This window comes from Collinsella sp. BG-O-102, assembly GCF_023656745.1.
In the GTDB taxonomy this organism is placed as follows: Bacteria; Actinomycetota; Coriobacteriia; order Coriobacteriales; family Coriobacteriaceae; genus Collinsella.
On record NZ_JAMOKO010000007.1, the window covers coordinates 1 to 57671 of the forward strand.

Genomic DNA, 57671 nt, shown 5'->3' on the forward strand with positions numbered 1-57671 from the left:
ATAGACGGACCGACCGTCCGGCTGAGTCTGGGAAGAGGTGCCGGGCGGCGGGCGGAGCATGGCCACCGGACCCATCGAAACACATCTCCACCGTTCCTTCAACTGGGAAAACGGCGCCCCCGGGCCCCGGGAGGGCCGCGGGGGCGTTCGGCTAGGTGCGGGAACGGCCTATTTGCTCAATGTGTTCGGCTGAGATCGGAAATCAACCTCCTGTTGTACAGGATATCGATTACGCCGGCGAGGACGTCGCCGATCAGGTTGCCGAGCGGGCCGAACACGATGAACAGGGCGACGTTAGCAAGAATCAGGGTAACGGTCGGGACAAAGACGAACGAAACGACCTCGGGGATGTACTTCTGGGCAATCTTTTCGACCTTGGCCATAAACCAGGCAGTCAGGATTGCAGGGAACACGCCACCCTGGAAAGCAACCATGGGAATGGAGAGCGGACCAAAGTTCCAGTACTCAGCACCCGTCGGGTCCATAACGAACGTGTTGCGGTTCATAAGGCTCGGGTGAACCATGACGATACCGACGAGGATGCCCAGAATCGGGTTACCGCCAAAACGCTTCACCGCGCTGTACATAACCAGGACAGGCAGGTAGTCAAACGTGGTGGCGATAATGGCAAAGAAGCTTGCGAGGTTCTTGAGGAACTCGCTGTGATCGGCAAGGCTGCCCTCCATGCCAAAGAGGCCGTTGGCAACGATCAGCGACTTAAGGCCGATGATGATAGCGGCGCCGACGAAGGCGGGAATGATGGGGATAAAGATGTCCGAGAATACCTTGAGGACCGAGAAGAACTTGCCCTTCTTGTCCGCCTCGGCGCCCTTGACCTCGGAAGCGCTGATCTCCTTAACGCCCGTCAGAGCCATAAACTCATCGTAGACCTTGTTGACGGTACCGGTACCGAAGATGATCATGAGCTGGCCGCTGTTGTACAGCACGCCCTTGACGCCATCGATGTTCTCGAGCTCGGCCTTGTTGTACTTGCTCGTATCCTTGAGCACCAGACGCAGACGCGTAACGCAATGCGTGGCGCCCTCGATGTTCTCCAAACCGCCGACGTTATCGACGACTTGCTGAGACACTACTTTGTAGTCCATGTTCCTCTCCATTCCTTTACGAAATCATAAGACGTTTTGATGCCATTACAGAGACGCGATCGTTGCATTTGCGCACTTGAGCGTACCGTCGGTGACCGTCAGCGCCACACCCTGGCCCTGCTTATTGCAGAAGCGCGCGTTAAGCGCAACATCATCGACAAAGATGGTCGCGATATCGTCGTCAACGACCAGGCGCACATGATGAGTGCCCTCGCCCTTGAAGAACAACGGACGCTCGAGGCCCATGTTGTTGACCTGGAACCACGGATACTGGGGGGCCGCCGTAAACTCGAGCTTGCCCTCACGCAGGTTGGCGCGGAACTCATAGGCAAGACCGGACTCGGCGTCCTCGGCAAGCTTCACCGAGAAGCCGGCAGCGTCACCGGCGAGCTCGATGTCGGCATCGAGCATATAGGTGGAACCGGCATCCGCGGCGAGCACCTGCTCGACCTTGCCCGACTCGCAGGAAAGCTCAAAGGCCTCGACTGCCTTAGCCTCGCCAAAGGCGCCAAGCATGCTGTCGGGGAGCTTGGTGCCGAGCGTTCCGTCAGCACGCTGAACGATCTCGAGAGGCATAAAGGTGCCACCCCACAGGTAAGAGCTGGGGTCACCGCCCTCGTCACGCGTAGGAACCCAACCAAAGAGAACGCGGCGCTCGCCATCAAATGCGGTACGCGCGGCATAGTACGCGCGGCCATCGAAGGAATCGTCCGCAGGAGTGATCCAAGGACCGTTGATAGAGCGAGACATGCGGTAACGGGTCTTGTTGCCATCACTGTACTCGGAGAACACCAGATACCACCAGTCGCCCATCTTAAAGAGATCAGGCATCTCGAACATGGTGTACAGGCCCGGATTCCACCAGTCGCCCTGGAACTCCCAGGTATCCAGGTCCTTGGAGGTGAACTTGACCAGACGACCGGTCATCAGACGCTTGTCCTCGCCCACACGCGTGCCGAGGATGAGCATGTACTCTTCGTTCTCCTCATCCCAAAGCACAAAGGGATCGCGCCAGTTGCGGTCATCGTAACCCTCCTGGGGCGGAAGCAGCGTCTCGGCGATGTTCTTCTCCCACTTGACGGCGTCGTCACTCGTTGCGTGAAGAAGAACCTGCTTCATCAAGCGTGCCTTGACCTTATCGCGATTGCAACCAGTGTAGAGCGCATGGTACTTGTCGCCCACCTTAAACACCGTGCCGGCATAAACATACTGGTCGACTTCCTCGTCGCCGCCACGCTCAAGGCTCTCGCCAAAGTCTTTGTAATTGACGAAGTCCTTGGTTGTCGCGAGTGCCCAGCCAAACGGCTCTCCGAAAGGTCCGGGGTTTCGCGTGTCACGCTGATGGTAGAGATAGAACGTGCCGTCCTCGCCGTACGGCATGATGTCGCCTACCCAAATTCCCTCAGGCTGGTAATACACCTTGTGCATCCGAGACTTCCTTTCTCACGAGATACTAACTCGGTACAACTGCAAGATATGTCAATCGTTTTCATATGTCAAACGTTTTCACACCAATACGTCTTTTCGCAGTTCCAGTCGTCGGCAAACGGTTGACATATGCCGGCGAACGGTCATCAGAGGTGTTTGAGGAATTCTTTTGGCACGGGATGAACTACGCGGTTTTACCCTCAATGAGTTCAACGGGGAGCTTGATATTCGATTCGGGCTTTTCGCCGTTAATAAGAGCAATGATGGATTGCGCCGCGAGCTCTCCGATGCGATCGATATCTTGGCGTACGGTTGTTAAGTCAGGCATAAACGTCATAGTGCGGCGGGCACCATCCGCGCCCACGACCTTAATATCGCCCGGAGCGCTCAAGCCGCGCTGCTTCATCACGTTAAGACAGATAGCCGCCATCGTGTCGTCTCCCGCAAAGATGCCGTCAATATCGGGGTTCTCATCGAGGATCTTCGCAACGACCGCGCTCTTTTCGTCGTCGGGCTTAACGAACTCAACCTCACGGACAAGCGCGGGCAAACCGGCCTGCTCAACAACATCGAGGTAGGCATCGGTACGCTTATTGGCAGGCATGCGCATGCGGCTATTGCTGCGCAGGCACAGGATGCGTGAACATCCGTCATCGATCAGGCGACGCGTGGCAAGTTCGCCGATGCTATAGCTGTCGCTCGCAATCTGAACAGAGGCTTCGCCAAGGTCGCAGTCGATACCAACCAGACTCAAGCCCATCTCGGCATACGCCTCGGCACCGATATTAAGCGAGTTGACGATGACGCCATCAACCATATTGCGTCGAAGCATGTCGATATAAGAGCGCTCAAGCTCGGGTCGATTGGCGCTATTGCACAGCAGCATCTTAAAACCGTTTTCGGCCAGGGTATGCTCAATGACTTGAACCACTTGGGCATGAAACGGACTGCTGACATAGGGGACGATCATACCGATAAGATTCAGGCGACCGTTGAGCATGGCACGGGCGATATCGTTGGGCGTATAGTTGATGCGCTTCATCGCGGCATGGACCTTATCGCGGGTCTCTTGGCTAATATAGCCGCGATTATTAAGCACGCGAGATACCGTAGTAGGCGAAACCCCCGCCACCGCTGCAACTTCCTTGATGCCAGGCTTAGCCGAATCCTTAGAACGAGCGCCCTCGCGAGCCATAGCACCCTCCCCCATCAACATGTCATACGTTTACATACGAACAAAGCATACCCCAACAAGAGCGGGAAGACGGTAACAGTACAAGTAAGTAAACGACTCATCCAAATAATTAGGAGAGTTCCGCCTAAAGGGTGACTACACAGGACCCCAGCCGGGGCTGTTTGGACTACCTCCCAAAACATTCCGCACACTGATATTTTCTGTATTGAAGACGTCGATGATGCACCCGTATACCATTGACGTCGACACCATCAGATGCGGACCGCGCGGTGACCCCACATTCCGCTGGCGCCCACAGGGCTGCCCTCGTTTCCTGACATGTCCCGCGCGGGCCGCGGCGAGCCGAGACCGCCGCATGACCTAATAGGAGCATGGAGCGATACCGCGGACCCGAACAACCGCATTCTATCGCGCCCCGTCAGTGTGCCGTCTGCCCGGTCCAGGCGAGCACGGAAAGAACGGAGCGAGACATGCAAAACGAATCGATACCCGACGCCCGCGGGCCGGTCTTCTGCGGGGTCGACACCCACGCCGACTCGCACTGGCTGTGCGTCCTCGACTTGAGGGGCCGCAAGGTCCTGTCCCGCCAGTTCCCCGCCGACGCGGCGGGCTACGAGGCGCTCGCCGGGGCGATCGCGGCGGCCGGGGAGCCGGCCTGCGTCGCGATGGAGGGGACGTCGTCCTACGGGGCGGGCCTCACCAGGCACCTCGCGTCGCTGGGGATGCCCGTGCGCGAGGCGCTCTCCCCGGCGAGGACGCAGAGGAGGCGCCCGGGGCAGGGAAAGTGCGACGAGGCGGACGCGGAGAGGGCCGCCCGCGCGGCGATGTCCGGCTCAAGGCTCGGGACCCCCAAGAGCCAGGACGGGTGGGTCGACGGGGTGCGCTGCATGCTCGCGGCGCGCTCCGGGGCGGTGAAGGCGCGGACCTCGGCGATCAACACCGCGAGGTCGCTGCTCACCACCGCGCCGGAGGGGCTCAGGTCGAGGTTCCGCGGGATGGCGGGGCCGAGGCTGATGGAGGAGCTCCCCTCCGTGCGCGCCGAGGGCGCGCTGGGCGCCGCTCTCGGCGCGCTGGCGGACCTGTGGGCGGCGGCGCGCGACGCGGCGCTCGACATGGAGCGCGCGATCGAGGCGTCCCTGGAGGAGAACTGCCCCGCGCTGCTGGCGATGTACGGGTGCGGGCCCGTGAGCGCGGCCAAGCTCGCGGTCGCGGCCGGGGACAACCCGGGCAGGCTGCGCTCCGAGGCGTCGTTCGCGGCGATATGCGGCGCCTGCCCCATCCCCGCCTCGAGCGGCAAGACCGTGAGGCACAGGCTCAACAGGGGCGGCGACCGGCAGGCGAACAGCGCGCTGCACGAGATCGCGAGGCAGAGGGTCATGCGCGACCCCGAGACCGCCGAGTACGCCGAGAGGGCCAGGGGGCGGGGAAAGAGCGACAGGGAGGTCATGAGGTGCCTCAAGCGCTACGTGGCCAGGGAGGCGTACCGGGCGCTGATGCGCCCGCACGAGATCAGGAGGCCCGAGGACGCCTCGGAGCTCGTGGCGGCCAGGCGCGCGGCGAAGGTCAGCCAGGTGAGGGCGGCGTCCATACTGGGCACCAGCGAGAAGTACATCTCGATGCTGGAGAGGGGCCAAAGGGAGCTCAAGCCCATAAGGAGGGCCTACGAGGCATGGGTCGAGGCCGGACTTCCGCTCGATTGGGACAGGCAGGCCTTCGAGGCCGAGCGCAAAATGGATTCTAAAAAACACCTTGCCAAATAGGAGCGTCAGGACGCAAAGAGGCTCGCCGCACGAAGTGCGCAGCGAGCCTCTTTGCATGTCCGAGGACGTTTTGGGAAATAACCCAAAACCGGCCCCAGTAATCCTACAGGAGTTGAACCCTTTAGAACTTGTCGTGGAAGGTACGCGCAATGACCTCGTCCTGCTGCTCCTTGGTGAGCGTGTGGAAGTTCACGGCATAGCCGGAAACGCGGATGGTCAGCTGCGGGTACTTCTCGGGGTGAGCCTGAGCGTCGAGCAGCGTCTCACGGTTGAAGACGTTGATGTTCAGGTGGTGGCCACCCTTCTCGGCGTAAGCGTCGAGCATGTGGACCAGGTTATCGGCCTGAGTCTCGGAAACTTCAGAAACCTTCATAATGTGTCTCCTTCGATTGATAGGCGCCGGCCGAAACCGGCGCGCTAATCAGTAATCGTTATTGTTAGTATAGCACTAACAATAGTTACTCGCCCAGCTGATCAAGGTCGATATCGCCAAAGAACACCTGGTCCTCCTTACCGAGCGCACTCGGGATGATGGAGAAGGTGTTGGAGATGCCGTCCTGAGCATCGCGGAACGGGAGCTTGGAAACCGAAGACAGCGAAGCGATGGCGCCGTGGCTATCGCGCTTGTGCATGGGGTTAGCACCCGGGGCGAACGGCTGGCCAGCCTTGCGGCCGTCGGGCGTGGAGCCGGTCTTCTTACCGTACACGACGTTGGAGGTAATGGTCAGAACCGAGGTCGTGGGCACGGAGTTGCGGTAGGTGTCGTTCATGCGGATGTACTCCATGAACTGGTGCACAACGTCGTGAGCGATCTGGTCGACGCGGTCGTCGTCGTTACCGTACTTGGGGAACTCACCCTCGGTCTCGAAGTCGACGATGATGCCATTCTCGTCGCGGACGGGGTGGACCTTGGCGTACTTGATGGCGGACAGGGAGTCAGCCACGACGGAAAGGCCAGCGATGCCCGTAGCGAACCAGCGGTGCACGTGCTTGTCGTGCAGAGCCATCTGGATGCGCTCGTAGCAGTACTTGTCGTGCATGTAGTGAATGATGTTCAGCGAGTTGACGTACACGCCAGCGAGCCACTTCATCATGTCGTTGTACTTGGCCACAACGTCGTCGTAATCGAGCGTATCGCCCTCGACGGCGCGATACTTGGGGCCGACCTGCTTCTTGGAGACCTCGTCAACACCGCCGTTGAGTGCGTACAGCAGGCACTTGGCCAGGTTGGCGCGAGCGCCGAAGAACTGCATCTCCTTGCCGATGCGCATGGAGGACACGCAGCAGGCGATGCCGTAGTCGTCGCCATGATAGACGCGCATGAGGTCGTCGTTCTCGTACTGGATCGAGGAGCTGGCGACAGAAGTCTTGGCGCAGAACTTCTTGAAGTTCTCGGGCAGACGGGTCGACCACAGAACGGTCATGTTGGGCTCGGGGCTGGTGCCCATGTTCTCGAGCGTGTGCAGGTAGCGGTAGCTCATCTTGGTAACGAGCGTACGGCCGTCGACACCCATGCCGCCGATGGACTCGGTGACCCACTGCGGGTCGCCGGTGAACAGGGCCTGGTACTCAGGGGTACGGGCAAACTTGACCATGCGAAGCTTCATGATGAAGTGATCCACGAACTCCTGGATCTGCTCCTCGGTGAAGGTACCGTTGGCAAGGTCGCGCTCAGCGTAGATGTCGATGAACGTAGAGGTACGGCCGATGGACATGGCAGCGCCGTTCTGCTCCTTGACGGCAGCAAGGTAGGCGAAGTACATCCACTGGATGGCCTCCTGCGTGTTGGTAGCAGGGTTGGAAATGTCGAAACCATAGGTCTCGGCCATCATCTTGAGCTCGCCGAGGGCGCGGATCTGCTCCTGCAGCTCCTCACGATCGCGGATGTTGTCGGCGGTCATGACCGTCGGGGTGGAAGCCTTCTGGGCCTCCTTGTCCTTGATCAGGTAGTCGACGCCGTACAGGGCAACACGACGGTAGTCGCCGATGATACGGCCGCGGCCATAGCCATCGGGCAGACCGGTGATGATGTGAGCCGAGCGGCAAGCACGCATCTCGGGGGTGTAAACATCGAAGACGCCGGCGTTGTGGGTCTTGCGCTCGAAGGTGTAGCGCTCGACAACGTTCTCGTCGACCTTATAGCCGTGCTGGCTGGCAGCCTGACAAGCGATGCGGATACCACCGTTGACGTGCAGCGCGCGCTTGAGCGGCTTGTCAGTCTGGAGGCCGACGATAGTCTCCTTGTCGCGATGGGCGTTATCGATGTAGCCAGCGGGGTGGCTCACGATACCTGTGACGATCTTGGTGTCCATATCGAGGACACCACCCTGCTCGCGCTCCTTAAGCAGCAGGTCGAGAACCTCGCCCCACAGCTCCTTGGTACGCTCGGTCGGACCGACGAGGAACGACTCGTCGCCCTCGTAGGGGGTGTAGTTCTTCTGGATGAAGTCTCGGACGTCAACCTCTCCCGTCCAGATGCCTTCCTTGAAGCCTTCCCATGCCTCCTGCATTGTGTAACCACGCTCCTAGTTACGTGTAATGCGGCGCTCTCTCACACCGCTGCTTATTGAATTCTTGAATGTTCGGCTTGCACTACCGGCTTCTTCCGTTCTTCACCACACGCTGGTGCAGAGAAAACGTTTGTCCACCTTGGAACTACAACCCAAAACCCAAGATTTCACCCGTCTGAGAAGGATAACATAGCGACCCTCTCCATCTGGGCTGTTATATGTTTCTTTTTTTATATCATAAGAGCGTTTTTTACAAACCCGCAGGAAATGCGAGCGCGAACAACTACCGTTCACCGATTTGTATGTTATTTTTCCTTGCCTTTGTACGACGTTCGCTCTAGCTGTTATGCCAGCTTTAGCAGGGTAAAGTGTCTCAGAGACCCTACAGAAACTGCAGGGCGGCCACGGGATCCCCCGTGGCCGCCCTGTGGCGTAGCTAGTTTTTAGCTTTGATTGCCGCTTGGCATTAGGCGGCTGCGGCGGCCTTGTCGGTCGTTGCCTTGCTATTGCCGTTGCCCTGGCCCTCAAAATGCTTGTAGCACCAGCTGGTGACCAGCGGGGTCAAAATAGCCGTCACGATTGCGCAGGCAGCAACCTGTGCCGTAGCCGTCGCGAGCACGGCGCCGCCGTACATGGCCCCGTTGACGCTTGCCATGGCAGCAGGCGTGGCCACATTGGCTCCGGCGCAGCTCGAAATGGCCGCACCTGCGACACCCGTACCACCCGTGAGCTTATCGACCGCGATGACGGGAATTGCAAAGACCACCGAGCAGATCACGCCGAGCAGAATACCGGGGAGACCGCCATTAATGAGCTGGCCAAAGGTCATGGTCGAGCCCATGGCAAAGAAGACGAGCACGATGATGGCGGAAAGTGCCGGTGCCATCATCTTCTTAAAGCTGGGGAACAGGTTACCCAGAATAATGCCGATGACGATCGGCAGAATGGCACCCACGAGCGACCAGCCGATCGGAGCCTGACCGGCAGCGCCGAGCACGATCATCGTGACCGGAGGGCCGACAACGAGCGTGGTGATGGCGACAGCGCCACGCTCGGCCTCGTTGCCCATGGTGCCCATCAGACCAGCGTACATAGCGTTGTTGGCGCCGGTGCAAGCCGCCAGCATCACCATGGCAGAGATGCCAAACAGGTTGTCGTTGAACACATAAAGGATGAGCAGCGACACGGCAACGACCACGATCTGCTTGACAGCGATGATGATGGCGCCGCGTGCAGCGGCGGCGGGAGCACTCTTAAACGAAATCGTCGTACCGACGATGAGCAAAAAGGCGCCAACGAGCGGGCCTGCACCCTGCTGGGTCATGCCAAGCGTAAAGCTACCGAGCGTTTTAAACAGGTCGGGGAATAGCGTGTTGAGCAGGCAGCCCAACAGAAGCGGCACCAAGATATTGGCGCCCGGGATGGAGGACATCTTAAAGAACGGCTCCTTTGCCGCCGGCGCCTCCACCGCAGTCGATTCACTCATATATATCTCCTTTGGATGCATGCGAATCGTAGCCGCACGCGCCTATATCAGAAAGAAGGCGACGGTCCCGAGTCGCAGGAGCCGTCGCCGAACAATCGTCGTGGGGTATTACCCGTCCAGGACGATGCCGCCGTCGCAGTCACCGATCTCGCCGTTCACGAAGCTGGCGAGGTCGGAAGCGAAGAACAGCACCATCTGCGCAGGCTCGCTGGCCTGGGCGGCGCGGCCCAGAGGAATACCGTTGATGATGCGCTGAGAGTTCTCGTCAGAGAGAATCGAGGTCATATCGGTCAACGTAAGCGACGGGCACACGGCGTTGCAGCGGACGCCAAACTTGCCGCCTTCCTTGGCGACCGCCTTGGTAAGGCCATTGACACCGGCCTTGGAGCTCGCGTAGGCCGCGGTGCCGAGCAGGCCGCCGCCGATCTTGCCAGCAACAGAGCTTACGTTGACGATAGTGCCGGCATGGGCCGCCTTAAAGTGCGGGTACACGGCGTTCATCATGGTAAAGGTGCCGTTGAGGTTGATGTCGATGGTGCGACGCCACTCGGTGTCATCGATCTCGTCGAACTTCTTGGTGCTGATGACGCCAGCGCAGTTGATCAGGATGTTGGTTTGCGGCAGGTCCGTAAAAATCTGCTCGACGGTCTCGCGCGCCTTGGGCGCATCGGCGACATCGAGCTGATAGAACTTGTTGCCCTCGCCAAGCTCGGCCACAGCGGCCTCGCCCTTAGCAGCGTTCCTTGCGATGAGCGCGACATATCCGCCGCCCGCGACGATGCCCTTGGCGATCTCGAGGCCAATGCCCTGAGTGCCGCCCGTGACAATCGCGGTCTTGCCCGTGAAGTCAAATGCCATGACTCCATCCCCCTTTATGTAAGGTGTCTCCTTGCGGGAAGTTGGAGCATCGCACGTGGCGATTATATGAGTCCCAGTCGTCATGGTGGTGACAACCCCTCGCCTAACCGCGGGCATGATAGTTCTTTGAAACGCTTTAGCAATTGAATGATTTTAAGTCTTAATGAGCTCTTAATATTGCCTACTGTATGAGGCCCGCGTATGGGGGTATCATCTTCCACCGAAAATAGTTTCTAGTGTTAGGGGTTTTCGGTGGAAGATACCGATTTCCATGAGCTTGGGCGTCAGCTCTTTACCGAGTTTGGCAGCATGCACCAGCGCGTTTCGCGCTTTGCCGACCAGGCTCTGGGTGGCGAGATGGCCGTCATGCGCGCCCTCATGCGCGCCGGCGGCTCGCTCACGCCGAGCGAACTCGCTGATCGCGCCTGGGTCTCGAGCGCCCGCATCGCCAATATCCTGCGCGCCCTCGAGGCCAAGGGCTGGGTCGAGCGCGAGCACTCAAAGACCGACCGTCGTCGCGTACACGTCACGGTGACCGACAAAGGATTCCAGGTTATCGAAATCAAACGTCGGGAATTCGAGGACCGCACCGCGGCCTTCCTCGAGCAGCTTGGCGAAACAGATACCCAAGAGATGGTGCGCCTTCTTAGACGTGCCAACGAAATTATCGACCGCAATCAAGAAAGGAGAGATGCCGAGTGAGGATTCTCAAGCTCTTTAAAAAACATATCCTGGCACTGTTCGCAGCTATCGTACTTATCGTAATCAGCTGCAACGCCGATCTGGCGCTGCCTACCTATATGAGCGACATCGTCGACGTGGGTGTGCAGCAAGGCGGCATCGCGTCGCCCGTACCCGACACCATCCGCGCCGAATCGCTCGACGACCTCGAACTCTTTATGAGCGCCAAGGACGCCAAGGCTGTGGAGGCCGTGTTTAGCAAGGCTGACAAAAACGACATTCGAACGTACGAGGGCACCGAGGAAGAGCGTGCCGATGGAGGCAAGATTGCCGACATTATGAGCCTGCCCGAGACTGTTGTCCTTTCGCTCAACCAGGGCATCGACGCCAACTCCATGGGCGACATGATGGGCTCGTCCAGCGAGAAAGACGACAACGCTGCCCAGGCCATGCCCACCCCCGAGCAAATGGCAGCGATGACGCCCGAGCAGCTCGCCGAGATACAGCAGAAGGCCGCGGCGGCGCAGAACATGCAAAAGCAGATTGATGCCGACGGCGGTAAGATCACCATGAAGAGCCTGCGTCTAGGCGTTGAAGGCGGCCTAATCGACCAGGGCAAGCTCGTCGAGGGCGCCAACCAAATGGCGGACAAAATGGGCTCCATGTCGGGCTCCATCGTCACGCAGCGCGCCGTGAGCTATGTACAGGACGAGTACAAGGCGCAGGGCATCGACCCCGCCGACGTGCAGAACGCCTACCTGAGCCGCATGGCGACCACGATGTTTGGGCTGTGCCTGGTGTCGCTCGTCGCCACTATCCTGACCGGTGCCGTGGCTTCGCGCACCGCCTGCTCCATCGCCCGCGACCTGCGCCGCGAGACCTTCAACAAGGTTATGCACTTCTCGCCGGCCGAGGTGGGCAAGTTTAGCCAGGCCTCGCTCATCACCCGCTGCACCAACGACATTCAGCAGATCCAGATGGCCGCAACCCTGTTTATCCGCATGTGCCTGATGGCCCCTGTCATGGGCATCGTCGCCGTCATGCGCGTCCTGGCCAACCATACCGGTCTGGAGTGGACCATCGCCGTGGCCATCATCGCGGTCTCGGCCGTCGTCGGCGTGCTTATGGGCCTCACCATGCCCAAGTTCAAAAAGATGCAGAGCTTTGTGGACCGCGTGAACCTTACCGCCCGCGAGCTGCTCGACGGCCTGATGCCCATCCGCTCGTTCAACCGCGAGGAGCATGAGCTCGAGCGTTTTGACAAGGCTTCGCTCGACCTAATGACCACGCAGCTCTACACCAACCGCGCCATGAGCTTTATGATGCCGCTCATGATGCTGGTCATGAATTGCATCACCGTGCTTATCGTCTGGTTTGGCGCGCAGGGCGTGTCCGACGGCGTGATGCAGGTCGGCAACATGATGGCGTTTATCTCCTACACCATGCAGATCGTCATGGCGTTTATGATCCTCACCATGGTTTCGGTCATCCTGCCCCGCGCCGAGGTCGCAGCCGAGCGCGTGGAAGAGGTCATCACCTGCCCCACGAGCATCAACGACCCCTCCTCGCCCAAACTGCCCGCGACCAGCGCGTCACGCGGTGAACTCACCTTCCGCGACGTGAGCTTCCAGTATCCCGATGCCCGCGCCGATGTCATCAGCGGCGTGAACTTCACCACGCATGCCGGTCAGATGCTCGGCATCATTGGCTCCACGGGCTCGGGCAAGTCCACGCTCGTGCAGCTGATTCCGCGCCTGTACGACGTCACAGGCGGCAGCATTTCGCTCGACGGCATCGACGTGCGTGACATGACCCTTTCCGAGCTACGCCGCCGTATTGGTTATATCCCGCAGCAGGGTCGCCTGTTCTCGGGCACCGTCGAGAGCAACCTCAAGTTTGCCGGCAATATGGTGAGTGACGAGGATATGCGCCAGGCGGCACGCGTCGCCCAGGCGGAGGACTTTATCGCCGAGCGCGAGGGCGGCTACGACTCCCCCATCAGCCAGGGCGGATCCAATGTCTCGGGCGGCCAGCGCCAGCGCCTGGCCATCGCCCGCGCGTTGGCCAAAAAGCCCGAGGTCGTGGTGTTCGATGACTCGTTTAGCGCCCTCGACTACAAGACCGACGCTCGCCTGCGCGAAGAGCTGGCCAAAAACGTTACTGACGCCGCACTCGTGGTCGTGGCCCAGCGCATCGCGACCATCATGCACGCCGACCAGATCATCGTGCTCGATGACGGCCACGTGGTGGGCACCGGTACGCACGAGGAGCTGCTGCACAACTGCCCGGCATACCTGGAGATCGCACAGTCGCAGCTTTCCGCCGAGGAGCTGGGGCTCACCCAAGAAGAAATTGCAGCCGTTATGGAAGGAGGCGAGCGCTAATGGCAGACGAGACCAAGACTCAGATTCCCAAGCCCACCCGCCAGCGCGGTCCCATGGGCCGCATGGGCGGCATGCGTCGCGGCGAAAAGGCCAAGGACTTTAAGGGCACCATGAGGCAGCTGCTCGGCTATATCGGTCAGCATAAGATTGCCGTGTTTACCGCCGTCGCCTTTGCCGTGTGCTCGGTCATCTTTAACATTGTGGGGCCCAAGGTGCTCGGCCAGGTTACCACCAAACTGTTCGAGGGCCTGGTTGCCAAGGTAAACGGTACCGGCGACGTTGACTTTGCCTGGATTGCCAAGACGCTCGGCTTTTTGCTCTGCCTGTATCTGGCAAGCTCTGTCTGCAGCCTCATCCAAGGCTGGCTCATGACCGGCGTCACGCAAAAGATTTGTTACCGTATGCGCAAGGAGATCGCCGCCAAGATTGCCGTCGTGCCGATGAGCTACTTCAACGGCCACAGCAAGGGCGACGTGCTCAGCCGCATCACCAACGACGTCGATACGCTGGGCCAGTCGCTCAACCAGAGCGTGACGCAGCTCATCACCTCGGTGACGCAGATTATCGGCGTGCTCGTCATGATGCTTTCGATCAGCCTGCCGCTTACCGGCGTCACCGTGCTCACGCTGCCGGCCGCCGCGATTATCTTGACCGTAATGATTCACTTCTCGCAGCCGTACTTCCGCGAGCAACAGCAGGTTCTGGGCGCCGTCAACGGCATTATCGAGGAGGACTTTGCCGGCCAGAACGTCATTCAGGTGTTCGACCGCGCCGAGGCCTCAATCGAAGAGTTCGACCGTCAAAACGACCGTCTCTTTATTAGTGGCTGGCGCTCGCAGTTCCTGTCGGGCCTGATGATGCCGCTTATGAGCCTGGTGGGCAACATGGGCTACGTGGGCGTCGTCGTGGTGGGCGCACAGCTCGCGCTGACCGGCAATGCCACGCCCGGCGACATCCAGAGCTTTATCCAGTACGTTCGCAACTTTACGCAACCCGTGCAGCAGCTGGGCAACGTGAGCAACACGATGCAGTCGATGGCCGCTGCCACCGAGCGCGTCTTTGAGTTCCTGGCCGCGCCCGAGGAGGAGCAGAAGGCCGACGCGCAGATTCCCGAGAAGCGCCCCGGTCACGTGGAGTTCGACCACGTCAAGTTTGGCTACACGCCCGACAAGACCATCATCCACGACTTTAGCTGCGAGGCGCAGCCCGGCCAGACCATCGCCATCGTCGGTCCCACCGGCGCCGGCAAGACCACGCTCATCAAGCTGCTGCAGCGCTTCTACGATGTGGACGACGGTTCGCTGCGTGTCGAGGGCGTCGACGTGCGCGACTGGGACCGCGCGGCGCTGCGCGGCGAGTTTGCCATGGTGCTGCAGGATACCTGGCTGTTTAACGGCACCATCCGCGAAAACATCCGCTACGGACGCCCCGATGCGAGCGATGCCGAGGTCGAAGCCGCTGCACGTGCCGCACGCTGCGACCACTTTATCCATACGCTCGCCGGCGGCTACGACTTTATGATCAACGAGGAGGGCACTAACCTGTCGCAGGGTCAGCGCCAGCTCGTGACCATCGCCCGTGCCATTTTGGCCGACCGCCCGGCGCTGATTCTGGACGAGGCGACCTCCAACGTCGATACCCGTACCGAGGAGCTTATTCAGCGTGCCATGGATGCGCTGATGCAGGGCCGTACCAGCTTTGTTATCGCGCACCGCCTGTCCACGATCCGCAACGCCGACGTGATCTTGGTAATTCGCGACGGCGACATCGTCGAGAAGGGCACGCACGACGAGTTGCTCGCCCAGGGCGGCTTCTACGCCGACCTGTACAACTCGCAGTTCGACGAAGCGGCGTAAATTCTGCCGCAGGGAACGAATAACGCCCGAGAACGGGGGCGCAGGACAACCTGCGCCCCCGTTTTTGTTCTGCGGCCCTTGAGCCGCCTCCCCTGGGACCTGATTGACAGCCCCTTCGAGGCCCCGTGGGCAAAAAAGGGCAAATATGAGTACTGTTACTTTTTTAGTATCAGCCAAAACAGCCTCAAACGACCTCCTTGCGGCCTCTATACGCCTTCAAATTAATCAAAACGCCCGTTAGCGGGCTTCTGCGTGCCAACGTTAATGAACATATTTTTCACTTTGTCTATTATCTTGCTAGACCGATATGATACTAAGATAACAACCGTACTCATATTTGGCATTTTTTGCCCGCGGGGTGTTTCCTGGGGAACCGGCAACAGCCTTAGGGTCGCGCGCGGTGCCACTCCCTCCCGACATCCGCCGACGTTTACCCAGATAAAACCTGCCAAAATAAACCTGTCCCTTTTTGGCAGGTTTCGGGGTAACAAGGGCTTGCACTTTAGCGTGCGACAGCGGATAATGCCGAACACTCAACAGTACGCTTATTGCTCTTTCTATAGATTGAGGAGGCCCCTATGGCCATGGAATTCAAACGCAGGCTGCCGATCCCCATGGAGATCCGCGAGGAAATGCCGCTTTCAGCCGAGCTTACCGCCAAAAAGCAGGCATTTGACGCCGAGGTCGCCAAAGTCTTTACCGGCGAGGACGCACGCAAGGTGCTCATCATCGGCCCGTGCTCTGCCGACCGCGAGGACTCGGTACTTGAGTACATGAATCGTCTGGCCAAGACCGCCGAGGAGGTCAAGGACAAGCTCATCATCATTCCGCGCGTCTATACCAATAAGCCGCGTACCAAGGGCACCGGCTACAAGGGACTGCTGCACAACCCCAACCCCGAGGCTCCCGACGACCTACTCGAGGGCGTCAAGGCCATCCGCCATATGCACCTGCGCGTTATTGAGGAAACGGGCTTCTTCACCGCCGACGAGATGCTCTATCCGTCAAACTACCAGTACCTCGTTGACCTGCTGAGCTATGTTGCCGTGGGCGCGCGCTCGGTCGAGAACCAAGAGCATCGCCTAGTGTCGAGCGGCATTTCGGTACCCGTCGGCATGAAGAATCCCACTGCCGGCTCTACCACCGTTATGCTCAACTCCATTTACGCCGCGCAGGCGCACCAGAGCTTCATCTTCCGCAACTGGGAGGTCGAGTGCGACGGCAACCCGCTTGCGCACGCTGTCATGCGCGGCTACATCGGCCTCGACGGTCGCACCTACCCCAATTACCACTACGAGCACCTGGAGCGCCTGGCCGAGCGCTATACCGAGCACGCCGGCTATGCCAATCCGGCAGCGGTCATCGACTGCAACCACGACAACTCGGGCAAGCGTCCGCTGGAGCAGTATCGCATTTGCAAGGAGGTGCTCGACAGCTGCCGCCGCAACGAGTCAATCTCCAAGCTGGTCAAGGGCTTTATGATCGAGTCCTACCTGGAGGATGGCAACCAGCCGGTCGACGGCGGCGTCTTTGGTAAGTCGATCACCGACCCGTGCCTGGGCTGGGAAAAGACCGACTACCTCATCCACGAGATCGCGGAACGTATTTAGTTACGCGGTTTTACCAAACCGCGTAACGACTCGACGCTGCAAACCCGCCAGAACGGCAATCTGCCTTTCAGCTTCGACGGCATTGACCAAAAGGTCAATGCCGCCTCGCTTCAAGGCACCTTGCTCGCTCTGGCGGGTTTTCGCTGACGTTTTTCGACCTGCATCGTTGCCAGGGTTGGCACCAATGACTAATGCGGTAACAAGCTACGTCAGTCCGCTTGACCGGCTGGGTTTCTGAGGTGCGGCAGATTCCCGTGAAAGAGGTGCGCCGCGTACTTTGGGTACGCAAGCGACGAATGAACGGGAAGGTGCCGTGCCTCGGGAAGACAGACAGTTACGCCGAGGGTTCCTGCTGAGTAATGCAGTGGATATTTCCGCCACCGAAGACGACCTGCTCGGACTGAACGCCGACGCACTTGTAGACGCCCTCGCCCCAGACCTCGTCGTAGATCTTCTGGAGCGTGTCAACGGCAAGCTGATCGTTCTCGTCGCCGTACTGCGGGACGATAACGCCGTGGTTGGTGACCAGGTAGTTCATGTAGGAGGCGATCAGCGGCTCGTCGGCGACGCGCGGCTCGGCGTTCTCGTCGGCGTCGATGGTGTCGCAGGAAGCCTGGTCCATGAACAGCGGGTTCACGGGCATGCAGAGCTTGTAGACCTTCATCTTGCGGCCTTTGGCGTCAACGGCGTTGGAGAGGGTCTCGTAGATGGCGTGGCACTGCTCGTAGAACGGATACTCGGGATCGTCAGTCCAGATGCAGGCCATGACGCCCGGAGCGATGAACGTGGCGACGTCATCGATGTGACCGTTGGTCTCCTCGGGGTCGATGCCCTCCTTGACCCAGATGACCTTCTCGACACCCAAATAATCCTTGAGGTGTTCGTCCATATAGGCGCGAAGTTCCTCGCTCCAGGGCTCGAACTTCCTCTTGAACTTGGGCCAGATGGACTCGGGATCCTCTTCCTCCTCCAGAACCGCAGAGCAGGTGCGGCCCGGGGAAAGCAGGCACTGGTCGGTCACGACCACGGTACCTTCGCCGTCGACGGTGATGGAACCGCCCTCGAGGATCATGTCATCGGGACGGTAGCGACGGCAACCAGAAAGCTCGGCAATCTTAAGGGCGACCTGCTCGTCCTTGTCCCACGGGAAGTACAGGCCGTCGACAAGACCGCCATAAGCGTTGAAGTGCCAGTGGTTGGCGCGCTTCTCGCCCTTGCCGTTGATAACAAACGTGGCAGCGGTGTCGCGGAACCAAGCGTCGTCGCTGGTCATCTCGATAACGGTGACGTTCTCGTCTTCATCAAAGACGGCCTTGCAGTTAGCGTAGTCGGCCTGGTTGGCGCATATGGTAACCGGGGTGAACTCGGCAATGGCGCGGGCGATGGCGGCATACTGCTTCTGAGCCGGCTTGGCACCATGGGCCCAGGTATCGGTGCGATGGGGCCAGCCCATCCACACGCGATCCTGCGGAGCGAACTCAGCAGGCATAAAGTAGCCGTCGGCCTTAGGGGTGGACTCGGACTCGGTGATCGTACGCATAAGATTTCCTCCAAATCGAACGATCGCTTGCTGCAGGCGGGTTACCCGCAGCCTAAAACCAAGAGGTGGCGGACGCCCGTTCCCCGGCAAAGGTCGGGGCGCCCGGCGCCGGTTTTCACGGAGTCGCACCGGCAAGCGACGACGTAACCTGGCGCGCGGAGACAAAACGCACGAAGGATACGGAAGAGAGATTGGGGCGGGCGGTGGTTACCAGAGCTATCGTTCACACCCACCCCGGGGAATGGTCAAGTAGCGAGGAGGGTTGGAGCCCCGAATCCGGGTGCTCTAGTCCTCTTCGGCCTCGGCGGCCTCCTCAGCGAGACGCTGAGCAGCCAGCTCGGGGGTGAGACCCTTGTACTCGGTCTCGCGACCCTTAGCACTGACGACGCGGACAACCTCGCCAATAAGCAAAAGCACGATGAAGATAACGATCATCGGGACCTTATCGCCAATCTCATCGACAGAGAACGGAATCAGCGTTGCAACGATAGCCAGAATCAGCTCGATGCAGGGAATAGCCAGCATGACCTTCATCATGGCGCCCTTAAACGGAAACGTAAAGATGCGCGCACGGTTAGGGTCGTTCTTACGAAGGTTGAGGAACGCCGGGAACATCGGGATATAGGTGAGCAGCAGGAATACAACGGAGGTACCGAAGAGCATCCAGAAGACACCGTTGGAGATGGCGTCGATAGGAACGAGCTGCAGGCACAGCACCAGGGAGGCGACGATGGCGTTGACCAGGTTGGCGCCGTTGGGCATGTCGTCGTCCGAGATCATCGAGGCGAAGACCTTGGGCATGTTGCCATGCTCGGCAGCATAACGAGCAACGGAGTTGACGCCGAAGGACCAGGCAGCCATGTTGGCGAACAGGGTGATCAGGAAGGCAATGCAGATGACCTTGAAGATCATGGAGTCGCCCACCATGGTCTGGACAGCATAGATCATGCCGTAGTCGGGATCGATGGAATCGGCCGGCACAGCAGCGCCGATGCCAAAGCCAGCGAACAGGTAGATCACGGCGATAGACAGGCCGCCAACGATGATAGCCTTGGGGATATCGCGAGCGGGATCGGCCATATCGTCGGTCATGGTGCAGATGACCTCGAAGCCCATGAAGTTAAAGATGATGATCGACAGGTAGCCGAGCGCGTTGGTGTTGGTGAGCTCGGGCAGGAAGGTGGTAGCGGACATGTCGTTCGCAAAACCGTTCTCCATGGCATACCAAATACCCAAAGCGCCGACGATAACGGCAACGGCAACCTTGATGATGGCGCCGCCGTTCAGGACCCACTCGGAGTCGGCCGCCTTGGAGCGACCCATGAGGTAGACGATCCACACAAAGGCAAGATCGATACCCAACTTGGCGATCAGATTGAACTCGACGCCAAAGACCATGCCCAGAATGTCGGGGAACATGGTAGCCAGCGAGGCGATCCACAGCGGGTAGTTAACCCAGTAGTAGTACGAGATGCGGGCGCCCCACTTGTCGCCCAGGCCATAACGTACCCAGTCGTAAATGCCGCCCTCGCCGTCATAGGTGGTGCCGAGCTCGGCAACGACCATGCCATAAGGGAGCAGGAAGGTCAGGATCAGGAAGATCCACCAGAAGAACTGCTGGTTGCCAATGGCAGCAGCGGGAGCGGCGGCCTCGCAAACGAAGACGACGCAGATGATGGTCGAAATGACCGTCAAGAAGGAAAGCTTCTTCTTTCCGTCGCTCATGATGAGCTCCTTCGCTCAGTCTTGGACAAATCGAGACCCTTAAGATATTAAGACAATTGCCAAGCCTCGGTGAGCGGGCGACAGGAGACGAGCATCCGCCGCCCGCAAACGCGCTTTTAGAAGCCTTGAGGCTTAGAGCTGCTCGAGAGCCTCGAGAGCGGCGCTCTCGCTTGCCGCCTACGCCTCGTCTCGCCGACAGTTCTTTATCTATGGCAGCGGCGTTTTTATTTGCTATGCCTTCGAGATGACCGAGATTTTCTTTTTTGAATACACGCTGCAAAAACTAGAGCTTTCCAGCTAGCGACTATTACCCAATCATCATGCCCGTGATGCGGACCCCTGTGGCGACCGCTTCGCAGGCTTTTATTTGGGCCATTGCCAGGGACTTGCTCGACAAACATTCTAAAAAGCAATTCGTTATCCCCGTCGTAACGTTTTTGCTGTGCGAGTCGCTGACTATCGTAGCTGTCCCCTACGGCCCCATGCATCAGTGGCTCTACTACGCAATGCGCCAGGTGTTCCTTATCTTTGTGGGGCTGTACATCTTTTGGACGGCTCATAAAAGTACAAAGGTCGAGTTGAAGGCACGCGTTAACAACCAACGAAAGCACCTGATTATCGGCGCCGTCCTGGTCGGGTGCATCGTTGCCGAGGACTTCTACAGCATCCTGGTCGTCCCCATGAGCCTGGCGCCCTCTTGGCTGCAGCTATACCTGTCCGAGCGCAACTTTAGCGAGAACGTCTTTGCGTGCTACTTTGCGATTCTGCTCATCGCCTACACCTATCACGTGCTTTCGATTCGCATGCAGGAGGCGTCCGAAGAAAAGAACGCCAGCGATCTTGATCGACACATCGAAGGGCAAATGCCCTCTTATCGCAACGCCTACAAGCTCTCCAACCGCGAAGCCGAGGTTTTGCGTCTGGTAGTGCGGGGCAAGTCGAACCAAGAATTCCTTGCCGTGGGCACCGTCAAGACCCACATCCACAACATCCTGGTCAAAACCGAACAGCAAAATCGCACGACGTTAATCCTCCACTTTTGGAAGCGCTAACCTGCCAAAAAGGGACAGGTTTATTTTGGTATGTTTTATCTGGGCAAACGCCAGCCGCCACGAGAGAGCTGTTTTTCCCTCGTGGCGGTCTTCTAGCAGAAAAACCAAGTGAGTAGGCTTTTTGCAGGAGGCCAAGCACGCCCCAAAACGCCACAGCTCTGACCTGCGGTTTTATCGATCATTTGTCGCGATGTACTCGGCAAGTTCAAAAAAATCTACTCACTTGCATCCGAAACGCACCAGATAGGCAAAATAACCGCCGCGAGAGGGCCCCAGTCCCTTCGCGGCGGTCATATGCCTCTGATTTTGCGACGATTTTGCCCGTTTGTTATTCGCTATAGCGGGTGGCGATGGCAGCTTGCACCATGCCGGCGCTCATGAGGTAGGTCACCAGGAAGTATCCGCCATAGGCTGCCAGGAAGATTGCACAGGTGAGGCCCACGGTGCCACCGATGCTCATATTTCCGAATATGCTCACCAGCTCGATGATCACCTTAAGTGCCACAAAGGAGTGCGCCAGGCCCACTGCCAGCGGGAACAGGAAGAATACCGCTTGCTGCGCCATCACCGAATGGCGAATCTGGCGGTCCTCACAGCCGATCTGTGCCAGCACACGATAGCTGCGGCTGCCGTCGGCCACGTTGGAGAGTTGCTGGATCGACAGAATCGCCGCGCATGCAACGACCAATACAAAGCCAATGTAGATGGCCAGATAGCTAATCATGCCGTTCATTTGCGCTGCTTGCGTGTACATCTCGGAGCGTGTGATGAAGATTCCCCATGACCCCGGCTCCTTGCCGTCAACGAGCAGATTGTCGAGCAAAGTGTATTTAATGCTCTCGTCTGCCTCGGTCGTATCCATCCCCTGTTTGTAATTAACGAGCAGGCTACTGGAATACGGCTGCAGATTAAGTTGGGACAACAGCTCGTCGGCAACGACGACGGTACCCGGATTACTGCCCATCGCCGAGTTGGCGATGGCCGCCGTGTCCTTGTCCGACTTATCGGTTGCGGGCTTGAGCTCATGCCCGCCCAAGGTGAGGGTATGGCCGCCGGCCATGTACTTGGTGTACAGGTCGCCCAGCCCACCGCCCATATCACACGTAAGCAGGTACTGGTCGCGGCCAATGCTCACCGGCTCCTCGCCCATCATCTGGCGCAGTTTGTTGTACTGGCTCGCCGGCGTCACAAACAGACCCATCGTATCGGCATTGCTACCCCCGAGCGCCTTGGGGAGCTTTTCGCCCATGGTCTTGCACATCTCACCCGCAGACACCGAAGGATTCGAACCGCCAAACGGGTAACTCAGATACGAATCGATCTGAACATGCTCACCGGCAACATCGGCGATATTGACCTTCTTGCCGGTCTCGTCGTTGTTGTCCGCCGACTTGCCCTTGCCGTGCCATGCGGAGTACAAATCGACCGTTGTATCGGCTAGCACCATGCGGTCGGCTTCAGACGGATTGACATATTCTTTGTAGTAGTCGAGCGTATCGGGCGTGTAATAGACATACGTCTGAGACACGTCAACAGGGTTATAGCGCTCCAGGTTTTCGTTCATCACATTGGCAATCGACATACCGCACGTCACCGAGGTGATGGCCAAAAACAGGAGCATCGCGATGACGCCCATCGAAAAGCACACCGTGTTGACCTTGGCCGCAAGCTGGCGCACGGTAAACATGTTGAGGCCGCGCCAATACACGCTGCGCAGGCTCTGCAGCAGCTTGATGAGCATGCCCGAGAGTCCCCAGAACAGGGCAAAGGTGCCCACGGTAACCATAGCGGTCGTAATACCAAACTGGTTCATGGCCTCTTGCAGCTTGCTGTCCGTCGCGGTTAGCGGGAACCCATCACGTAGCAGACGGTAATAGGCCACGCCCACAAGCACCACGCCCACGGCAAAGATGGCAATCGCGATCCAGGGGTTGCGTGTCTTGATGCTCTCGTTGCGACGCTCGGCACCCATAAGCTCGATGAGTTTGGTACGACGCACGGCGCGAAGGTTCAGCAGTAGCGTGAGCACAAACATTACGAGCATGCAGGCAAGGGTCAGATTGAACGCATGCACCGAGAAAAAGAAGTGGAAATTGGCAATCTGTGTCTTAAAGAGCGAGGCCGTAAAGAACGTCATGAGCTGGGAGAGTCCCATACCCAGCACAATGCCGGCGACAAAGGCCACGACCGAGACGATCACGGTCTCGAGCGCCATGATCGTGGCGACGCGCCCGCGCCCCATGCCGAGCACCTGGTACAGGCCAAACTCCTTCTTGCGGCGTTTCATGATGAAGTTATTGGCATACACCATCAAAAAGGCCATGACACCGGCCAAAAAGTACGTCAGGTCGCCGAGCATGCTGCCCATAACCTGCGCCAAGCCCTCTTCATCGATGCCGGCGATGTCGACCTGCATCGAGATGGTGTTAAAGGCATAGAAGACCGTGACGCCCAGGGTGAGCGTCAAAAGGTAGACGAGGTAGTCGCGGCCGGCGCGGCGGACGTTGCCCCAAGCGAGTTTACAGAGCATCGGAGCCCTCACCGCCCATCATGGCAACGACCTCCATAATGCGGTCGAAGAACTCTCGGCGGTCGGTGTCGCCGCGGCGCAGCTCGGTGAAGATCTTGCCGTCGCGGATAAACAGCACACGGCTCGTGTAGCTGGCGGCAAAGCTGTCGTGCGTGACCATGAGCACGGTGGCGCGCAGGCGGCGGTTGAGGGCCTCTAGGCTCTCGAGCAACAGGCGGGCGCTTTTGGAGTCGAGGGCGCCGGTAGGCTCGTCGGCCATGATCATGGTGGGGTCGGTGACGAGCGCGCGAGCCGCGGCAACGCGCTGCTGCTGGCCGCCGGACATCTGGTAGGGATACTTGTCGAGCACCTGACTGATGGACAGGCGCGCTGCCACATCCTGCACGCGGGTCGAGATCTCTGCCGAGTTTGTGCGGGCAATGGTGAGCGGCAGGGCGATGTTCTCGCGTGCCGTGAGCGTATCGAGCAGGTTGGAGTCCTGGAAGATAAAGCCCAGCTCCTCGCGGCGGAACTGCGAAAGCTTAGCCTGCTTCATGCGTGTTACGTTCTGCCCGTTGATGCGGATCGTGCCGCTCGTGGCGCTATCGATGGTCGACACGCAGTTGAGCAACGTCGACTTGCCCGAGCCCGAAGCGCCCATGATGCCAACAAATTCACCGCGGTTGACGGTAAAGCTGACGTCGTTGAGCGCACGGGTCACGTTGCCCAGCGCTCCATATACCTTTTCGAGATGCGCGACCTCCAGTACCGGGGTCGCCATGTGCGTGGTTTGCATACCGAGTCCTTTCTTGCGATTAGTCTACGGCATCTATAGTCGCAAGAAGACGAGTCGGCTACCATCGATATGGCTTACGCTTGCCTTACCGTTGTGTAAGGTAGGGCAGCCAGCCTGCCGCGTGTTGATATTGAGAGAGGACTCCTGTTGAAGACTGTTCATGTTGCCGCTGGGATCATTCGCAAGGATGGATCTGACGAGCTGCTTGCCGTGCAGCGCGGCTATGGCAACATGCAGGGACTTTGGGAGTTTCCCGGTGGCAAGCTCATGCGCGGCGAGTCGCCCGAGGACGCCGTACGCCGCGAGCTCATGGAAGAGCTGCAGGTAAAAGTCACCAACCTGCGCGATTTCTACACCGTTGAGTATGACTACCCCGATTTTCATCTCTCCATGGAGTGCTACTACTGCTCGCTCGCCGATGAATCCGATGAGCCCCAGAAACACGACCGCCAGCTCGATATCCGCTGGATTCCGCGCACCTCGCTTGCCACGGTGGAATGGATGCCCGCCGACAAAGGGCTTATCGATGCTCTGATTGAGTTGAAGGAAGATCGGCTTGAGGCCAACGGCGCCGCCAACGACGCCGAGGCCGCCACGACCGACGAGCCCGCCACCAAACCCAAGCGCGCACCTAAGCGCCGCAGCAAAAAACGTCCCAAGCCCGGTCTGCTCGACGGCATCGACACCTCGGACCTCTCCGCCGACGAGCGTGAGCTCGTGCGCCGTCGCGCCGCCATCAAAAAGTCCATGAAGGGCAACAAGCGCGCCAACACCAAACCCGAGCTACTCGTACGACAGCGCCTGCGCGCAGCAGGCCTTACGGGCTATCGCTTGGAATGGAAGGTTCCCGGCAAGCCCGATATCGCCTTTCCCGGGCGCAAGATCGCCATCTTCGTCAACGGCTGCTTTTGGCACCGCTGCCCCAAGTGCAACCCGAGCCAGCCCAAGCGCAACGTTGAGTTTTGGGAGGCAAAGTTCCGTCGCAACGTCGAGCGCGACCGCGCTGCCATCAACGCACTTACCCAAATGGGCTGGACGCGCATCACCATCTGGGAATGTGAGCTCAAAAAGGACCGCATCGACGCCACCATGGAAAAGGTCATCGAGCAGGTGCGCGCCGCAGAGCCGCAGCGCTAGGAGCGAGCCGTCCACACGCCCCACACAGGCGAGCCACATCCACGTCACAAACCTTAGAAAGCCCTTAAGCTCAAAACCTTTCAAGAGTGTTACTCGATACCTCTGACCTGCAGTTTCATCGTAACATCAAACCAGGTTAAGCCTTTCTTTAGCGCTTCTTTGCAGCAGCCGCGGCATAATACTGCCAACGCACGGGACCTAGCAGCACACCCCGTGCGCAACCTTTTGGTGGACATCGAGGAGGCCGCATAAGCATGCATTCTTCCAATGACGCAGCACAGCAGCCATCCCTAAAACATGCAGACCTTTTCTCCTTCCCCCCGACACAGAGAAACGGCCTCCTCGACTCCCCCACCACAAAAGCAAAACGCTCAACCGATCAGAATCTCAACCTGCGAGCATCCTTCGAAAAGCTCCAAGCAGCCCTAAACAAGTCATTCCCCAACCAAGCCCGGGCATACTAGCCCCTCATCAACAAAGCGCCCCTCGCGCCCCACCCCTTTCCGCCCCAACGCCACAAGGGCGACGACCTCGAGTAGGTCAACCTGGGAGGGACGAGGGCTTAGTTCCCCAATCTTTCCGCAGGGGGCAAAAAGCCTCGCCGCACGAAGTGCGCAGCGAGGCTTTTTGCATGCCCGAGGACGATTGGGGAACTAAGCCCTCGTCCCTCCCCGGGATATATAGCGAGTCGGAGTACCCTTGCTGTTACTCTGCTTTGCCCACGGAGTTGAGGTTGGTCATGCGGATCTTAACCAGCTCGGTGATCTCACGCATGCCCTCCTTGGCCGGCTTCTTGGGATCGAAGCAGGCGGGGTTCTCAGCCATGTAGGCCATGAAGCCCTTGGTGTAGGCCTGACGCAGCTCGGTGGCGTAGTTAACCTTGCAGATGCCGTTCTTCACGGCCTCGGCGACCTGCTCATCGGGCACACCGGAGGTGCCGTGCAGAACCAGCGGCACGTCGACGGCGTCGCGGATGGCCTTGACCACGGACTGCTCGATGTGCGGATCGCTCGTGTACACGCCGTGGCTGGTGCCAACGCCAATTGCGAGGGAGGTGCAGCCGGTACGCTCGACGAACTCCTTGGCCTCGGCCGGATCGGTGTAGGGGCTCTCGCCCTCAACCGCAGGACCGTCGTCCTCCTTGCCGCCAACCTTACCGAGCTCGGCCTCGACGGGCACGCCCATGGCGCGGCCAGCGTCGGCGACGGACTTGGTCAGGGCAATGTTATCCTCGAAGGACTCGTGCGAGCCGTCGATCATGACGGAGGTGTAGCCGGTGCGGAAAGCCTGCATGCAGCGGTCATAGCCGTCGCCGTGATCGAGGTGCAGGGCAACGGGCACGGAAGCGCGCTCGGCGGCAGCCTTGACCATGCCGTAGAAGTAGTCCAGACCAGCGGTCTTGATGGTGCCCGGGGTGGTCTGCATGATGACGGGGGACTTGGTCTCCTCGGCAGCGGCCAGAACGGCCATAACAAACTCGAGGTTCTCGACGTTGAACGCGCCAACGGCGTAATGACCGGCCTGAGCGTCCTTGAGCATCTTTTCGGTGGTAACAAGTGCCATGAGCGTTTGCTCCTCTCCCTCGCCCGCATCTGGACATCGGGCGTAGTTGTTCACAAGGCGTTTTACCTTGCCTTTTTTCGCGCTCATTGTATGAAATTCAGCATCTTTGCATGTGCGAGATATTGAGCCCATGCAGGTCAATACAGTCGTTTTTGAAAAGTAAACGGAAGGAATTGGAGCCGAGTGGGCGTGTTCGATATTGAATTTTGAGCGTTGAGCGTCTTTCTTTTATAGAAAAGATAAGTAATCGAAAGGTGTTTTCTTACTCAAAAAGAAAATGAACGAAAATAGAGTCAACACAATTCCTGCAAATTTAGCCGAGAATGGAGCAAACATGGCCCAAGCTACCAACCGTGCCTTCGCCGATGAGCGTCGTGCCGCCATCATGGAGATGCTTGAGCATAACGCCTCGGTGCAGGTGGCAGAAATTGCCCAGACCTTTGGCGTGTCCTCTGTCACCGCTCGCGCCGACCTGGACGCACTCGCGGAGTCCGGCAAGCTGCGCCGCACGCATGGCGGCGCCGTATCGCTCCACAAGCGTCTGACTGTTTCCACGCAGGATCGCCGCATCAATGTCAACGTCGCCGCCAAGCAGGCCATCGCGCAAAGCGCCATCGAGCTCGTCAATGACGGCGACACGCTGCTCGTTGACTCGGGCACCACGGCGCTCGAGTTCGTCCGGCTCCTCGATCAGCGCGACGGCATCACCGTTATCACGGCCGACATTACCATCGCCGATTACATCGACGAAAGCATGCCCTCGGTCGATGTCGTCATGCTGGGCGGGGCGCTGCGCAAAGGTCATCGCTATCTGTACGGCCCGCTCACTATGCAAGCGCTCCAAATGGTCCACGCCGATCTTGCCGTCATGTGCCCTGGAGCTTTTGTTCCCGGCTGCGGCTTTACGACCGACTTTCCGCAGATGGCCGAGACCAAAGCGGCTATGGTCGGTGCCGCCCGTCAAAGCGTCGCCCTTATGGACGCCAGCAAGGTTAACGGACGCGGCATGTACCGCTTTGCCGAGCTGACCGATGTCGACACCATCGTGATGGACCGTGATCCCGATGGCGCCGTCGCCACCTCAATCGCCGAGACCGTCGACGACGCCCGCCCAAATCTCGTCATCGCCGGCGCTTAAACAAAAACCACCACAAAGGTGCCTGTCCCCTTTGTGGTGGTTTTGCTCGTTAAAAGCGAAATATCGCTACTTGGAAAGCTCGTCGGCGAGGACCTCGATCTGAGCGCGCGAGGCGTCGTTGAGCGAGCCCAGCACGGTCACCTTGTTCTGCGCCAAGGTGATGTCCTTCATGCCCTCGAGCTCCTTGGCCATAACCTTGGCAGCGGTGGGCGCCCAGGAGCCGGCCTCGACGAGTGCCACCGTACGGTTCTGATAGGCGTGCTCGGCAAGCGTATGGATAAAGGTGCTCATGAACGGGAAGATCTCACCCTGATAGGTGATGGAAGCGAGCACCAGACGGTCGTAGCGGAACGCATCCTCAACGGCCTCGGCCATGTCGTCGCGAGCCAGGTCAAAGACGGAGACCTTCTGGCCGCGAGCCTCAAGCGCTGCGGCGAGCTCCTCGACGGCAGCCTTCAGATGGCCATACACACTCGCATAGGCGATCGTGATGCCCTCGTCCTCGGGCTGATAGCTCGACCAGGTGTTATAGGTGTCGAGGTAATAGCCCAGGTTCTCGGTCAGTACGGGGCCGTGGAGCGGACAGATGATCTGAATGTCCAGGTCGGCGGCCTTCTTGAGGACGGCCTGCACGAACTTGCCGAACTTACCGACGATGCCAAAGTAGTAACGGCGCGCTTCGCAAGCCCAGCCCTCGGGATCCTCGATGTCGTTGGCGCCAAACTTGCCAAAACCGTCGGCACTAAAGAGCACCTTGTCGGTGGACTCGTAGGAGAAGAGCACCTCGGGCCAGTGAACATTGGGGGCACCGACAAAGGTTAGGCTGTGGCCGCCCAGGTCGAGCACGTCGCCATCTTTGACGACCATCTTGCGCTCGGGGAAGTCGGTGCCAAAGTAGTTGACCATCATACGGAAGGCGCCCATGCTGGCAACAATCTGCGCCTGGGGATAGCGCTCCATAAAGGCGGCGATGCCGGCGGAGTGATCGGGCTCCATGTGATGGACGATCAGGTAGTCGGGCGTGCGGCCATCGAGCACGGCCTCGAGGTTGCCGAGCCACTCGTCAACAAAACCGCCGTCGACTGAATCGGCGACAGCGATCTTTTCGCCCAAGATAACGTAGCTGTTGTATGCCATGCCGTTCTCGGACACATCGTACTGGCCCTCGAACAGGTCAATGTCGTGATCGTTAACGCCAATGTAGCGGATATCCTTGGTGATCTCCATCAGGCAAAGCCTCCTAGATAGACAAAAGAGCCCGTCTATCATAGCACTCGTCTTCATAGCCACGGCTATCTGCCAGCATCCTTATCGATTGTTATTGAGGCGGAATATATCGCCATTGACCTGCAAAAACTATGTGCGCGGAGCTGCCGTGGTATGTCGAACGATAAGCTGGCCGGGAATACGAATGGCAACGGTTTTGTCCGTTGCCCCCGCCTTGGGAACCGCGTGCTCGAACACCTCGCGTCCACGCTGATGCAAATCGAATCGAACGGTCGTGAGCTCGTTGTGTGCCACAAAATCATCGAGCGAATCGTCGACGCCCACCACGCTCACGTCCTCGGGCACGCGCAGACCGCTATCGCGCAGCGCTGCAATCGCGCCATTTGCCATCTGGTCGTTTGCCGCGTAAATCGCCGTCATGGTGCGATCGTGCTCGGCCAGGTACCTGCCGGCCTCGTAGCCGCTGTTGGCAGACCAGTCGCCCTCGAGCGGCTCTGCCGGCTCGATGTGTTTACGCTCGAGTGCATCCTGCCAACCGGCGCGACGAAATTGCTCGTCGACCGAGAATGACGGGCCGCCAATATAGCGAATCTGCTCGTGCCCTAGCTCAAACAGGTGATCCATAAGCAATAGCGAGCAGCCGTAATGGTCGGAATCGACCGTGGTCACCCGCGGGTGCGCGTACATGGTAACGATGACCGTGCCAATGCCCGGCAGTGGATCAAACGTCTCAAAATCGGGCGCCATGCGACTCATACCGATGATGATGCCGTCCACCGGCAATGCGGCCATACGACGCGTGGCCTCGGCAAGCGAAAACTCCTCGGTCTTGGACATCTCGACCAGCGTGATGGCGCAATTATGCTCGCGAGCAGCGCTGGCGATGCCGTCGATCATTGAGAGGTTGCCAAACTTGGTGACATCGTTGACGCACAGGCCGACCGAATGATAACGGCCGTCGCGCAGCGAGCGACCGGCATAACTCGGACGAAAGCCGAGCTTTTGCATAGCGGCCTGCACGCGCTGGCGCGTCTGCTCGTTAACGTTAGGCAAGCCGTTGGCGACGCGCGAAACCGTCTGCTGCGAAACGCCGGCAGCGCGGGCGACGTCGGCCATGGAGACCGGACGCGAACTGGTATCGTTGGACGGGCGCCTTGCCACAGGATCACCTTCACCCTTGCGAGATCTGAATAGCGTGAATGCCGGCCCGGGCAGAAATACATCCCGCGCCGAGGCCCGCTATCGTCGGACGCATGTTAACGTACTCTACTTTTTCTATCTGCATCTCTTCTGCTTTATAAGTCCATACGGCAGTACCGTTCACGGCTGAATTTCTACCGATTACCAGATTCTCAAAAAGTGACAAGCGATGTGTTATGAGTACGTTAACATAGCCCGTAACGTGCGGTATCGTGAACACTTGGTTCATGCCGCTTTAAGTTGTTAACGTACTCATAACGACGCAAAACCCACCCGGGCGCGCCAAGGAAAGGACTCCCATGACCACCCCCGACGAAAAGACATTCGCCACGCTCACCAAGCTGTTCGAGGAGGAGTTTGGCCCCATCGGCGACCGCCAGGTGCTCTACGTGCACGCGCCCGGCCGCTCCGAGATCAGCGGCAACCACACTGACCACGAGGGTGGCCACGTTATCGCCGGCTCGCTCGATGTCGCCGTCGACGGCATCGCCGTGGCAACCGATTCCAACAAGGTTCGCGTAGCCGACGAGGGCTATCCCACGTTTGAGATCGCGCTCGACACGCTAGACGTTCAGGAGTCCGAGAAGGGCACGTCCGCGAGCCTCGTCCGCGGCATGGCCCACGAAATCGCAGCCCTTGGCGTTGAGCCCAAAGGCTTCGACTTTGCCTTTACCTGCTCCGTCCCCTCGGGCGGCGGCCTTTCCAGCTCTGCCGCCGTCGAAGCCGCGTACGGTCGTGCCATGGAGACGCTCTGGGGCGCGCCCGCCATTGAGCCCGTCACGCTCGCCCAGATGAGCCAGCGCACCGAGAACAACTATTACGGCAAGCCCTGCGGTCTGATGGACCAGGCCGCCGTTTGCTTGGGCGGCCTCGCCTACATGGACTTTGAGGATCAGGCTCAGCCTAAAACCCAGAAGCTCGAGCTCAACTTTGAGGATCACGGTTATGCTCTCGTGCTCGTTAAGGTCGGTGCCGACCACGTGGCCGCCACCGAAGACTACGCCGCCGTTCCGCGCGAGATGCAGGACGTCGCCGCCGAGTTTGGCAAGGCACGCCTGTGCGAGGTAAACGTGGCGGACTTTGACGCCAAGCTCCCCGAGCTGCGCGCCAAGCTGGGCGACCGCGCCTGCCTGCGCGCCGTTCACTACTGGTACGAAAACGGCCTGGTCGATAAGCGCTGGGCTGCCCTGAACGCCGGCGACATCGATCAGTTCCTGGTCCTGACGCGCGAGTCCGGCGCCAGCTCTGCCATGTACCTACAGAATGTCGTTGCCAAGCTGGGCTCCGAGCAGCCCTCGATGTATGCCCTGGCACTGGCCGAGCACGTGCTCGACGGCCGTGGCGCCGTCCGTATCCACGGTGGCGGCTTTGGTGGCACCATCCAGGCCTTCGTGCCGCTCGACCTGGTCGACACCTTTATCACCAAGATGAACGGCTGGCTGGGCGAGGGCTCTGCCCGCCACTACGCAATTTCTGACAAGGGGGCTTACGCGGCATGGCTGTAATGACTGACGTGCGCGAGGCCGCGCAGAACCTGATCGAGTACGCTATCCACCGATCGATGATCGGCCAGGACGATCGCATCTGGGCGTATAACACCATTCTCGAGTGCATCGGTGCTACGGGCCCGGCGCTCGACATGGCCTGGGCGCTCCAGGCCGAAAAACTCTCGCTCTTGCACCCCGACACCCTGCCCAACTTTGACCTTGAAGGCACACTTGCCGCGCTTGCCGAGGCGGCTGTTGCCAACGGCGCCGCCGAGGACACGGCATCGGGCCGCGACCGCATCGCCATGCGCATCATGGGCGCGCTCATGCCAAGGCCTTCGGTTGTAAACGAGGAGTTCAACGGACGCATGGGCGTCAACGAGCCCCGCGCCGCGACCGACTGGTTCTACGGCCTGTGCTGCGACGCCGGCTACGTGCGCCGTGCCGCCATCGCGCGCAACATCAAATGGAGCACCCCCACCAACTGGGGCGACCTCGAGATTACCATCAACCTGTCAAAGCCCGAAAAGGACCCGCGCGATATTGCCGCGGCCGGCGCCGCCAAAAACACGGGCGAGAAGTATCCCGCCTGCCAGCTCTGCATCGAAAACGAAGGCTATCCCGGACGCTCCGCTGCAGCCGACGGCGGCGCCCATCCCGCCCGCCAGAATCTGCGCGTTATCCCCATTAAGCTCGACGGCGAGCGCTGGGGCTTCCAATACAGCCCGTACGCGTACTTTAACGAGCACTGCATTGCCATGAGCTCCGAGCATCGTCCGATGCACGTCGACCGCAAGGGGCTGACCTGCCTGCTCGACTTTGTCGACCTGTTCCCGCACTACTTCATTGGCTCCAACGCCGACCTGCCCATCGTGGGCGGCTCGATTCTGTCGCACGACCACTTCCAGGGCGGCGCGCACGAGTTCCCCATGATGCACGCCGCCGAGGTCTCGCAGTTTAGCGTGCCGGGCTTTGACCAGGTCATCGGTACCGTGTTACAGTGGCCGCTTTCGGTGCTGCGACTACGATCGCACGACCGCGCCCAGCTGCTCGACGCCGCCGAGAAGATTATCCTTGCCTGGCGCGAGTGGACCGATGAGTCGGTTGGCGTCATCGCACACACGGCCGACGGCGTGGCCCACAACACCGTGACGCCCGTCATCCGCCGCGTCGACTCCCGCGGCAACGCCGGCGGCGAAATCTACGAGGCCTACCTGGCGCTTCGCTGCAACATCACGACCGACGAGCATCCGCTGGGCGTATTCCATCCGCATGCTGAGTACCACCACATCAAAAAGGAGAACATCGGCCTGATCGAGGTCATGGGCCTGGCCATTTTGCCGCCGCGCTTGGTTCCCGAGCTCGGCGCTGTCCGCGAGCACCTGCTGGCGGCCAAGGCAGATGCCAGCTACGACCTTGCCGGCGCGCTCGAGGGCGACGACCTTTGCCGCAGCCACGCCGCATGGGCTGAGGACGTCTTTGCCCGCCGCGCCGACGAGCTTACGGCCGACAACGCCATCGACATCCTGCACGAAGAGGTCGGCGTGGTGTTTGGCCACGTGCTCGACAACGCCGGCGTCTTTAAGTGGGACGAGGCAGGACGCGCCGCCCAACAGCGCTTTATCGACTCGCTATAGCATGCGAGCTCGAACGCACGCACTCAACAAATAGCGTCTACACGACAACGGCGCCCGCCGGCAACATCACCGACGGGCGCCGTTTTTGAGTGTAGTCATTGGGGTCATTCTTAAGGGGCGTTCTTAAACGACTAGTCATTAAAGAGCGTCCCCAATGACTATTTGCGACCAAGGCAACGCCGGTGTCTTGGCAACGACAGCGAAAACGCCCCTAAGCGAGCAAGGTGACGTGAAAGAGGAGGGCATTGACCTTTTGGTCATGCCCGACGATTGAACGTCAGATTGCCGCTTAGGGGCGTTTGCAGCGTCGCGCCGTTACGCGGTTTGGTAAAACCGCGTAACCCTACAGTTCAGTCACGACAACGCTGTTGTAGACCTCGTCCCAGCGGTCCATGACCAGGTGGCCGGTCTTGGGATCCATGGCGTTGAGCTTGCCGCAGGTATTGGCGGTCTTGAGCACCGTGACGTCGTCGGCACCAGCAGCAATGGCATGCGCAAAACCGGCAATGGTCGAGTCACCGGAACCCGTCGCGTTCACAGCCGCAATCGCGGGCGTCTTGGCGCGGAACGCGCGGCCCTCATGGAAGCCCACCGAACCGGCAGCGCCCATCGAAACGACAACCCAGGGGATACCGGCAAAACGGTCATCGGCGGCAAGCGCCTCGCGCAGGGCATCGACATCATCGGTCGTAAAGGACGTACCCAGCAGGCCGTTAATCTCGGTCAGGTTGGGCTTTACGAGCTCAGGCTTAGCGTCGGACTCCAGCGCGGCCTCCAGCGATGCACCCGAGGTGTCGAGCAGCACCTTGGCGCCCGCCTCCTCGGCAATCTTGACGAGCTCGGCATAGTAGCCGGCATCGACACCACGCGGCAGCGAGCCCGAAAGCGTCACAACGTCCGCCTTTGCTGCAAGCTCGGCGAATTTTGCCGTAAAGGCCTCGAGCTCGGCCGGGGCGATCTGCGGGCCGCTCTCCAAAAGCTCGGTCTGATTACCCTCGTGCAGAATATTCAGGCAAATGCGCGTCTCACCGGCGATGGGCACAAAGTCGTTCTTGACGCCGTCGGCATCCATAAGCTCGGCCATATAGGCACCCATGTGGCCGCCGAGCAGACCGGTCGCGAGCACATCGTCGCCCAACTGCAGCAGCACACGGCTCACGTTAAGGCCCTTGCCGCCAGCGGTCTTTTCGGGCGTCACGCGGTTTACATCGTCGATGATCAGCTTGTCGAGCTGATAGCGCGTATCAATCGACGGGTTCATGGTAACGGTCAGAATCATATTGAACTCCTGTTTCCGGGGCACGACACGCGCGGCCCCAAACATACGATAGCTCGTTAAAGGATCTCGATCTCAAAGCCGCGGGTAACGGTCTCCCCCGGCTTGGCCACCAGGCAGCCGCGCTTGTGCTCCAGGATATCGTCCTCGTCGGAGCAGGTGGACAGGCCGCCCCACGGTTCCACGGCCACAAAGTCACCCTCGGGCTTGCTCCACACAATCAGGTACGGCATATCGGGGAACGTCAGTCGCACGCCCTTGTCCTCGGTCTTCTTGGTCAGCGTAACCACGCGGCTCTCGAGCACGTCAAAGATGGTCTCCGCGAAGTCAAAGAGTTCGTGGGTCAGCGGCAGGTCATGGCCAACCATCGGGTTCTTGCTGCGATGCTCAACATCAATCAGGCCCGTCGAGGGAACGGCAGTACAGAGCTCGGCGGCCTCGCGCTGCTCAAAACGGAGCTCGTAGTCGTCATAGGACTCGCCCTCGTCAAGCGGGCACTTAAAGCCAGGGTGACCGCCCACAAAGAACGGCATGTCCTCGGTGCCCTCATTGGTCACCTCGTACGACACGGCCACCTTCTCCGCATCGATCGTGTAACGAGCAACGATCTTAAACGGATACGGGTACTGCTCGAGCAACTCGGCATGGTCGGCAGAGCTTAGACTCAGCGCAACCATGTTGTCGCTCTGCTCCTCGAGCTTCCACTCCTGTTTGCGCGCAAAGCCGTGGCGGGCGAACTTTACCTCGCGGCCGCCCATGGTCATTGCGTGACCATCACGAAGGCCGCCGCAGATCGGGAAGCAAATGGGTGCCTGGCCCGACCAGACCGAAGGATCGCCCTGCCACAGGTACTCGCGACCGTTGGCTTTAATCGAAGTGAACGATCCGCCAGCCGTGCTCAGTACCACGCGAACAGAACCGTTATCAAGAACAAACTCCATAGGAGCCTTCCCTTTCTTACGACAGCCCGCCAAGTCAATAGGGCTGATAGAAAACCGGCTCGCGCCCCCTCACAGAAACGCGAGCCGTCAACGGACTAGTTAATTACGCCGGATACCCGCTAATCGTGGTATTCGCCGCGGTCCCACTTCTCGAGGAACTCGTCAAAGAAGTGCGGGTCAGCCTGAGCCTCGGCATCGGCCTTATTGCAGGCATCGATCTTGGCGATCAGGGCATCGTGCTCGGGGGTCTTCTCGTAGGGCTCCTCCAGGAAGGCAAGCATGATATCGGCCATCAGGAACTCGCCGGTGATCTTGCCGCCAAAGCCCACGATGTTGGCGTTGAGCTCGCGACGAGCGTACAGGGCAGAGGTCATGTCGCGAACCAGGGCGCAGCGGGCGCCGGGAACCTTGTTGACGGCGTTGGTGATGCCAATGCCGGTGCCGCACAGGGCCACGCCAAAGTCGGCCTTGCCGCTGGCAACAGCCTCGCCCACGGCCTTACCGTAGATGGGATAGTGCGTACGGGTGTGGCTGTAGGTGCCGCAGTCGAGCACCTTGTAGCCAGCCTGCTCCAGGCGGTCGGCCAGATAGATCTTCTCGTCCGTAACGATATGGTCGCAACCGATTGCGATGGTCTTCTTCATCAGAACGTCCTTTCGTCTGAATTCACAAGTTGAGGTAGAAGTTCGAGTTCTCGGTGGCTCTCGTTAGGCCATCTTGTTGAGCATGTCGACACGGATCTGGTGACGGCCGCCGGCGTACTGGGCGCGCAGGAACTCGCGGGCGATCTTCTTGGCGACCTCGGTGCCCACAACGCCCGGGCCCATGGTGACCATGCGCGAGCCGTTGTGCTCGCGGGTCATGTAGGCGGAACGCTCGTCGGAAATGTTGGCGACGACCATGCCCTTGATCTTGACGGCGGCCATATAGGAGCCGACGCCGTACTTATCGAATGCGAAGCCCTGGGAATCCTTGTGCTCCAGCAGGTCCTTGGCAACGGCGGTCGCGGAATCGACAAAGTCCGCGGCAGGGGTCTCGGAATAGTCGACGACCTCGTGACCGTCGGCGATGAGCATCTCCTTGATGGACTCCTTCATCGACATACCGTCGGCATCGGAAGCGATTACAACCCTCATGACATCCTCCTTGAGAGATACGCAGGTGCGTAGTTTCTGTTTGGAAGTGTTGAATCGCGTTCAGGTCCGGGCATCTGAATGTGCGGTTCTTCACTGTTCATGTTTATTTGAACACATTCGAACAGTAACTGCAACAATTATTTGTTTGTCTTTGTTCTTTTTTGAACAAATACCGTCCACGGATGATTGCTGACCGTTTGGACCGGGCGCGGACGTAGCGACCATGTGTTCAACAAACAAAAGGGCGGCCGAGAACTCGTCTCGGCCGCCCTTCTTACGGTTGATCTTCCAAGGATCGCCTTGCCGCCTACTCAGACTGCCCGCTCTTCTTGGCATGTCTGGACGGAGCGCTCAGGAAACGACCCGTCAGATAGTTCGCGGGACCGGAGATATCGATCCCCAGCAGCACGTGTCCTAGCCACAGGAACGCCACGAGCACCAGTAGAGGAATCACACACGAGGTCACGATCATCACGATGACGCCTTCGATCAGATCGGTCACCTGATGCACGATCTCATCGGTCATCTGCTTGGCACCGCCGGTCACCGACGTAACAAGGCTCGAGGCCCCGTCAGTCAACTGCTCGAGCACGTTTTTGGACTCCTTGGCCTCGGATTTTTTCTTGTTCGATTTCGAGCTGGTCTCGGCTGACTTGTCCGTGGCATCAGCCGTCTTTGCGGCATCGCTCGCCTTTTGCTCAGCTTGCTCAAGACTTACGCGATACGTTTCATCGACCTTCTGCGACACCCATACGCTTGCAGGCACCAACGCCATGCCGATCGTGGCGACCACCAGCACGCGAGTCGCCACGCGGCGCAGGACGGCGCTCGTGCTCCAGCGCCCGTGAATGCCGAGCGACACCGCAAGGAGCACCAGCGCAAACGGGATCAGGATGCCCAGGCCAACCGACCACAAAATGGTCAGCAGGTATTTCTCGAGGTAGAGCACGGCAAGCACGATGCCCAAGTTACCCGAAAGCTGCGCGAGCTGCTCGGCAACCGGCGTTCCCGTATCGCCCGGCAGCGCAGTGATACCCGCAGATAGGGCGACGCACGAGGTCGTGAGCGCCAAAACATTGCCCTTCTTTTGATCGATGACCTCGATGGTGGAGTCCCAAGTCTTGGTATCGGCGAAATGCGGACGAGCTACAAAGCCCGACAGCAGCGCCAGTACCACGAGCGCAACGATAAAGCCAATCTGCAGCTTTTTGTTTGCGCACACGACATCGGACAGACTGGGCTGCAGCTCGGTTACCGTCGTGTGCTCGGTTATCTGGACAGGACGCCCATGAGCCATCTCGTGCGCGTCTCTTTTTTGTATTGACCCGTTATCCGGCATTTGGATACCTCCTCAGTCCGGGGCTTAATGCGAAAGGAAGTATACCCACCGAGCAAAAAACGAACGGGAAGACGAACAGAGCGCACCAAGACTGTCCCCAATGACTATCTCCGGATGAGTTGCGGTGGAATAGGGATTGTTTTGCGCCCGTCGGCCCCTATTCAGTCCCTATTTCACCGCAACTTGGAGGAGGACAGAAAAAGCCCTGTCGCGAGTCTGCGGCAGAGCTTTTGGAAGGGGACTTGGTTGTGAGGGCTCGTTAGGCGAGCTTGGCCTCGAGCTCGGCGATGCGCTTGTAGGCATCGATGGTAAAGCGGGTCTGCTTCTCCAGGATCATAGTGGTCATGAGGGTGTCCTGAGCGTGAGCCATGATGAAGGTCATTTCCATCTCGCCACCGCCGGCCTCCTGCGAAAGCAGTTTGGTCTGCGTGTCGTGGGCACCGATGAGCGCATCGCTGGCATCCTTGTGCAGCTGTTCGGCCTTCTCAAAGTCACCCTCGCGAGCAGCATCGAGCGCTGCAAGCAGATCGGTCTGGGCGTCACCTGCATATGCGACGATCTCGAATCCAACCATCGAGATTTCTTCTTTGGTTGCCATATTGCGTTCCTTTCACATATGAACCAATGGAGAGCATCGCGTCCGGGCATACGCGCTGCGTTGTGTATGACAGAAACAATAACATTCAAACAAAAAAGAACAGCTCAAAACGTAATTTCGAACTATGAACGGTCACTTTTCGCCCGTGAACGGTTTTTAAACCAATCTGAACAATATCGAACACAATTAGCGGCAACCCAAACAGGGCCGCACCCTAACGCAAATCGCGCACCGTATCGCCCTCTACAAGCACACCGGGGATCAGCATGTGCTCCACGCCAGACGCACCCCCATCGGCGCCGGCAATCTTGTCGACCGCCCACATGCCGACGCGCTTGTTGTCAAAGCGCACCGTGGTCAGGCGACGGTCGGGCACGATATCGCCCAGGCTGTCATCAACACCCACCACGCTCACGTCCTCGGGCACACGCCTTCCGCACGACTCGAGCCCGCGAATGCAGCCGTATGCCATGGCATCGTTGGAAGCATAAATGGCCGTACAGGTCGGATCTTCCGCCAGAGCCTGACCGGCAGCATATCCGCTCTGTGCCGTCCAATCCCCACGGACGAGTCGCGGCGGCTCAATTCCATGCGCGCGCAATGTCTCGCGCCAGCCTTCCTCGCGCCGCATGCCCGAAAGCGAGCGCTCGGGACACGAGATAAAGTGCACGGTCTTGTGCCCCTGCTCCAGCAAGTACTCGACCACCTGGCGCGAGCAATCGAACTGGTCGTTATCGACCGTTGAACAGAGCGGGTGCTCCAACATCGTAACGAGCACCGTCTGCATGCCGGGCAGCGGCTCAAAAGTGCCAAAGTCTGCCGGCATGCGATTCATGATCACAACCATACCGTCCACTGGCAGTGCGCTCATGCGCGACGATGCGCTCTCGAGGGTATACGGATGCCCGTCTACTTTAGTGAGGGTGATGGCATAGCCGTGCTTATCGGCCGCGGCGGCAAAGCCCTCCATACGGTCGAGATTGCCGGTGCCGGTAATGTTGAACATGGCGACGCCGACGGTCTTAAACTTACCGCGGCGCAGCGATCGACCGGCAAAATTGGGGCGATACCCCAGCTCGCGCATGGCGGCACGCACGCGTTCCTTGGTCTCGGGGCGCACGCTGGGCGAATCGTGCACGGTGCGCGAGACCGTCTGCTCCGAGACGCCCGCGAGGCGCGCTACGTCTTTGACGGATACCGATTTTTTAACAGCGGCCATAGGTCGATCTTTCTATGTCAACGATGCCATTGGTGGCACCTTGCGCAGTCATTTTTAACGCCTTCAAGTATATCCAACGCCTCCCCCACCATACGCTCACCACCCAAAACCTACCGTTCACCGACATTTTTGCTTCCCCGAACGGCTTTTGTCGCCCAAATGTTAACGTTGCCATTGTGCAAACACAGAGCCACCGGGCGGCTCAAACGTTTACGCGCAAGGAATCGACGGTCCACAGGCACAGGGGCCATCGGTTCGCGTCTTATTTTGTGTCGCAAAATGGCAACGTCAACATTTTGGCAACCAAACGTCAAAAGCTACCATCGTTGCCAACCCACCGACTCTTAGGAGCTTTGCATGGAGCAACTCATCGCCATCATCGAAAAGGGGCAGCCCTTTTTCAACGCGATCGCCCGCAACAAGTACCTCAAGGCGATCCGCGACGGTTTTATCTCCGTCATCCCCATCATCATCTTCTCGTCCATCTTCTGCCTGGTAGCCTCGGTTCCCAATATCTGGGGTTTCTACTGGCCCGATGACATCAACAACGCCCTGTGGAAGTGCTACAACTACTCCATGGGCATCCTGGCCATCGCCTGTGCCGCCACCACGGCCAAGCACTTCGCCGACGCTCAGAACCGCGATCTGCCCAAGAACAACCAGATCAACTTCATCTCGTGCATGTGCGCGGCCATCATCGGCTTCTTGCTCCTTTCGAGCGACACGATCGCCACGGACGCTGCCAGCGGCTTCAACACCACCTACCTTGGTTCCAAAGGCCTGCTGACCGCCTTTATCGCTGCGTTTGTGACCGGCATCATCTACAAGTTCTTCATTAAGCGCAACATCACCGTCAAGATGCCCGAGCAGGTTCCGCCCAACATCTCGCAGACCTTTAAGGACATCATCCCCTTCTCCGTCTGCATCACCGTCTTTTGGGTCTTTGACATCGCCTTCCGCGCTGCTTTTGGCTTCTGCTTTGCCCAGGGCGTCATCCAGGTGTTCCAGCCCCTGTTCACCGCTGCCGACGGCTACATCGGCCTCGCTGTGATCTACGGCGCTATGAGCCTGTTCTGGTTCGTCGGCGTCCACGGCCCCTCGATCGTCGAGCCCGCCATCGCCGCCGCCCTCGTTGCCAACATGACCGACAACCTGGCTGCGTTCCAGGCCGGCCAGCACGCTTCCGCTGTCCTGACCCAGGGTGCCCAGTACTTCGTCGTCTGCATGGGCGGCACCGGCGCCACGCTCGTCCTGGTCTTTATGTTCTGCTTCCTGGCCAAGTCTCAGGAGATGCGCGCCGTCGGTAAGGCCGCCATCGTCCCCGTCTGCTTTGCCGTCAACGAGCCGCTGCTGTTCGCCGCGCCCATCGTGCTCAACCCCGTCTTCTTTGTCCCGTTTGTCTTTGCCCCGATCGCCAACATCTGGATCCTCAAGATCTTTATCGACTTCTTGGGCATGAACGGCTTTATGTACACCCTGCCTTGGACCGTCCCCGGCCCCATCGGCACCATCATGGGCCTGGGCTTCCAGCCGCTCGCTTTTGTGATGCTCGCCCTTATCCTGGTCGTCGACTTCGTTCTGTACTACCCGTTCTTCCGTGCCTATGACGCCCAGAAGTGCGCCGAGGAGGCCGAGATCTCCCAGGAGGAGCTCGCCGCCAAGAACGCCGAGAAGGCCGCCAAGCTCAACGATGCCTTCCAGGGCAAGGCTGACGCCAAGAGCGTTGCCGCCGGCGCTGCTGCCGAGGCCGTGAAGGCCGACTCCCCCGCCGCTTCCGCAGCACCCGCTGCCGAGACAACGACCGCCAGCGACCTCAACGGCAAGCGCGTGCTCGTGCTCTGCCAGGGCGGCGGAACCTCGGGCCTGCTCGCCAACGCGCTGGCCAAGGCCGCCAAGGAGCGCGGCATTAACCTCGAGACCGCTGCCGAGGCCTATGGCAACCACGTGGACATGCTCCCCGACTTTGACCTGGTCGTCCTGGCCCCGCAGGCCGCAAGCTACCTGGCCGACCTGCAGAAGGACTGTGAGCGCGTGGGCAACAAGTGCGTCGCCTGCCGTGGCAAGCAGTACATCGAGCTCTCCCAGAACGGCGACAAGTCTCTCGCCTTCGTGAGTGAGCAACTTTCGAAGTAAGTAACGCCCAGGGCCAGCCGACCATCCAAGACCGGCTGGCCCTTCGATTTAGACGATTGGATCATCATGTCCGTTAATCCTGCTAGCGTCACCAACCCGCCCGCGCAGTTTCCCGAGGACTTTGTCTTTGGCGGCGCCACCGCTGCCTACCAGGTAGAGGGCGAGACCCGCACTCACGGTAAGGGCAAGGTTGCCTGGGACGACTTTCTGGAGGCCCAGGGGCGCTTCTCCCCCGATCCCGCTTCGGACTTCTACAACCAGTACCCCGTCGACCTGGAGCTGTGCGAGGAGTTCGGCATCAACGGCATTCGTCTCTCCATCGCCTGGAGCCGCATCTTCCCCAACGGCACCGGCGAAATCAACCCCGAGGGCGTCCAGTTCTACCACGATCTCTTCGCCGAGTGCCACAAGCACCACGTTGAGCCGTTTGTCACGCTGCATCACTTCGATACGCCGCTTCCCCTCTTTGAGAAGGGCGACTTCCTCAACCGCGAGACCATCGACGCCTTTGTGGACTTTGCCACCTTCTGCTTTAAGGAGTACGCCGACCAGGTGACCTACTGGTTCACCTTTAACGAGATCTGGGCCGACGCCTCCAACACCTACATCGAGGGCACCTTCCCCGGTGGCGTCAAGGCGCATCTGGCCGAGGCCTTCCAGTGCGAGCACAACATGATGCTCGCCCACGCCAAGGCAGTACTGGCCTTCCACAACGGCGGTTTTAAGGGCAAGATCGGCGTCATTCAGTCGCTGGAGTTTAAGTATCCGCTCAACGAGAACGACCCCGCCGACATCAAAGCCGCCAACAACGAGCACGTGCTGCAAAACCAGTTTTTGCTCGACGCCACCTTCCGCGGCGACTACGCACCCGACACCCTCGAGTGCGCCAACCGCCTGGCCGCCGTCTCGGGCGGCACCATCGAAATCCTGGACGAGGACCTCAAGATTATGCGCGAAGCCGCGCTTTACAACGACTACCTGGGCGTTAACAACTACCAGTGCCGCTTCTTGAAGGCTTACGATGGCGAGAACGACCTGCACCACAACGGCACGGGCGAAAAGGGCACCGGCCGCTGGCGCGTTAAGGGCATTGGCGAGCACGTGAACAAACCCGGCATCCCTACCACCGACTGGGACTGGATCATCTATCCCGAGGGCCTGTTCGATCTGCTCGTCTACATTAAGCAGCGCTACCCCAACTACAAGCAGATCTTCATCACCGAAAACGGCATGGGCTACAAGGACCCCTACAAGGACGGTTTTGTGGACGACCAGCCGCGCATCGACTACATCGAGCAGCACCTGCGCTGGCTGCTTAAGGCCATGGAGGTGGGTGTCAACGTGGGCGGTTACTTCCTGTGGAGCCTGCAGGATCAGTTCTCCTGGACCAATGGCTACAACAAGCGTTACGGCTTCTTCTACGTTGACTTTGAAACCCAGAAGCGAACGCCCAAGGCAAGCGCATACTGGTACAAGCACGTAGCGCAGACCCGTCGTCTGGACTAATGGCTGGCGGGGTTGCCCGCTCACACAACCTGTCCCCATTTCTCAGCCGGGGGCGGCACGTCACACGGCGCGCCGCCCCCGGTCTTTTTGTTTTTGGGCTGGTCGGGAGCCGTTTGTCTCGATCTGTAACATCTAGCCGAGTTTTTTGGTCCTAGCTGTTACAGATTGAGACGAACAGGATTACTCTTTCCGAAGAATCTAAATCTGTAACACGTAGCCCGCTTTTGACCGTCTACCTGTTACAAATCGAGACAAACGGAGTAGGACCTAACCCCGTATGTCCCTAACAGTCGAGCGTTCGACCAGCGTACTCGGCACATGAATCGCCTCGATAGACGAGCTCTCTCCAATCGCCGCCTCAAACGCAAGCTTACCGACACCGCGCAAATCAAATCGCAGCGTCGTCAGCCGATTGTGAGGAACAAGTCCCTCGAGTGCGTCGTCGATACCAACCACGCTCACGTCGTCGGGCACGGACAGGCCAGCGTTCTCGAGCGCGGCGATAACGCCCAGCGCCATCTGGTCATTTGCCGCAAGCACGGCAGTCGGCGCCTGCGACCCGCCGGCAAGCACCTCGGCCGCAATCCGCTCGCCCATGGCGTACCCACTGTCCGCACTCCAATCGCCGCGCAGCATCGGAGCGGCATCGACATGAGCACGACCCAGCGTATCGCGCCAACCGGCCTCACGAAAACGCGAGGAAATCGAGTTTTCCGGACCCGCCACAAACCGCATATTCGAGTGACCATGTTCCAGCAGATAATTGGTCAACAGCTCGCACGAACCATACTGGTCGGAGTCGATCGTCGTGCAGCGCGGATGCGCATACATGGACAGGATGACCGTTCGCACTCCCGGCTGGGGAACAAACTCCTCAAAATCGGGAGCCATGCGGTTCATGTTGAGAATCATGCCGTCGACGGGTCGCTCGACCATGCGGCGCGAGGCATCGGCAAGTGCATAGGGCTTGTCGCCGCCCATCTCGATCATAGTGACGGCAAAATCGTGCTCGCGCGCCGCTTGCATGATACCCTCGAGCGTCGCCAGGTTACCGACACGTGTGATGTTGTACATGCACAGGCCAATAGAACGATACGACCCGCCGCGCAACGCCGCTCCAGCAAAATTGGGACGAAAGCCCAGCTCTTCCATGGCGGCCAGCACACGCTTGCGCGTCTTTTCCGTCACGTTGGGCATACCGTTGACCACGCGAGACACAGTCTGGCGGCTCACGCCAGCGAGCGCCGCAACCTCTGCCGCGCTCGCCGAACGACCATTCCTTGTCTGCTGATCCATGCCTTCCACGCTAACCTGCTTCCCAACTATTCCCCGCGCCCATGGCGCATCGTACATACATTGATAACGTGCTCATGATACCCGAGCCATATACCACAACATGAAAACTTCTGTCAATCAAAACCGCTTACCGAACAAATACAACCGTTCGCGGCTGTTTGAAGTTGTTTTGTTTCTATACATCCCAGCCGGATGTTAACGTGCTCATTGTCAAATGTTCACGTGCTCATTTTGGTTCTAATCATTTTAAGATAGTGTTTATCGGGCTTTTTCACCGCTGAACGCTAACCAGGGAGCCTCCTGAGCGCAAACGCACAATATCGAACAGCGAGACGAGAGGGTGTATGCATATGTCTTTGCTAAACCGCGTACAGCAGCTGCCGAAGGGCTTTGTTTGGGGCGCCGCAACCGCCGCGTACCAAACGGAAGGTTCCACGAAGGTGGCAGGCAAGGGTAAGACCATGTGGGACGATTACCTTGTCGCCCAGGGTCGCTTTTTGCCCGACCCGGCCAGTGATTTCTACAACCGCTACGAGGAGGATATCCGCCTTTCTGCCGAGCATGGACTCAACGCCATTCGTGTGTCCATCGCCTGGACCCGCATCTTCCCCAACGGCGACGATGCCGAGCCCCTCGCCGAGGGCGTTAAGCACTACCACGAGCTGTTCGCCTGCTGCAAAAAGTATGGCGTCGAGCCCTATGTGTCCCTGCATCACTTTGACTCCCCCGCCGCCCTGTTCAACCAGGGCGACTGGCTCAACCGCAAGACCGTCGACGCCTATGTGCGCTATGCCGAGTTCTGCTTCCGCGAGTTCCGCGAGGTCAAGAATTGGTTCACCATCAACGAGCTCATCAGCCTCTCGCACTCCCAATACATCCAAGGCAACTTCCCGCCCAACCATCACTTTGATGTGACGAGCGGCATCCAGAGCCAGCACAACGAGCTCGTTGCCCACGCCCGCGCCGTCAACCTGTATAAGGATCTTGACGAGACCGAGCACCTGGGCGGACGCATTGGCATGGTCAACGTCCTGACGCCGGCATATCCTGCCACCGACTCGCCCGCCGACCAGCACGCCGCCGACCTGTACAACGCCTTCTACACCGACTTCATCATGGACGGCGCCTTCCTGGGTCACTACTCCGCGCGCACCCTCTCACTCATCAACGAGATTCTGCGTGCCAACAACGCCACACTTACGGTTGAGGACAGCGACATGGAGGAGCTCGCCAAGGCGGCGCCCCGCAACGATATGTTCGGCCTCAACTACTATCAGTCGGCGTTTATCGCCGCCTACGATGGCGAGTCAACCAACAGCTTTAACGGCACCGGAGACAAGGGCACCTCGTGCTTTAAGTTTAAGGGCGTCGGGCAGCAGGTCGATATGCCGGGTATCCCCACCACCGACTGGGATTGGCTCATCTACCCGCAAGGCCTCTACGACACGCTCAAGCACATCAGCGCCACCTATCCCAACCTCCCCGTCATCTATATCACCGAAAACGGCCTGGGCCACAAGGACCCCGAGCCCGACGCAAACGGCATCGTCGCCGATCCCGAGCGCATCGACTTTGTCGACCAGCACATGGAGAAGGTGCTCCAGGCGCGCGCCGAGGGCGTCGACGTCCAGGGCTACTTTATCTGGAGCCTGCAGGACCAGTTCTCGTGGGCCAATGGCTATAACAAGCGCTACGGCCTGTTCTACATCGACTTCGACACGCAAAAACGCTACATCAAGCAGTCGGCACTCTGGTACAAGGAGCTCGCCGACACTATGGCGGACGCGCAGTAGCGCATCGCCTCGCTTTCCCCCGAGAAGGGAGCGGCCCTATGCGATACAAACCCAGCCGCCCCCCTCTCTCCCCCTGGGACCGGCCCCGCCTGCACCCGGGCTTTTAGCAAGCGGGAGACCATATAGGTTTTCAACGTCCATGCCATTAAGATTTCATGCAAAGAGGAGCGTGAACTATGGAATCGATCGTTAAGTTCTTGGAGAAAGGTCAGCCGTACTTCGACAAGGTCTCTAAGAACATCTACCTTCAGGCCATTAAAGACGGCTTTTTGGCAGCAATGCCCATCATCCTGTCTTCTTCTGTCTTCCTGCTTATTTCGACCCTGCCGGGCGTTGTCGCCACGGTCGGCGGCTTTACGCTGCCCGACTGGTGGAACGTCGACGTCGTGAACTTCTGCAACAAGGTTTACAACTTCACGATGGGCGTCGTGGGCATCATGGTCGCCGGCACCACCGCAAGCGCGCTGACCGGCTCCAAGAACCGCCGCATGCCTGCCGGCAAGGCCATCAACGCCACGAGCACCATGGTCGCCGCCATGTGCGCTATGCTCATCTTGGCCGTTACCCAGACGAGTGCCAAGATCGACGGCGCCGATGTCTCGGTGTTCTTTACCGACAACATGGGCACCAAGGGCCTGCTGAGCTCCTTTGTCGCCGCATTTGCCACGGTCAACATCTATGCCTTCTGCATTAAGCGAGACATCACCATCAAGCTGCCCAAAGAAGTCCCCGGCGCCATCGCCCAGAACTTCCGCGACATCTTCGCCTTCAGCTTCTCCATCCTGTTTGTCGCCGTCATCGACGTTATCTGCCGCACCTGCTTGGCCGTCCCGTTTGCCAACGTCATCTCCACGCTGGTGAGCCCGCTGTTCGCCGCTGCCGATTCCTACGCCGGCCTCGCCCTCATCTGGTTCATGATCCCTCTGTTCTGGTTCATGGGCATCCACGGCCCCTCGGTCGTTAAGCCTGCTCTCAACGCCGCGCTGTTTGGCAACATCACTACCAACCTCGCCACGCTGCAGGCCGGCGGTCACCCCGCCCTCGCCCTGACCGAAAACTTCGGTAACTACATCGGCGAACTCGGCGGCACCGGCGCCACGTTCATTGTCCCGATTATCTTCCTGCTCTTTATGCGCTCCAAGCAGCTCAAGGCCGTCGGCAAAGCCTCTGTCGTGCCCGTGATGTTCGCCGTCAACGAGCCGCTGCTGTTCGCCGCGCCCATCATCCTCAACCCGTACTTCCTGATCCCGTTCCTGTTTGCCCCCGTGGCCAACGTCCTCATTGGTAAGTTCTTCATCGACTTTTTGGGCATGAACGGCTTTATCTATGCCATGCCGTGGGCACTCCCCGGACCGATCGGCACCTTCATCGACACCAACTTCCAGCCGATCTCTCTGGTCCTGGTTGTCGTCCTGCTGGTCGTTGACTTCTTGATCTACTACCCGTTCTGCAAGGCCTACGACAACGTCCTGTGCAAGCAGGAGGCCGAGACCCTGGCCGAAGAAGAGGCCGAGGAGACCAAGGCCGTCAAGACCGCTGCCGCCCCCGCCGTTGAGGCTCCTGTTGTCGAGACCGCTTCTGCCACTGAGGCCTCCGCAGCTCCGTCCGCCCTTAAGGGCAAGGATCTGAGGGTTCTGGTTCTGTGCGCTGGCGCCGGCACCTCTGCACTGCTCGCCAACGCGCTTAAGGAAGGCGCCGACGAGCTGGGCATCGACATTACCGCCAACGCCGGTGCCTACGGCAGCCACTACGCCATCATGGACCAGTACAACGTCATCGTCCTGGCTCCGCAGGTTCGCACCTATTACAACGAGATGAAGGCCGACACCGACCGCCTGGGCATCACGCTGCTGTCGCCCAAGGGCAAACAGTACATCGACCTCACTAAGGATCCCAAGGGTGCCGTCGCCTGGATCGAGGAAAACCTCGAGGCATAAGACGCTGACACCACCTGCCGCTTGCAGACAATAAATGGCCCGTGCATCGATGTGTGATGCGCGGGCCATTTTGTTTAGACCGCACCCGTCCTCCTGTTCATCTCAATCTGTAACATCTAGCCGAGTTTTCGGGTCCCACCTGTTACAGACTTAGACGAGCAGGCCGAGCACGTCTACGCCCGCAAGTCCTTTACGCTGGAACGCTCGACCAGCACACCCGAGACAAGCGTACGGCTTCTGGAGCTCGGGGCTTCCAGACCTGCGACGACCTCATTAAGCGCACGGACGCCCAGCTCGCGGTGGCGGAACTTCACCGACGTCAGAATCGAGTTGGGAATCGTCTTGTAGAGCTCATCGTCGAAGCCGATCACGGACACGTCGTCGGGCACACTGAGCCCTTTGTCACGTAGAGCCATCATCACGCCGTTTGCCATGCAGTCGTTAGCAGCGAGGACCGCCGTGCAATCGGGCTTATCGGCAAGCACAAGGCCCGCGGCATAGCCACTATCCGCATTCCAATCGCCTTGCAGAGGCTCGGGCGGCTCAATGCCACGCGCCTCGAGTGCCGCACGCCAACCTTTCATACGGCACTGGCTCGACAACGACTCTTTCTTACCAGAGACGAAGTACACGTTTTTATGCCCGTGGTTCAAGAAGTACTCGCACGCCATGCGCGCGCCGCCCTCTTGGTCGTCACTGACGGTGGAGCAGGTAGGATGTTCCATCGGTGTGATAATCACCGTCTTGAGGTCTTTCGGTGCCTCAAAAGTATCAAAGTCATCGACCATCTGACGCAGGTTGAAGATCATGCCATCAACAGGCAGCTGCGACATCCTACGCGCCGCTTCGGCAAGGGTCATCTTCTCCCCCGCCCGCTTTTTGATCATCGTGAGCGCAAAGCCGCGTTCTTCGGCGGCATCTGCGATACCGTCAATCATGTCCACGGCACCGCCCGACAAGTGGAACAGCACCACGCCAATGCACCCGTAACGGCCCAACTTGAGCGAACGCGCGGCAAAGTTGGTTCGAAACCCGAGCGCCTCCATTGCGGAATGAACCTTATCGCGTGTCGACTCTCGCACGCTATCGGGCTCGTTGATCACACGCGAAACCGTCTTGAGAGAAACACCCGCAGCAATCGCCACATCGTTCATTGAGACATTTTTCTTGTCCATCGTTGCCACTACTTCTCCAGTCGGTTTTGCATCGCTTGCTTTTTGCGTTCTAGCATACACTACCTGCCCGACTGACAAATCAACCGTTTACCGGACAATATCGACCGCTCACCCGTATATCCTTGTTGCTCTTCCAAAAATGTCTTACGTTGTCATTAACAAAATGACAACGTTGTCATTTCGCAATGCCTTCCTTAAGCAGGAAGGTTTCCGGGCAGTCCTGACCATCCATCGACGACCAGTTCCATCCACATGCATCGCGCATCAAGTAGCAAAGGAGCTCTATGGACGCCATCGTAAAGATGCTCGAAAAGCATCAACCGTTCTTCGAGAAGATCTCGAGAAACATCTACCTCCAGGCCATCAAAGACGGATTCCTTGGGTGCATGCCCATCGTCCTTACCTCTTCGATCTTTCTGCTGATCGCCACCCTTCCCGGCGTAGTTGGAATCACGTTGCCCCAGCCGCTCATCGACTGGTGCAACAAGCTGTACAACTTCACCATGGGCGTCATGGGCATCATGGTTGCCGGCACCACCGCCAAGAACTTTACGGCTTCCATGAACCGTCGCATGCCCGCCGGCAAGGTGCTCAACGACGGCTCCACCATGGTTGCCGCCCAGTGCAGCATGCTGCTGCTCGCAGTCACGCAGTTCACCACCAAGTTCAACGGCTCCGAGCTTTCTGTCTTCGATTGCACCAGCATGGGTACGCGCGGTCTGTTCTCGGCCTATATCGCCGCGTTCATTACCGTGTGGGTCTATAAGTTCTGCGTCTCGCGCGATCTGACCATTAAGCTGCCCAAGGAGGTTCCGGGCGCCATCGCACAGAACTTCCGCGACATCATCCCCTTCGGTGGCGCTGTCATCATCTGCGGCATCATCGATGTCATCGTGCGCAACCTCATGGGCGTTCCGTTCTCCGAGCTGCTCATCAAGCTGCTCTCCCCGCTCTTTACCGCTGCAGAAACCTATCCTGGCCTTATCCTTATCCAGGCAGCCACCGCGTTCTTCTGGTTCATCGGTGTCCACGGCCCTTCGATTGTCCAGCCGGGCATCGACCCCATCCGTCTTGCCAACCAGGCCGAGAACCTGCAGGTTCTGCTGGCCGGTGGCCACCCCGCCCACTCCCTCACCTTTAACATGTCGCTCGTGGGTGAGTTCGGCGGCACCGGCGCCACGTTCATCGTTCCGCTTCTGCTGATTCTCTTTATGAAGTCCAAGCAGCTCAAAGCCGTCGGTAAGGCCTCGATTGTTCCTGTTGCCTTCGCCGTCAACGAACCGCTGCTCTTTGGCGCGCCCATGATCCTCAACCCCTACATGCTCATCCCCTTTGTTGCCGCCGGCTGCGTCAACGTAAGTGTTGCCAAGTTCTTTATCGACAACGTGGGCATGAACGGCTTCTCCTTCGTGGTGCCTTGGGCTACCCCTGCCCCCATCGGCATCTTCATCACCACGAACTTCCAGCTTATCGCCCTGGTATTTGTCGCGATCATCATCTTGCTGGACGCCATCATCTACCTGCCGTTCTTGAAGGCATACGATAAGCTGCTCTGCGACCAGGAGGCCGAGCGCGCCGCCGAGCTGGGTCTCGAGTCCGATGGTGCTGCCACCATCACCGCCAGCACCTCTGCGCCCGCTGTCGAGCAGACCGCCGCTTCCGTCGAGCCGACCGCCGCTGCCGCCGACAGCAAGCCTGTCGCCGATCAGCCCGAGCCCGCCTCCGACGCATCCGCTAAGAAGGATGTCGATGGCCTGAAGGTCCTCGTCCTGTGCGCCGGCGCCGGCACCTCTGCCATGCTCGCCAACGCCATCAAGGAAGGTGCTGCGCAGACCGGAGAGAACATCGCTTCCTCCGCAGGCGCCTATGGCCAGCACACTGCCATCATGGATCAGTACGACGTTATCGTGCTCGCCCCGCAGGTTCGTAGCTACTACAACGACATGAAGGCCGACACCGATCGCCTGGGCATTAAGCTGCTCGCTCCCCGCGGTAAGGAATATATCGACCTTACTCGCGACCCCGCTGGCGCCATCAAGTGGCTCCGCGAGAACCTCGACTAGTTCCTCCCTCTGTTGGTGCCCGGATTCCCGGTTCGGGCACCTCTCCCTATTCGTATCCCACAGAAAGGATGACTCATGACCAACCCCATGCAGTTCCCCGACGGCTTTGTGTTTGGCGGCGCCACCGCTGCTTACCAGGTTGAGGGCGAGACCCGTACGCACGGCAAGGGCAAAGTGCCCTGGGACGATTTCCTGGCTGCTCAGGGTCGCTTCTCCCCCGATCCCGCAAGCGATTTCTACAACAAGTACCCGGTCGATATCGACCTGTGCCAGCGCTTCGGCATCAACGGTATCCGCGTCTCCATCGCTTGGAGCCGCATCTTCCCCAGCGGCACTGGTGAGATTAACCCCGAGGGTGTTGCCTTCTATCACGAGCTCTTTGCCACCTGCAATAAAGCCGGCGTTATCCCCTATGTCACGCTCGATCACTTCGATACGCCCGAGGCCTTTTACCAGAACGGCGGCGAGGGCTTCCTGACGCGCACGACGATCGACGCCTTTGTCGAGTACGCCAAGTTCTGCTTTGCCGAGTTCACCGAGGTCAAGCACTGGTTTACCTTTAACGAGATTCCCGCGACCGCCGAGGGCAGCTTTATCGTCGGCAACTGGCCGCACGGCGAGAAGTATCGCCTGGACAAGGCCTTCCAGCTCATGCACAACATGATGGTGGCCCACGCCAAGGCTGTCGTCGCCTTCCATGAGGGCGGCTTTGAGGGCGAGATCGGCATTGTCCAGAACCTGGAGCCCAAGTATCCCCTCGATCCCAACAGTGCTGCCGACTGCGAGGCAGCTCGCATGGCCGATGTCATCAACAACCGCTGGGTGCTCGACGCCACTTTCCGCGGCCACTATGCAGCCGACACCATGGAAGCCGCAACCAAGCTGGCCCATATCGCCGGCGGCGAGCTCGACGTCCGCGACGAGGACATCGCCGCGCTGACCGCCGCGCTCCCCTACAACGATTGTCTGGGCGTCAATACCTACAAGTGCCAGTTCCTGCGTGCCGCCGAGGGCGAAAACGACATCAACCACAATGGCACCGGCGACAAGGGCTCCTCGCGCTGGTTCCTCAAGGGCGTGGGCGAGTCATGCGTGCGCGAAGGCGTACCCACCACCGATTGGGACTGGATCATCTATCCCGAGGGTCTCTACGACCTACTGCTCCGCATTAAAAACGATTACCCCAACTACAAGAAGATCTACATCACCGAGAACGGCATGGGCTATAAGGACGACTTCGAGGATGGCTTTATCGACGACGCCCCTCGTATCGACTACATGCGTCAGCATCTCGCGTGGATCCTCAAGGCAATCGACGGCGGCGTGAACGTCGACGGTTACTTTGTGTGGTCGCTGCAGGACCAGTTCTCCTGGACCAACGGCTACAACAAGCGCTACGGCCTGTTCTACATCGACTTTGAGACCCAGAAGCGCTATCCCAAGGCGAGCGCGTACTGGTACAAGAACGTCGCGGAGACCGGCCTGCTCATGGCCTAACTTTTGCCGCATACTCCCTGTCGGCCGCATGCGAATCCCTCCACGGGTTCGCATGCGGCCTTTTTTGTTTTGGCTCGACCCGAGCAGGCCGTTTGTCTCGATCTGTAACATCTAGTCGAGTATTTCGGCCCTACCTGTTACAGATCAAGACAAACGAGCGGCCCGAACTTGAAGATCTCGATCTGTAACACGTAACCGAGTATTCCGGCCCTAGCTGTTACAGATCAAGACAAACAGAACGCCCGAGCAGAAATATCTCAATCTGTAACACGTAGCCCACTTTCGACCGTCTACCTGTTACAGATCAAGACAATAAGATAGTCAAATCCAAACTTTCCAAGCAGTTATGAAGCATGGTTTCTAGTTTTCGGTATCACGAACATACTTTCGGTATCATTTAATGGTATTATGATATCGAAAGTATGTTCGTGATACCGAAAGGAGCCGCATGCGCCAGTTCGATTACACCACAGTCCCAGCGGAACTCGAAGCAACTCCAATCACCAACCTCCTCCTCTCGATACGCGAGCATAAAGGCCGACAGCTTGCTCTGAGTCAAGTCAAACCCGAGCTTCTATCGTCCCTAATGGAGGAGGCTAAGATCCAAAGCACCCGATCCTCCAACGGACTTGAAGGAATTGTTACCACCCAAAAAAGACTCAAAGCGATCATGGCGTATTCCGCCAAGCCAAGCTCCCGCGCAGAGGAAGAAATCGCTGGATACCGAGATGTGCTGTCGCTTATTCACGAGCAACACGATTCCATTCCCGTAACGCCATCGGTCATTCTGCAGTTGCATCGTGACCTCATGGCGCACACGGCAATCTCGTATGGAGGCCATTGGAAGGATAGCGATAACGAAATCGTCTCCATTGACGATCAAGGTAATCGATTTGTGCGCTTTAGGCCCCCTTCGGCTCTAGCAACCCCGGGACTTATTAAAGAAGCCTGCCAGTCCCTCAACGATGCTTTATCTCGCCAAGTTTGCGATCCCCTCCTTATATCGCTCCGCTTTATCTTCGATTTTGTCAGTATTCATCCCTTCAACGATGGCAATGGCAGGATGAGCCGGCTCCTTACAACGCTGCTGCTCGAAAAGACTGGATACGACGTTGCGCGTTACATCAGCATCGAACGACTTATTGAAGACAACAAAGCGCTTTACTACAACGCCCTCGCTGCAAGCTCCACTGGATGGAATGAAAATCAAAACACCGAAGCACCCTTTATCCGTTTCATGCTCGGAACAACCCTGGCCGCCTACCGACAGCTCGAACAGCGTACCTTAATTGAATCAAGCACTCGTCCCATGTCGAAGCAAGCGCGCATCGCCGTTCTATTTCAACAGAGACCCGGCGTCATTAAGAAATCAGACATCCGATCCAACTGCCCCGATATCAGCGAGGTTACCGTTAAACGAACCCTCAGTCAGCTTGTTAGTTGCAGCGCAATCGAAAAAACAGGGGCGGGTCGTTCGACGGGCTACATACTCAAAGACGTCCATGCTCTAGAACTATTCTTGCAATCCACAATACCCGATAGCGAGGCCGCAATAACAAAAGAGGCCCCAAAGGATAAGCTCCTTGAACGTGTAAGCCACGCCGAGGATGAAAGCAGAGAGGGGCTCTATGAAGACTACGATTCATTCTCAAGGGACATAAAGACGAAATACGGAGTCTAGTCATATCCCAGAATAGCCTCATCCTTGTTGCCCAAAATTATTTGCGCGTCATTTTAAAGCGGTACCCCTGCGCCGGCTGGGGGGGGCAGAAGTATCGTCTGCCGATCCTGCTGGAGTCGGCAATCAGATAGCGCGCATCGGCCTTGCTAAAGGCGAGCTGCTGGATGCGGCCCTCGTCCATGTTGGACGTGGACACGTCGCCATCCAGAATGCCGTTGGCACCGATAAACGCCGTGTCAATCCCTAGTGCGCGCAGGGTATCCTCGGCCATGGGGCCCATAAAGGCGGCGGTGCGGCGACGGTACATGCCGCCCACCAGGCACAGCTCGCAATCCTCGCGCGCCTCGAGCAGGCTAAAGGCCGAAAGCGAATTGGTCACATAGATGGAAGGCAGTTTGTCGGTGACTCGGAGAGCGCCAATGCGATCTCACGACGGTTGCGCTCATTGTCTCAATTAGATACTCAACGAAATACGGCCCCGCAGCTCAATAAGCTGCGGGGCCGTACCATACACCGACGAATCAACGACGAAGTGCATCCACTATTTGGCCAGCTCCTGAACGATCCAGTCAATTGCACCTTCGGGATCGTTGGTAAGGTCGATATACTCCTTGCCCCTTGTGGTGAGCAGTTTAATTCCAAGGCGATCGGTATCGGCCTTCATAGCGTCATAGTACATGCGTGCCTGGGGTGCCAGAACAATCACGTTGTACTGACCCATCGTCTCATAGTGGCTTCCGTACGCACCGGACTGAGAAACCAGATCGATACCCTTAGCAGCGGCACCTTCGCGAAGAGCATTTGCCAAGAGAGTCGAAGTGCCGGCACCCTGGCAAAGCACAAGCACGCGGATCTGCTCCGCCTTGTCCTTTACCGCCTCGAGAGCTTTTGCGACATTTTCCTGTGCGGCACTAGCATCTGCATCCGAGTTTCCTGCAGTCTCCTTTGCAGACTCTTCCAAACAAAGCTGATGGTCATACGCCTTGCAGAACGGATAGTAAATCACAAAGTCAACGACCAACAGCACTGCCATCAATACAAGAGAACGCAGATCGAGACCCGTGGTGAGGAATGCACCGATTGGGCCGGGAAGCGCCCACGGCATGGTATACATGGGGGCGTTCATTCCAATGACGTCAATGAAAAATTTACCGATAGTGGCGTTGACCATAGGAGCCACTAGGAAGGGCACGAACATATAGGGATTGAGAACAATCGGCATACCGAAGATAACGGGCTCGTTAACTCCAAAAATCACCGGGATAATCGATGCCTTGCCCATGGCTTTTAGCTGCTTGGAGTGCATAAACATGATCAGGATAATAGGAACGATGAACGTGCAGCCAGAACCGCCCAGACCGCCGATGAAGCTTGTAAAGTCCTGCGTGAGAGCAATTGACGGGTGTCCACCTGCTTGGAAAACCTCAAGATTGGTAACGGTATTGCCATAGAGCGCAGCATTGATCGGACTCATGACAACCGAAGCACCGTGGATACCCATAAATTGGAAAAGTGCGACGGCGCCTTCGATAAGCGCCATGCCAGGATAGGTGTCGACCGCGGAGAACAGCGGCGAGATGAGAGCGGATACCAAATTGGCGAACGGCACAGCAAGCAGCTTGCGGCTCGCAAGATCGATAAAAGCGCACGCAAGGATCGAAAACCCAAATGCAAAGATATCGCGAAAACTCTGCGCAATAGAGCCAGGGACCTCTTTGGGGAGCTTGATCGTCACATTATGGCTAATGCACACCTTATAGATATTAACGGTCAAGAATGCGGCTACGAACGCAGCGAGAAAACCCTTGGTTCCCATATAGCCGGTTTCAAAAACAGATGTATCTGCTCCGCCAATCGAGACAACATCGTTCGTCACCGATAGTAAGAGCATGCCGCACATGGCACAAACCATGCACGAGGTGGGGTTGAGAGATTTACCCGAAGGCATGCGACGGTTCATCGACATGGCAAGTGAGCTCGCCGTGGTGCCGGCCACCATAATGCCAAGAAGTCCCATGGTATATGCATAGATTTTATTGAAGAAATCCAGCACCTCAGGCGGAAGCGTGATGCCTACATAGGCAGGGAGCGTCGAAAGAAGAAGGAACAGGCTCGAGAACAGCACAATTGGCATATTCGAGAGAAAGCCATCCTTGATCGCCACCAGATAAATGTTCCTCGAGATTTTGTCGAAGA

42 protein-coding genes (1 of these 42 running past the window's edge) are annotated in these 57671 nt (G+C 58.8%); 17 read left to right on the forward strand and 25 right to left on the reverse strand.

Features of this window, described 5'->3' with window-relative positions:
- Nucleotides 1–176: 176 nt before the first annotated feature.
- The 3 genes from NBH09_RS04745 to NBH09_RS04755 form a co-directional block, all read right to left on the reverse strand.
- Nucleotides 177–1106 carry a PTS transporter subunit EIIC gene (locus NBH09_RS04745; protein ID WP_250787222.1) on the reverse strand — a complete coding sequence of 310 codons (930 nt, stop codon included), beginning with the start codon at nucleotides 1104–1106 and terminating at the stop codon, nucleotides 177–179.
- A 45-nt stretch (nucleotides 1107–1151) separates the two neighbouring features.
- The gene (locus NBH09_RS04750) at nucleotides 1152–2534 is read right to left on the reverse strand and encodes a family 43 glycosylhydrolase (RefSeq protein WP_117743236.1); all 1383 of its coding nucleotides are present in this window, start codon (nucleotides 2532–2534) and stop codon (nucleotides 1152–1154) included.
- Nucleotides 2535–2718: 184 nt separating this feature from the next.
- On the reverse strand, nucleotides 2719–3729 hold the full coding sequence (locus tag NBH09_RS04755) for a LacI family DNA-binding transcriptional regulator (RefSeq protein ID WP_250787223.1): 1011 nt from the start codon (nucleotides 3727–3729) through the stop codon (nucleotides 2719–2721).
- Between the two features lie 470 nt (nucleotides 3730–4199).
- Between NBH09_RS04755 and NBH09_RS04760 the strand changes: the two genes are divergently transcribed.
- On the forward strand, nucleotides 4200–5489 hold the full coding sequence (locus NBH09_RS04760) for an IS110 family RNA-guided transposase (protein ID WP_250787224.1): 1290 nt from the start codon (nucleotides 4200–4202) through the stop codon (nucleotides 5487–5489).
- A gap of 121 nt (nucleotides 5490–5610) precedes the next feature.
- Here NBH09_RS04760 and grcA3 read toward each other — a convergent pair whose 3' ends face one another.
- The 4 genes from grcA3 to NBH09_RS04780 all read right to left on the reverse strand — a co-directional run bounded on the left by grcA3 (nucleotide 5611) and on the right by NBH09_RS04780 (nucleotide 10343).
- On the reverse strand, nucleotides 5611–5862 hold the full coding sequence (gene grcA3, locus NBH09_RS04765; protein WP_006234861.1) for an autonomous glycyl radical cofactor GrcA3: 252 nt from the start codon (nucleotides 5860–5862) through the stop codon (nucleotides 5611–5613).
- 85 nt (nucleotides 5863–5947) lie between these two features.
- The gene (gene pflB / locus NBH09_RS04770) at nucleotides 5948–7999 is read right to left on the reverse strand and encodes a formate C-acetyltransferase (protein ID WP_250787225.1); all 2052 of its coding nucleotides are present in this window, start codon (nucleotides 7997–7999) and stop codon (nucleotides 5948–5950) included.
- A gap of 466 nt (nucleotides 8000–8465) precedes the next feature.
- Complete coding sequence (locus tag NBH09_RS04775; RefSeq protein WP_040358952.1) at nucleotides 8466–9485, reverse strand: 2-keto-3-deoxygluconate permease; 1020 nt, start codon at nucleotides 9483–9485, stop codon at nucleotides 8466–8468.
- A 108-nt stretch (nucleotides 9486–9593) separates the two neighbouring features.
- Nucleotides 9594–10343, reverse strand: coding sequence for an SDR family NAD(P)-dependent oxidoreductase (locus NBH09_RS04780; protein WP_250787226.1), 750 nt, complete (start codon nucleotides 10341–10343; stop codon nucleotides 9594–9596).
- A 252-nt stretch (nucleotides 10344–10595) separates the two neighbouring features.
- Here NBH09_RS04780 and NBH09_RS04785 point away from each other — a divergent pair, with 252 nt between their 5' ends.
- The 4 genes from NBH09_RS04785 to NBH09_RS04800 all read left to right on the forward strand — a co-directional run bounded on the left by NBH09_RS04785 (nucleotide 10596) and on the right by NBH09_RS04800 (nucleotide 16874).
- Complete coding sequence (locus NBH09_RS04785; protein ID WP_050766108.1) at nucleotides 10596–11045, forward strand: MarR family winged helix-turn-helix transcriptional regulator; 450 nt, start codon at nucleotides 10596–10598, stop codon at nucleotides 11043–11045.
- Nucleotides 11042–13408 (forward strand): ABC transporter ATP-binding protein, encoded by a 2367-nt coding sequence (locus tag NBH09_RS04790; protein WP_250787227.1) that lies wholly within the window; start codon nucleotides 11042–11044, stop codon nucleotides 13406–13408. The genes NBH09_RS04785 and NBH09_RS04790 overlap by 4 nt, the downstream gene beginning before the upstream one ends.
- On the forward strand, nucleotides 13408–15264 hold the full coding sequence (locus tag NBH09_RS04795; protein ID WP_250787229.1) for an ABC transporter ATP-binding protein: 1857 nt from the start codon (nucleotides 13408–13410) through the stop codon (nucleotides 15262–15264). The genes NBH09_RS04790 and NBH09_RS04795 overlap by 1 nt, the downstream gene beginning before the upstream one ends.
- Nucleotides 15265–15842: 578 nt before the next feature.
- On the forward strand, nucleotides 15843–16874 hold the full coding sequence (locus NBH09_RS04800) for a 3-deoxy-7-phosphoheptulonate synthase (RefSeq protein ID WP_006234851.1): 1032 nt from the start codon (nucleotides 15843–15845) through the stop codon (nucleotides 16872–16874).
- Nucleotides 16875–17208: 334 nt separating this feature from the next.
- Here the strand turns inward: NBH09_RS04800 and NBH09_RS04805 are convergent, their stop codons facing one another.
- Nucleotides 17209–18414, reverse strand: a complete 1206-nt coding sequence (locus NBH09_RS04805) for an agmatine deiminase family protein (RefSeq protein ID WP_250787230.1) — start codon at nucleotides 18412–18414, stop codon at nucleotides 17209–17211.
- A 285-nt stretch (nucleotides 18415–18699) separates the two neighbouring features.
- Nucleotides 18700–20139: an APC family permease gene (locus tag NBH09_RS04810; RefSeq protein ID WP_250787231.1), complete on the reverse strand. Its 1440-nt coding sequence runs from the start codon at nucleotides 20137–20139 to the stop codon at nucleotides 18700–18702.
- 341 nt (nucleotides 20140–20480) lie between these two features.
- Here NBH09_RS04810 and NBH09_RS10100 point away from each other — a divergent pair, with 341 nt between their 5' ends.
- A complete protein-coding gene (locus tag NBH09_RS10100) occupies nucleotides 20481–21191 on the forward strand; it encodes a response regulator transcription factor (RefSeq protein ID WP_250787233.1) in 711 nt (236 codons plus the stop codon).
- 328 nt (nucleotides 21192–21519) lie between these two features.
- On the opposite strand, the gene NBH09_RS04820 is transcribed toward NBH09_RS10100, so the two are convergent.
- Together NBH09_RS04820 and NBH09_RS04825 are read right to left on the reverse strand one after the other, a co-directional pair.
- Nucleotides 21520–23721, reverse strand: a complete 2202-nt coding sequence (locus NBH09_RS04820; protein WP_250787234.1) for an FtsX-like permease family protein — start codon at nucleotides 23719–23721, stop codon at nucleotides 21520–21522.
- Nucleotides 23711–24496 (reverse strand): ABC transporter ATP-binding protein, encoded by a 786-nt coding sequence (locus tag NBH09_RS04825; protein ID WP_138113281.1) that lies wholly within the window; start codon nucleotides 24494–24496, stop codon nucleotides 23711–23713. Before NBH09_RS04825 ends, NBH09_RS04820 begins: the two co-directional genes overlap by 11 nt.
- A 147-nt stretch (nucleotides 24497–24643) precedes the next feature.
- On the opposite strand from NBH09_RS04825, the gene vsr reads away from it, so the two are divergent.
- Nucleotides 24644–25633, forward strand: coding sequence for a DNA mismatch endonuclease Vsr (gene vsr, locus NBH09_RS04830; RefSeq protein ID WP_138113283.1), 990 nt, complete (start codon nucleotides 24644–24646; stop codon nucleotides 25631–25633).
- A 705-nt stretch (nucleotides 25634–26338) separates the two neighbouring features.
- Here vsr and NBH09_RS04835 read toward each other — a convergent pair.
- Entirely contained in the window at nucleotides 26339–27196 is an 858-nt protein-coding gene (locus NBH09_RS04835; protein ID WP_022095149.1) for a class II fructose-bisphosphate aldolase, read from the reverse strand.
- A 334-nt stretch (nucleotides 27197–27530) separates the two neighbouring features.
- Between NBH09_RS04835 and NBH09_RS04840 the strand changes: the two genes are divergently transcribed.
- Complete coding sequence (locus NBH09_RS04840) at nucleotides 27531–28334, forward strand: DeoR/GlpR family DNA-binding transcription regulator (RefSeq protein WP_138113285.1); 804 nt, start codon at nucleotides 27531–27533, stop codon at nucleotides 28332–28334.
- 66 nt (nucleotides 28335–28400) lie between these two features.
- Here NBH09_RS04840 and NBH09_RS04845 read toward each other — a convergent pair whose 3' ends face one another.
- A complete protein-coding gene (locus tag NBH09_RS04845; protein ID WP_175406075.1) occupies nucleotides 28401–29561 on the reverse strand; it encodes an FprA family A-type flavoprotein in 1161 nt (386 codons plus the stop codon).
- A gap of 129 nt (nucleotides 29562–29690) precedes the next feature.
- Nucleotides 29691–30677: a LacI family DNA-binding transcriptional regulator gene (locus NBH09_RS04850; protein WP_052044120.1), complete on the reverse strand. Its 987-nt coding sequence runs from the start codon at nucleotides 30675–30677 to the stop codon at nucleotides 29691–29693.
- 383 nt (nucleotides 30678–31060) lie between these two features.
- On the opposite strand from NBH09_RS04850, the gene NBH09_RS04855 reads away from it, so the two are divergent.
- Together NBH09_RS04855 and NBH09_RS04860 are read left to right on the forward strand one after the other, a co-directional pair.
- Complete coding sequence (locus tag NBH09_RS04855; protein ID WP_138113289.1) at nucleotides 31061–32266, forward strand: galactokinase; 1206 nt, start codon at nucleotides 31061–31063, stop codon at nucleotides 32264–32266.
- Nucleotides 32257–33885 (forward strand): UDP-glucose--hexose-1-phosphate uridylyltransferase, encoded by a 1629-nt coding sequence (locus NBH09_RS04860; RefSeq protein ID WP_217495577.1) that lies wholly within the window; start codon nucleotides 32257–32259, stop codon nucleotides 33883–33885. The genes NBH09_RS04855 and NBH09_RS04860 overlap by 10 nt, the downstream gene beginning before the upstream one ends.
- 343 nt (nucleotides 33886–34228) lie before the next feature.
- Here NBH09_RS04860 and NBH09_RS04865 read toward each other — a convergent pair whose 3' ends face one another.
- The 7 genes from NBH09_RS04865 to NBH09_RS04895 all read right to left on the reverse strand — a co-directional run bounded on the left by NBH09_RS04865 (nucleotide 34229) and on the right by NBH09_RS04895 (nucleotide 40394).
- A complete protein-coding gene (locus tag NBH09_RS04865) occupies nucleotides 34229–35164 on the reverse strand; it encodes a hexose kinase (RefSeq protein WP_117746107.1) in 936 nt (311 codons plus the stop codon).
- 56 nt (nucleotides 35165–35220) lie between these two features.
- Nucleotides 35221–36102, reverse strand: coding sequence for an aldose 1-epimerase family protein (locus NBH09_RS04870; protein WP_138113291.1), 882 nt, complete (start codon nucleotides 36100–36102; stop codon nucleotides 35221–35223).
- A gap of 119 nt (nucleotides 36103–36221) precedes the next feature.
- Nucleotides 36222–36746 (reverse strand): galactose-6-phosphate isomerase subunit LacB, encoded by a 525-nt coding sequence (gene lacB, locus NBH09_RS04875; RefSeq protein WP_006234831.1) that lies wholly within the window; start codon nucleotides 36744–36746, stop codon nucleotides 36222–36224.
- A gap of 63 nt (nucleotides 36747–36809) precedes the next feature.
- Nucleotides 36810–37238: a galactose-6-phosphate isomerase subunit LacA gene (lacA, locus tag NBH09_RS04880; protein ID WP_006234830.1), complete on the reverse strand. Its 429-nt coding sequence runs from the start codon at nucleotides 37236–37238 to the stop codon at nucleotides 36810–36812.
- Between the two features lie 307 nt (nucleotides 37239–37545).
- Nucleotides 37546–38535 carry a hypothetical protein gene (locus NBH09_RS04885; RefSeq protein WP_250787235.1) on the reverse strand — a complete coding sequence of 330 codons (990 nt, stop codon included), beginning with the start codon at nucleotides 38533–38535 and terminating at the stop codon, nucleotides 37546–37548.
- Nucleotides 38536–38836: 301 nt separating this feature from the next.
- A complete protein-coding gene (locus NBH09_RS04890) occupies nucleotides 38837–39175 on the reverse strand; it encodes a PTS lactose/cellobiose transporter subunit IIA (RefSeq protein ID WP_006234827.1) in 339 nt (112 codons plus the stop codon).
- Nucleotides 39176–39389: 214 nt separating this feature from the next.
- Entirely contained in the window at nucleotides 39390–40394 is a 1005-nt protein-coding gene (locus NBH09_RS04895) for a LacI family DNA-binding transcriptional regulator (protein WP_250787236.1), read from the reverse strand.
- A gap of 357 nt (nucleotides 40395–40751) precedes the next feature.
- On the opposite strand from NBH09_RS04895, the gene NBH09_RS04900 reads away from it, so the two are divergent.
- On the forward strand, nucleotides 40752–42527 hold the full coding sequence (locus NBH09_RS04900) for a lactose/cellobiose PTS transporter subunit IIB (RefSeq protein ID WP_022094686.1): 1776 nt from the start codon (nucleotides 40752–40754) through the stop codon (nucleotides 42525–42527).
- 66 nt (nucleotides 42528–42593) lie between these two features.
- Entirely contained in the window at nucleotides 42594–44033 is a 1440-nt protein-coding gene (gene lacG / locus NBH09_RS04905; RefSeq protein WP_195919828.1) for a 6-phospho-beta-galactosidase, read from the forward strand.
- Between the two features lie 267 nt (nucleotides 44034–44300).
- Here the strand turns inward: lacG (NBH09_RS04905) and NBH09_RS04910 are convergent, their stop codons facing one another.
- Nucleotides 44301–45329, reverse strand: a complete 1029-nt coding sequence (locus NBH09_RS04910; protein WP_040358938.1) for a LacI family DNA-binding transcriptional regulator — start codon at nucleotides 45327–45329, stop codon at nucleotides 44301–44303.
- Between the two features lie 350 nt (nucleotides 45330–45679).
- Here NBH09_RS04910 and lacG (NBH09_RS04915) point away from each other — a divergent pair, with 350 nt between their 5' ends.
- Together lacG (NBH09_RS04915) and NBH09_RS04920 are read left to right on the forward strand one after the other, a co-directional pair.
- On the forward strand, nucleotides 45680–47122 hold the full coding sequence (lacG, locus tag NBH09_RS04915; protein ID WP_022094683.1) for a 6-phospho-beta-galactosidase: 1443 nt from the start codon (nucleotides 45680–45682) through the stop codon (nucleotides 47120–47122).
- Between the two features lie 176 nt (nucleotides 47123–47298).
- Nucleotides 47299–49059: a PTS lactose transporter subunit IIBC gene (locus tag NBH09_RS04920; RefSeq protein WP_022094682.1), complete on the forward strand. Its 1761-nt coding sequence runs from the start codon at nucleotides 47299–47301 to the stop codon at nucleotides 49057–49059.
- 173 nt (nucleotides 49060–49232) lie between these two features.
- Here the strand turns inward: NBH09_RS04920 and NBH09_RS04925 are convergent, their stop codons facing one another.
- Nucleotides 49233–50234, reverse strand: a complete 1002-nt coding sequence (locus NBH09_RS04925) for a LacI family DNA-binding transcriptional regulator (RefSeq protein WP_250787276.1) — start codon at nucleotides 50232–50234, stop codon at nucleotides 49233–49235.
- A gap of 284 nt (nucleotides 50235–50518) precedes the next feature.
- Here NBH09_RS04925 and NBH09_RS04930 point away from each other — a divergent pair, with 284 nt between their 5' ends.
- The 3 genes from NBH09_RS04930 to NBH09_RS04940 all read left to right on the forward strand — a co-directional run bounded on the left by NBH09_RS04930 (nucleotide 50519) and on the right by NBH09_RS04940 (nucleotide 55475).
- Nucleotides 50519–52297 carry a PTS lactose transporter subunit IIBC gene (locus NBH09_RS04930; protein ID WP_250787237.1) on the forward strand — a complete coding sequence of 593 codons (1779 nt, stop codon included), beginning with the start codon at nucleotides 50519–50521 and terminating at the stop codon, nucleotides 52295–52297.
- A gap of 75 nt (nucleotides 52298–52372) precedes the next feature.
- Nucleotides 52373–53794 (forward strand): 6-phospho-beta-galactosidase, encoded by a 1422-nt coding sequence (gene lacG, locus NBH09_RS04935; RefSeq protein WP_197032106.1) that lies wholly within the window; start codon nucleotides 52373–52375, stop codon nucleotides 53792–53794.
- Nucleotides 53795–54242: 448 nt separating this feature from the next.
- Complete coding sequence (locus NBH09_RS04940) at nucleotides 54243–55475, forward strand: Fic family protein (RefSeq protein ID WP_250787238.1); 1233 nt, start codon at nucleotides 54243–54245, stop codon at nucleotides 55473–55475.
- 37 nt (nucleotides 55476–55512) lie between these two features.
- Here the strand turns inward: NBH09_RS04940 and NBH09_RS04945 are convergent, their stop codons facing one another.
- Complete coding sequence (locus NBH09_RS04945; protein ID WP_250787239.1) at nucleotides 55513–55854, reverse strand: sugar phosphate isomerase family; 342 nt, start codon at nucleotides 55852–55854, stop codon at nucleotides 55513–55515.
- Between the two features lie 162 nt (nucleotides 55855–56016).
- Nucleotides 56017–57671, reverse strand: the 3' portion of a protein-coding gene (locus tag NBH09_RS04950; RefSeq protein ID WP_250787240.1) for a PTS lactose transporter subunit IIBC. The gene runs 40 nt beyond the window's last position; 1655 of the gene's 1695 nt are visible here — the last part of the coding sequence; the start codon falls outside the window, past its right edge; its stop codon occupies nucleotides 56017–56019.

Excerpts from the sequence above, each read along its gene's own strand:
- NBH09_RS04745 (WP_250787222.1), bottom strand. The coding sequence starts at position 1,106 with ATGGACTACAAAGTAGTGTCTCAGCAAGTCGTCGATAACGTCGGCGGT.
- NBH09_RS04750 (WP_117743236.1), bottom strand. The coding sequence starts at position 2,534 with ATGCACAAGGTGTATTACCAGCCTGAGGGAATTTGGGTAGGCGACATC.
- NBH09_RS04755 (WP_250787223.1), bottom strand. The coding sequence starts at position 3,729 with ATGGCTCGCGAGGGCGCTCGTTCTAAGGATTCGGCTAAGCCTGGCATC.
- NBH09_RS04760 (WP_250787224.1), top strand. The coding sequence starts at position 4,200 with ATGCAAAACGAATCGATACCCGACGCCCGCGGGCCGGTCTTCTGCGGG.
- grcA3 (WP_006234861.1), bottom strand. The coding sequence starts at position 5,862 with ATGAAGGTTTCTGAAGTTTCCGAGACTCAGGCCGATAACCTGGTCCAC.
- pflB (WP_250787225.1), bottom strand. The coding sequence starts at position 7,999 with ATGCAGGAGGCATGGGAAGGCTTCAAGGAAGGCATCTGGACGGGAGAG.
- NBH09_RS04775 (WP_040358952.1), bottom strand. The coding sequence starts at position 9,485 with ATGAGTGAATCGACTGCGGTGGAGGCGCCGGCGGCAAAGGAGCCGTTC.
- NBH09_RS04780 (WP_250787226.1), bottom strand. The coding sequence starts at position 10,343 with ATGGCATTTGACTTCACGGGCAAGACCGCGATTGTCACGGGCGGCACT.
- NBH09_RS04795 (WP_250787229.1), top strand. The coding sequence starts at position 13,408 with ATGGCAGACGAGACCAAGACTCAGATTCCCAAGCCCACCCGCCAGCGC.
- NBH09_RS04800 (WP_006234851.1), top strand. The coding sequence starts at position 15,843 with ATGGCCATGGAATTCAAACGCAGGCTGCCGATCCCCATGGAGATCCGC.
- NBH09_RS04805 (WP_250787230.1), bottom strand. The coding sequence starts at position 18,414 with ATGCGTACGATCACCGAGTCCGAGTCCACCCCTAAGGCCGACGGCTAC.
- NBH09_RS04810 (WP_250787231.1), bottom strand. The coding sequence starts at position 20,139 with ATGAGCGACGGAAAGAAGAAGCTTTCCTTCTTGACGGTCATTTCGACC.
- NBH09_RS04820 (WP_250787234.1), bottom strand. The coding sequence starts at position 23,721 with ATGCTCTGTAAACTCGCTTGGGGCAACGTCCGCCGCGCCGGCCGCGAC.
- NBH09_RS04825 (WP_138113281.1), bottom strand. The coding sequence starts at position 24,496 with ATGCAAACCACGCACATGGCGACCCCGGTACTGGAGGTCGCGCATCTC.
- NBH09_RS04835 (WP_022095149.1), bottom strand. The coding sequence starts at position 27,196 with ATGGCACTTGTTACCACCGAAAAGATGCTCAAGGACGCTCAGGCCGGT.
- NBH09_RS04840 (WP_138113285.1), top strand. The coding sequence starts at position 27,531 with ATGGCCCAAGCTACCAACCGTGCCTTCGCCGATGAGCGTCGTGCCGCC.
- NBH09_RS04845 (WP_175406075.1), bottom strand. The coding sequence starts at position 29,561 with ATGGAGATCACCAAGGATATCCGCTACATTGGCGTTAACGATCACGAC.
- NBH09_RS04850 (WP_052044120.1), bottom strand. The coding sequence starts at position 30,677 with ATGGCCGACGTCGCCCGCGCTGCCGGCGTTTCGCAGCAGACGGTTTCG.
- NBH09_RS04855 (WP_138113289.1), top strand. The coding sequence starts at position 31,061 with ATGACCACCCCCGACGAAAAGACATTCGCCACGCTCACCAAGCTGTTC.
- NBH09_RS04860 (WP_217495577.1), top strand. The coding sequence starts at position 32,257 with ATGGCTGTAATGACTGACGTGCGCGAGGCCGCGCAGAACCTGATCGAG.
- NBH09_RS04865 (WP_117746107.1), bottom strand. The coding sequence starts at position 35,164 with ATGATTCTGACCGTTACCATGAACCCGTCGATTGATACGCGCTATCAG.
- NBH09_RS04870 (WP_138113291.1), bottom strand. The coding sequence starts at position 36,102 with ATGGAGTTTGTTCTTGATAACGGTTCTGTTCGCGTGGTACTGAGCACG.
- lacB (WP_006234831.1), bottom strand. The coding sequence starts at position 36,746 with ATGAAGAAGACCATCGCAATCGGTTGCGACCATATCGTTACGGACGAG.
- lacA (WP_006234830.1), bottom strand. The coding sequence starts at position 37,238 with ATGAGGGTTGTAATCGCTTCCGATGCCGACGGTATGTCGATGAAGGAG.
- NBH09_RS04885 (WP_250787235.1), bottom strand. The coding sequence starts at position 38,535 with ATGGCTCATGGGCGTCCTGTCCAGATAACCGAGCACACGACGGTAACC.
- NBH09_RS04890 (WP_006234827.1), bottom strand. The coding sequence starts at position 39,175 with ATGGCAACCAAAGAAGAAATCTCGATGGTTGGATTCGAGATCGTCGCA.
- NBH09_RS04895 (WP_250787236.1), bottom strand. The coding sequence starts at position 40,394 with ATGGCCGCTGTTAAAAAATCGGTATCCGTCAAAGACGTAGCGCGCCTC.
- NBH09_RS04900 (WP_022094686.1), top strand. The coding sequence starts at position 40,752 with ATGGAGCAACTCATCGCCATCATCGAAAAGGGGCAGCCCTTTTTCAAC.
- lacG (WP_195919828.1), top strand. The coding sequence starts at position 42,594 with ATGTCCGTTAATCCTGCTAGCGTCACCAACCCGCCCGCGCAGTTTCCC.
- NBH09_RS04910 (WP_040358938.1), bottom strand. The coding sequence starts at position 45,329 with ATGGATCAGCAGACAAGGAATGGTCGTTCGGCGAGCGCGGCAGAGGTT.
- lacG (WP_022094683.1), top strand. The coding sequence starts at position 45,680 with ATGTCTTTGCTAAACCGCGTACAGCAGCTGCCGAAGGGCTTTGTTTGG.
- NBH09_RS04920 (WP_022094682.1), top strand. The coding sequence starts at position 47,299 with ATGGAATCGATCGTTAAGTTCTTGGAGAAAGGTCAGCCGTACTTCGAC.
- NBH09_RS04925 (WP_250787276.1), bottom strand. The coding sequence starts at position 50,234 with ATGGACAAGAAAAATGTCTCAATGAACGATGTGGCGATTGCTGCGGGT.
- NBH09_RS04930 (WP_250787237.1), top strand. The coding sequence starts at position 50,519 with ATGGACGCCATCGTAAAGATGCTCGAAAAGCATCAACCGTTCTTCGAG.
- lacG (WP_197032106.1), top strand. The coding sequence starts at position 52,373 with ATGACCAACCCCATGCAGTTCCCCGACGGCTTTGTGTTTGGCGGCGCC.
- NBH09_RS04940 (WP_250787238.1), top strand. The coding sequence starts at position 54,243 with ATGCGCCAGTTCGATTACACCACAGTCCCAGCGGAACTCGAAGCAACT.